The sequence below is a fragment of the Streptomyces sp. WAC04114 genome, assembly GCF_019733245.1.
Classification (GTDB): domain Bacteria; phylum Actinomycetota; class Actinomycetes; order Streptomycetales; family Streptomycetaceae; genus Streptomyces; species Streptomyces massasporeus_A.
Window position 1 is genome coordinate 1 of the sequence record NZ_JAIGQA010000045.1, and the last position, 48,031, is coordinate 48,031.

Here is a 48,031-nt window from a genome sequence, read left to right on the forward strand (position 1 = left end):
CTTCTCGGCGGCCGGCTTCGGGGCCGGCGGGCGCGGGGCGGCCGGACGGGCAGCCTGCGCGGGAGAGGGGGCGCCCGGCTTCGCCGGGGCAGCCTTGCGGGCAGGGGCGGGCTTGCCGCCTCCGCTGCCCTGCTGGAGGGCGTCCGTCAGCTTGCGTACAACAGGCGCTTCGATCGTCGAAGACGCCGAACGGACGAATTCACCGAGTTCCTGGAGCTTGGCCATGACGACCTTGCTCTCGACGCCGAACTCCTTGGCGAGTTCGTAGACCCGGACCTTAGCCACTTCGCTCCTTTGAGGTCCGGGTTGCGTCCGGACCGTCGCTAGTTCATGGGCGTACTCATCGCGTACTCATCGAGTGCTCATCGCAATCTCGACCTGCTTTCGACTCGCGAGGTACCTAGCCGCACGGGGTTCCGTACGGCACGTCTTACCGTGTTGCCTGCTCGGCAACTGTCGTCTGCTCGACGTATCGGCGCAACGCCTTTGTGTCGAGCGGTCCCGGGACGCGCAGTGCCCTCGGGAACGCTCGGCGGCGTACCGCCTGGTCGAGACAGACCGGTGCGGGGTGTACGTACGCACCCCGGCCGGGCAGCGTACCGCTTGGATCAGGAACGCATGCGTCCTTGATCGTCACGATCCGCAACAGTTCGGCCTTGGCCGCTCGCTCCCGACACCCCACACAGGTGCGTTCAGGGCATGCGCGGGCGCGCGTCCGGCCAGACACCTTTAAGTCTACCTCCCCGTGCACGCCTCACCCCTTTGGGGCAGGATTCGAACAGTTGGCGTGCATGAACCTGTCGTGATCTGAACGGCCCGCGGCTTGGATCTATTCCTCGGAGCCGTTCCCGGCCGGTTCCGTGTCCGGGCGGATGTCGATGCGCCAGCCGGTCAGCCGGGCCGCGAGACGGGCGTTCTGCCCCTCCTTGCCGATGGCCAGGGACAGCTGGTAGTCGGGCACGGTCACCCGGGCCGACCTGGTCGCCATGTCCACGATCTCCACCTTGGAGACGCGGGCCGGGGACAGCGCGTTGGCCACCATGTCGCCCGGGTCCTCCGACCAGTCGACGATGTCGATCTTCTCGCCGTTCAGCTCACCCATGACGTTGCGTACGCGGCCGCCCATGGGGCCGATGCAGGCGCCCTTGGCGTTCAGGCCGGAGCGGGTGGACCGTACGGCGATCTTCGTGCGGTGACCGGCCTCGCGGGCGATCGCGGCGATCTCCACCGAGCCGTCGGCGATCTCCGGCACCTCCAGGGCGAAGAGCTTCTTCACCAGGTTGGGGTGCGTGCGCGAGAGGGTGACGGAGGGACCACGGACGCCCTTGGCCACCCGGACGACGTAGGAGCGCAGGCGCATGCCGTGGGGGTAGGTCTCCCCCGGCACCTGCTCCTGCACCGGCAGGATGGCCTCGAGCTTGCCGATGTCGACGAGCACGTTCTTCGGGTCGCGGCCCTGCTGGACCACGCCGGTGACGATGTCGCCCTCGCGGCCGGCGTACTCGCCGAGCGTCGCGTCGTCCTCGGCGTCGCGCAGGCGCTGCAGGATGACCTGCTTGGCCGTGGTGGCGGCGATACGGCCGAAGCCGGACGGGGTGTCGTCGAACTCGCGGGCCTCCTGGCCCTCCTCGAGGTCGTCGGGGTCCTCCTTCGCCCACACGGTCACATGGCCGGTCTCCCGGTTGAGCTCCACGCGCGCGTGGCGGCGGCTTCCCTCGGTGCGGTGGTAGGCGATGAGGAGGGCCGACTCGATCGCCTCGACCAGCAGGTCGAAGGAGATCTCCTTCTCCCGAACCAAGCCCCGCAGGGCGCTCATGTCGATGTCCACGGCTACGCCTCCTCTTCCTTCTTGTTGTCCTTGCGGCTGAACTCGACCTGGACACGCGCCCGGACGATGTCGTCGAAGGCGATTCTGCGCGCGGTGGCCTTGCGGCCCTTCACTCCGGGCACCTCGGTGTCGACACCCTCGTCGTCGACCTTCAGGATCCTGGCGACCAGCTCGCCGCCCTCGGACAGCTGGAACTTCACCAGCCGGTCCGTGGCGCGGACGTAGTGCCGGTGTTCCGTGAGGGGGCGCTCCGCGCCCGGGGTGCCGACCTCGAGGGTGTATTCGCCCTCGCCCATCGCGTTGGTCTCGTCGAGCTTCGCCGAGAGCGCGCGGCTCACATCGGCGATCAGATCCAGGTCCGCGCCCGTGTCCGAGTCGACGACCACGCGCAGCACACGCTTGCGTCCGACGGAGTCCACTTCGATCTCTTCGAGGTCCAGGCCCTGAGAGGTGACGAGCGGCTCCAGCAGTTCTCGCAGCCTCTCGCTCTGGGTGGTGCTCATCCGGGTGACTCCTCGGCCGCGTGTGCTGTTGTGGGATGGGGCGCGTGTCTGGTCAAAGGGTATCCGGTCGCGGGGAGTGTTGCCGTCCACCCGGTCACGAACGGTGCCGCTGAGTGATGCCGGGCGGGGGCCCGGGTACCGTGATCACGGGCAAGCAGCCCTTGCACTCCCTTCTTTCTCGCATGTTTCTCGAAACGAGCCCCCGAGGACGTCTGACGTGCCCTTTCCCTCATCGCAGCGTGCCCGCTCGGGGCCGCGCAGAAGGAGTCTGCTCGCCGTCGCCCCGGCGGCCCTCGCCCTGGCGGGCTGCACCGGCGGGGACTCCGGCGGACCGGCCGGCGAGGACTCGTCGGCGACGGACCGGGCACGCGCGCGTGCGGCCCGGGACAGCGAGGGTCTGGTGGAGCGCTACGACGCGGTGATCGCCGCCCGTCCGGGGCTCGCGGGCCGGCTGGGGCCGCTGCGCGAGGAGGTCGTACGGCACGCGCGGGCGTTCGGCGGTGGCCGGAAAGCATCGCCCCCGACGTCACCTTCCGCTTCCCCTTCCGCGTCTGCATCGGTGACCTCGTCGGCCTCACCCGCCCCGTCCGCGACCGTGCCGGGGAACGACAAGGACGCCCTCGCCGGGCTCGCCGCGGCGGAGCGGGAGCTCGCCGACCGGCGGACCAAGGCGCTCGGCGGGGCCCCGGGCGAGCTGGCGCGCCTGCTGGCGTCGGTGGCGGCGGCCGGGGCGGCGCACGTGTATCTGCTGACGGAGGGTGGCGCGTGAGCGAGGAGAAGGACCGGGAGCTGCGCGCCCTGCAGGCGGCGCTGGCGGCCGAGCACGCGGCGGTGTACGGCTACGGCATCGTCGGCGGGAGGATCGGCGCGGGGCAGCGCACCGAGGCTCGCACGGCGTACGACGCGCACCGGGCGCGCAGGGACGCGCTGGTGCGCGAGGTGAAGGACCTGGGGGGCCGGCCGGTGGCCGCGTCCGCCGGTTACGCGCTGCCCTTCCAGGTGCCGGACTCGGCGGCGGCCGTGCGGCTCGCGGCAGAGCTGGAGGACCGGGTGGCGGGGGTCTACGCCGACCTGGTGCGCGCGGCGGGCGGCGGGCGGCGGACGCTGGCCGCCGAGGCGCTGCGGGAGGCGGCGGTGCGGGCGGTGCGCTGGCGCGGCGAGAGCGTAGCCTTCCCTGGGCTCGCCGAGCGGGCCGGCACGGCCCCGCCCTCGGCGGCGCCCACGGCGTGACCCGGGCCGGGCACGCACCGCGGACAGCACGAAGGGAACGACTCGCGCATGGTTTTCGAACCGCCGCAGCGTCTGGTCAGGGCGCTCGGTGAGACGGCGCCGGACGGTGACGACTGGCTGGACAAGCTGCCCGAGGCGGCGCAGCAGGCCGTCGTGCTACGCGAGTTGACCGTGGAGCGGGTGCAGGTGCCCGGTGGGCGCAGCAGCCTGGTCGTGCTGGTGCGGACCGCCGAGGGGACGCCCGCCGTGCTCAAGCTGGCGCCGGGCCGGGCCCGCCCGGAGGCGGAGCGGGCCGCGCTGGCGCACTGGGACGGGCGGGGTGCCGTGCAGCTGCTCGAGCCCTTCTCCGCGGAGGGGGTCCTGCTGCTGGAGCGGCTGCATCCAGACGTGTCGGTGCGGTCGCTGCCGGAGGCGAAGGCGCTGCTGGAGGCGGCGGGGACGCTGCGGCGGCTGTGGGTGGAGCCGCCCGCCGACTTCCCCTTCGAGACCGTGGCCGAGCGGACCGGGCGGCAGGCCGAGGCGATGCGGGTACGGGCCCGGGCCGATCCCGAGGTGGCCCCGCTGGTCGACCTGGCGCTCGCGGCGCGCGAGGAGCTGCTGGCCGCGCCGCCCGAACACCGGCTGCTGCACGGCACGTTCCGGCAGAGCAAGGTGCTCGGCGGGGAGCGGATGCCGTGGCTGGCCGTGGGGCCCGACCCGGTGGTCGGCGAGTGCGCCTTCGATCTGGCCCGGCTGGTCCGGGACCGGGTGGAGGACCTGATCGCCCAGCCGTCCGGCGCGGCCACGACCCGGCGCCGGGTGAAGCGGCTGGCCGAGTCCCTGGACGTGGACCAGGAGCGGCTGCGGGGCTGGACGCTGTTCCGTGCCGTGGAGTCGGGCGTGCGGGCGGGGCGGGTCGGACGGCCGCGCGACGCGGAGCTGTTGCTGGAGTTCGCGAGCTGGCTGTAGGGCGTCGGGGCGGAAGACCTGGGGGGTGCTGCGCCCCGGACCGCCGGCGCGGACGAAACGGCCTCGACTGCCGGGCGGACTGATTTCGGCCAGTCCGCCCGGTCTGCCGGTGCTGTGCCGTGCGGCGTCGGTGCTACGCCGTGAGGCGGGCGACGGCCTCCTCGACCGTCAGTTCCTCGCGCTCGCCGGTGCGGCGGTCCTTCAGTTCCACCACACCGTCCGCCGCGCGCCGGCCGGCCACGAGGATCTTCGGTACGCCGATCAGCTCGGAGTCCGTGAACTTGACGCCCGGGGAGACGCCGGGGCGGTCGTCGACCAGGACGCGGACACCGGCCGCGGCCAGCTTCCCGGAGATGTCGAGGGCCAGCTCGGTCTGCAGGGCCTTGCCGGCGGCAACCACGTGGACGTCGGCCGGGGCGACCTCGGCGGGCCAGCACAGGCCCTTGTCGTCGGCGGTCTGCTCGGCCAGGGCGGCCACCGCGCGGGAGACGCCGATGCCGTAGGAGCCCATGGTGACGCGGACCGGCTTGCCGTTCTGGCCGAGGACGTCGAGCTTGAGGGCGTCGGCGTACTTGCGGCCCAGCTGGAAGATGTGGCCGATCTCGATGGCGCGGTCGAGGACCAGGCCCGTGCCGCACTTGGGGCAGGGGTCGTCCTCCTGCACGACGACGACGTCGACGTACTCGCCGACCTCGAAGTCACGGCCCACGACCACGTTCTTCGTGTGCGTGCCGGCCTTGTTGGCGCCGGTGATCCAGGCCGTGCCCGGGGCGACGCGCGGGTCCGCGATGTAGGTGACCTTCTCCAGGCCTCGCGGTCCGACGTAGCCGCGGACCAGGTCGGGGCGGGCGGCGAAGTCCGTCTCGGTGACCAGCTCGACGGTGGCCGGGGCGAAGTGCGCCTCGACCTTGTCCATGTCGACCTCGCGGTCGCCGGGCACGCCGACGGCGACGATCTCGCCGTCGACCTTCACGAGGAGGTTCTTCAGCGTGGCCGAGGCCGGGACGCCGAGGGAGGCGGCGAGGGTCTCGATGGTGGGGGTGTCGGGGGTCGGGATGTCCTCGGCGGCCGGCACGCCGGAGGCGTCGACGGACGTCAACTCGTACGTGATCGCCTCGGTGTTGGCGGCGAAGTCGCAGTTCGGGCAGTCGGCGAAGGTGTCCTCGCCGGCCTCGGCCGGGGCGAGGAACTCCTCGGACTTGGAGCCGCCCATGGCGCCGGCCGTCGCGGCGCAGATGCGGTAGTCGAGGCCGAGGCGCGCGAAGATCTTCTGGTAGGCCTCGCGGTGCAGGGCGTAGGACTGGGCGAGGCCCTCGTCGTCGGTGTCGAAGGAGTAGGAGTCCTTCATCAGGAACTCGCGGCCGCGCAGGATGCCGGCGCGGGGGCGGGCCTCGTCGCGGTACTTGTTCTGGATCTGGTAGAGGATGACCGGCAGGTCCTTGTAGGAGGACGCCTGGTCCTTCACCAGGAGGGTGAAGATCTCCTCGTGGGTGGGGCCGAGGAGGTAGTCGCCGCCCCGGCGGTCCTGGAGGCGGAACAGCTCGGGGCCGTACTCCTCCCAGCGGCCGGTGGCCTCGTAGGGCTCGCGCGGCAGGACGGCGGGGAGCAGGACCTCCTGGGCGCCGACGGCGTCCATCTCCTCACGGACGATCCGCTCGACGTTGGCCAGCACCTTCTTGCCGAGGGGCAGCCAGCTCCAGATGCCGGCGGCGGTACGGCGTACGTAGCCGGCGCGGACGAGGAGCTTGTGGCTGAGGACCTCGGCGTCGGCCGGGTCGTCACGCAACGTCTTCGCCAACAACTGGGACATGCGCTGGACCGGTGCGTTCGCCATGGTTCCTCTGCTCCTGCTGCTGGGGGTCCCCCGCTCGAGCGGAGCCGAGAGTGGGGGAAGGTGATGGCAGGAGGTTATCCGGGGTGTGCGCGACGGTGGAAATCGGTTAACGGCGCAGGAGCGGGAGCGTGGCTCCCATCACGGCGTACGGCTTCGGCGCGCTGGGGAAGAGGACCTGGCGGGCCAGGTCCTGGTAGCCGAGGGAGCGGTAGAGGGCGCGGGCGGGGCTGTCGGTGTCGATCGCGGAGAGGATCGAGCGGGGTTCGGCGGCGCCGTCGGTGATCGTGGTGATCAGGGAGCGTCCGAGGCCGCGGTTCTGGTACGCGGGGTGGACGTGCAGTTCGGTGATCACGAAGGAGTCGTCGAGCCAGTGGTCGTTGCTCAGGGCGCGGAGGTAGGGCTCGACGACGGTGGACCACCAGTGGGTGCGGTCGTTGGGCATGCCGTAGACGAAGCCGACGAGGGTGCCGTCGGCTGTGGCGCCGAGTGCCCTCGCCCCCGGGTAGGTCATGTGGCGCAGGACGATCTGGCGGCGGACTGCGACTTCGTCGGCGCCGAGACCGAAGGCTACGGCTTGGACGGCCAGGGCCTCGTCGACGTGGGCGGGGAGGTCGAGTGGGCCGATCACGAGGTCCATGCGGGGAGCCTACAGGGGGGGTTTCGGTTGTCACCCGGGTGCTGGTTGTCTTCGGCTGAGCGCGCCCACGCGGCGGAGCCGCACATGGACACAGCCCCGCGCCCCCGGGGGCGCTTCAGAACAGGACGCTCATGAAGGCGCCGACCTCCTGGAAACCGACCCTCGTGTACGTCCTGCGGGCCGCCGTGTTGAAGTCGTTGACGTACAGGCTCACGACCGGGGCGACGTCGGCGAGGGCGTAGCGCAGGACCGCTGCCATGCCGGGGGCGGCCAGGCCGGTGCCGCGGTACTCGGGGGCCACCCACACACCCTGGATCTGGCAGGCGCGGTCCGTCGCGGCGCCGATCTCGGCCTTGAAGGCGACCTTGCCGTCCGCGTCGAAACGGGCGAAGGCGCGGCCGGAGCCGACGAGTTCGGCGACGCGGGCCTGGTAGAGCAGGCCGCCGTCGCCGACCAGCGGGGAGACGCCGACCTCCTCGGTGAACATCGCCACGCACGCCGGCATGATCGTTTCCATCTCGTCCTTGCGGACGCGGCGGACGTAGGGGTCCGGCGTGACATCGGCGGGGAGGCGGTCGGCGACCATGAGCGGCTGGTGGCGGCGGACCTCGCGGGCCGGGCCCCAATGGGGTTCCAGCAGCCGCCACAGGTCGGAGGTGGCGCCGGAGGGGCCGACGATGGAGGAGCAGCGGCGGCCGGCCCGGCGGGCTCGGTCGGCGAAGGCACGGACGGCGCGCGGGCCGGCGCAGATCGGCACCAGGTTGGCGCCGGCGTAACAGAGGGACGTGAGTATGCCGTCCTCGTACCAGCCCCACATCTCACCGCCCAGCCGCCACGGGTCGAGTCCGGCGATCTGCACACGGGACGACACGAAGGCGTTCGCGACCGGCTCGCGGTCGAGGACGGCGAGCGCGGCGTCCAGGTCGCTCGGTTCGAGGACCCGTGAGGTCGTCTGGGTCAACACGTGCGGGGGCCTCACACACTGGGGGCGGCTGGTCCCCGCACTGTACCTGGCGGAGCTGGGCGGTGCCGCCGCGCTCGAAGCCGTGAGACGGGTGGGGCGCCCCCGGGCCCGGTCCCACCCGTCGTCGAGCCGTTTCCTGAGCCGGTTCACCTCGTCCTGGAGCGTGCTCACCATCCGGTACAGGGCCTGCACGGCGACGACGGAGACGCTCGCGGTCACTCGTCCCAGGTGCCCGGCAGCTCTGCCGGGCACCTGGGACAGGGAGGTGTCGTGTTCCGCTTTGTCGCCGGTCCGTTGGACGGTTCGCCGGTCGTCGCCGTCGTGGCTCTCGCCGTACTCACCGGGCCGGTGCTGCTCCGGCAGCTGCTGCTGTTCCTCGGCTTCCGGTGAGCGCTGCGCGGGGCGCGGCAGGACGCGTCGCGGGTGTCGCCCTTCAGCATGTACTCCGCGGCCCTCACGGCTCGCCGCGTGCGCAGGGCCCGCCGCCGGTGAACGGGAACCTCGGCCGACGGCGGGGAGGGCGGCTCGTGCCCCCCGCCCCCGGAGATCCCCGCGCCGTCAGCCCGCGACCGCCACCGACGGCTCGCCCGAGGCGACGCCGTCCGCCTCCATCTGCTCGGCCAGCTTCATGGCCTCCTCGATGAGGGTCTCCACGATCTTGGACTCGGGGACGGTCTTGATGACCTCGCCCTTGACGAAGATCTGGCCCTTGCCGTTGCCGGAGGCGACGCCGAGGTCGGCCTCGCGGGCCTCGCCGGGGCCGTTCACGACGCAGCCCATGACGGCGACGCGGAGCGGGACCTCCATGCCGGTGAGGCCGGCCGTGACCTCTTCGGCCAGCTTGTAGACGTCGACCTGGGCGCGGCCGCAGGAGGGGCAGGAGACGATCTCCAGGCCGCGCTCCTTGAGGTTCAGGGACTCCAGGATCTGGATGCCGACCTTGACCTCCTCGGCGGGGGGCGCGGAGAGGGAGACGCGGATGGTGTCGCCGATGCCCTGGGAGAGGAGCGCGCCGAAGGCGACGGCCGACTTGATGGTGCCCTGGAACGCCGGGCCGGCCTCCGTGACGCCGAGGTGCAGCGGGTAGTCGCACTGCGCGGCGAGCTGCTTGTAGGCCTCGATCATGACGACCGGGTCGTTGTGCTTGACGGAGATCTTGATGTCGCGGAAGTCGTGCTCCTCGAAGAGGGACGCCTCCCACAGGGCGGACTCGACCAGGGCCTCGGGGGTGGCCTTGCCGTACTTCTTGAGGAGGCGGCTGTCGAGGGAGCCGGCGTTGACGCCGATGCGGATCGGGGTGCCGTGGTCGCGGGCCGCCTTGGCGATCTCCTTGACCTTGTCGTCGAACTGCTTGATGTTGCCGGGGTTGACCCGGACCGCGGCGCAGCCCGCCTCGATCGCGGCGAAGACGTACTTCGGCTGGAAGTGGATGTCGGCGATGACCGGGATCTGCGACTTGCGGGCGATGGTCGCGAGGGCGTCGGCGTCGTCCTGCGTCGGGCAGGCGACGCGGACGATCTGGCAGCCGGAGGCGGTGAGTTCGGCGATCTGCTGGAGCGTGGCGCCGATGTCGGAGGTGCGCGTCGTGGTCATCGACTGCACCGAGACGGGGGCGTCTCCGCCGACGGCCACGGATCCGACCTGGATCTGGCGGCTCTTCCGGCGCTCGGCGAGCTTGGTCGGAACGGACGGCATGCCGAGAGAAATCGCAGTCATCTGCTGTGCAACCCCAAGTCGTGGATCAAGGTCCGGTCCCGTGAGCAGCGGGCTCCGAGCTTCGAGATTACGGCACATGCCTCGGCGCGGGCACATCCCACCCACCGTGCCACTCAATGGGAGGCGGCCCGGCGAACAGCATGCCGGGCCGCCACGAACGCCGTATGACTAGGAGATTCTCACCGGGTTGACCACGTCGGCGATCAGCACCAGGATCGTGAAGCAGATGAAGATCCCCGCGACGACGTAGGCGACCGGCATGAGCTTCGCCACGTCGAAGGGGCCCGGGTCCGGCCGGCGCAGCACCTTGGCCGTGTTGCGGCGCAGCGACTCCCACAGGGCTCCCGCGATGTGGCCGCCGTCGAGCGGCAGCAGCGGGAGCATGTTGAACAGGAACAGGGAGAGGTTGAAGCCGGCGACCAGCATCAGGGCCATGGCCAGCTGCTGGGTGGGCGGGATGTCGAGGGTGAAGATCTCGCCGCCGACGCGGGCCGCGCCGACCACGCCCATCGGGGAGTCGGCCTCGCGCTCGGCGCCGTCGAAGGCCGCGTTCCACAGCGCCGGGACCTTGCCGGGCAGGGCGGCCAGGGAGTCGACGGCCTCTCCGATGCGGTCGCCCATCCAGGTCACCGAGTCGCCGAAGTCCTGTTTGACCACGCCGGTGGCGGCGCTGAAGCCGAGGAAGCCGGCCTGCACGTACTGGCCCTCGACGATCTGGCCGGAGGCGTCCTTCTTGGCGACCTGATTCGTGGCGATCTTCGCGTGCAGGGTGACGTTCCGGCCGTCCCGCTCGACGACGAGCGGCACCTCCTTGCCGGGGGTGGCGCGGATCAGGTCCGACAGCTTGTTCCAGTCGTCGGTCTTCACCCCGTTGAAGGAGACGATCTTGTCGCCCGCCTTGAGGCCGGCGGCGGCGGCAGGGGCGGCCGGGTCACCCTTCTCGCACTTGTCGCGGTTCTCGTTCTGCGCGATCACGCACTGGGAGACCGAGCTGACCGTGGTGGTCTGCTGGGTGATGCCGAAGCCCATCAGGACGGTGAGGAACAGCGCCACCGCGAGGACCAGGTTCATGAAGGGGCCCGCGAACATCACGATCACGCGCTTCCAGGGGGCGCGCGTGTAGAACATGCGGTTCTCGTCGCCCGGCTTGAGCTCCTCGTAGGCGGCGGTGCGGGCGTCCTCGATCATGCCGCGCCACGGGGAGGTGGAGCGGGCCTCCATCCGGCCGTCGGGGCCGGGCGGGAACATGCCGATCATGCGGATGTAGCCGCCGAACGGGATGGCCTTGATGCCGTACTCCGTCTCGCCCTTGTTGCGCGAGAAGAGGGTGGGGCCGAAGCCGACCATGTACTGCGGCACGCGGATGCCGAAGAGCTTGGCGGTGGACAGGTGCCCCAGCTCGTGCCACGCGATCGAGAACAGCAGGCCGACCGCGAAGAGGAGTATGCCGAGGATGAACATCAGGGTCGTCATGCACGGGCCTCCGCCGTCTGTGCCGCCAGTTCCCGGGCCCGGGTCCGCGCCCAGGTCTCCGCTTCGAGGACGTCCGACACGGTGAGTGAGGTTCCCGCACGCGGGGTGCCGTGCTCCTCGACCACCCGGGTGACGGTGTCCATGATTCCGTTGAAGGGCAGTGCGCCCTGGCGGAACGCCTCCACGCACTCCTCGTTCGCCGCATTGAACACCGCCGGGGCGGTGCCCGCGAGCTCGCCCACGTGCCGGGCGAGGTTCACCGAGGGGAAGGCCTCGTTGTCGAGCGGGAAGAACTCCCAGGTCGAGGCCTTGCTCCAGTCGAAGGTGGGCGCCGCGTCGGGCACGCGCTCGGGCCAGCCGAGGCCGATGGCGATGGGCCCGCGCATGTCGGGCGGGGTCGCCTGGGCCAGTGTCGATCCATCCGTGAACTCAACCATCGAGTGGACATACGACTGGGGATGCACGACCACCTCAATGCGGTCGAAGGGAATGTCGTAGAGGAGGTGCGCCTCGATGACCTCCAGGCCCTTGTTGACGAGGGTCGCGGAGTTGATCGTGATGACCGGGCCCATGGCCCAGGTGGGGTGCGCGAGGGCGTCCTCGACGGTGACGCCCGCGAGCTCGGCCTTGGTACGGCCGCGGAAGGGCCCGCCGGAGGCGGTGACGACCAGCTTGCGGACATCGGCGCGGGTGCCGGCGGCCAGGGCCTGGAAGAGGGCGGCGTGCTCGGAGTCGACCGGGATGATCTGCCCGGGCTTGGCGAGGGCCTTGACCAGCGGGCCGCCGACGATGAGCGACTCCTTGTTGGCGAGCGCGAGGGTGCGGCCCGCCTCCAGGGCGGCGAGGGTCGGGGCGAGTCCGATGGAGCCGGTGATGCCGTTCAGGACGGTGTGGCAGTCGGAGGCCGCGAGCTGTGTGGCGGCGTCCGGGCCGGTCAGGAGCTCGGGGAGCGGCTCGCTCGTGCCGTACTGCGCGGTGAGCGCCTCGCGCAGGGCGGGTACGACGTCCTCGCGGGCCACCGCGACGGTGCGCACGCGCAGCCGGTACGCCTGCTCGGCGAGGAGCGCGACCCGGCCGCCGTTGGCGGACAGGCCGGTGACCCGGAACCGGCCGGGGTTGCGCAGCACGAGGTCGATGGCCTGGGTGCCGATGGACCCGGTGGAGCCGAGGATCACCACGTCCTTGGGACCGTCGCCCACGACCGGGTCGTAGACGAGGTGTGGGTCGGCGAGGGGGGCTGGACTGTCGCTCATTCCTCCATTGTTGCCGTAAGGCCGGGGTGCGAGGACAGCGCATCCCCCTCCTGGGGGCGCGCGCCATGGCGGTGCACGCCCCCGGGGAGGGCCGGGGCTACCTGATGGGCCGGTGGACGTTCTCCTTCTGCGACGGTCCCGGTGTCGCGTCCGCGATCCAGGGGCCCTCGTCCGACGGGTCGACGATGCCCTGCTCCAGCCACTCGTACGTGCCGGACAGGACGCCCTTGACGACCTTGCGGTCGAGGTCGTCGGTGTTGGTCCACAGGCGGGTGAAGAGCTCCTCGACGCGGATCCTGGCCTGGCGGCAGAAGACGTCGGCGAGCTGGTAGGCCTCGCGGCCGTGGTCGCCCTGGCTGCGCAGGAGTTCGGCCCGGACGCAGGCCGCGCTCATGGCGAACAGCTCGGCGCCGATGTCGACGATCCGGCCGAGGAAGCCCTGCTTGGACTCCATCCGGCCCTGCCAGCGGGACATGGCGTAGAACGTGGAGCGGGCGAGCTTGCGGGCGGTGCGCTCGACGTAGCGCAGGTGCCCGGAGAGGTCCACGCCGTGCTTGAACTCCCCGTAGGAGGCGGGGAGCTGGCCGGGGCCCGCGACCAGTTTGGGCAGCCACTTGGCGTAGAAGACGCCCGCGTTCGCGCCCGCCCTGGCCTTGTCGCCGAGGGACTTCTCGGGGTCGATGAGGTCGCCGGCGACCGAGAGGTGGGCGTCGACGGCCTCGCGCGCGATCAGCAGGTGCATGATCTCGGTGGATCCCTCGAAGATGCGGTTGATGCGCAGGTCGCGCAACAGCTGCTCGGCGGGGACGCCGCGCTCGCCGCGGGCCCGGAGGGAGTCGGCCGTCTCGAAGCCGCGGCCGCCGCGGATCTGGACGAGTTCGTCGGCCATCGTCCAGGCCATCTCGGAGGCGTACAGCTTGGCGAGGGCGCCTTCGATGCGGATGTCGTTGCGGTCCTCGTCGGCCATCTGCGAGGCCAGGTCCGTCACGGCCTCCAGGGCGAAGGTGGTGGCCGCGATGAAGGAGATCTTGGAGCCGACCGCCTCGTGGTGCGCGACGGGCTTGCCCCACTGCTCGCGGGCCGCCGACCACTCCCGGGCGATCTTCAGGCACCACTTGCCGGCCGCGACACAGGAGGCCGGCAGGGAGAGCCGTCCGGTGTTGAGCGTGGTCAGGGCGATCTTCAGCCCCTGGCCCTCCTCGCCGACGCGGTTGGCGGCGGGGACGCGGACCTGGTGGAAGCGGGTGACGCCGTTCTCGATGCCGCGCAGGCCCATGAAGGCGTTGCGGTTCTCGACGGTGACGCCCGGCGAGTTCGTCTCCACGACGAAGGCCGTGATGCCGCCGCGGTGGCCCTCGCTCTTCGGGACCCGGGCCATGACGACCAGCAGGTCGGCGACGACGCCGTTGGTGGTCCACAGCTTCACCCCGTCGAGGACGTAGTCGTCCCCATCGGGCACGGCCGTCGTGGCCAGGCGGGCCGGGTCGGAGCCGACGTCGGGCTCCGTGAGCAGGAAGGCACTGATGTCCGTGCGGGCGCAGCGCGGCAGGAAGCGCTCCCGCTGCTCCTGGGTGCCGAACAGTTTCAGGGGCTGGGGCACGCCGATCGACTGGTGCGCGGAGAGCAGCACGCCGATCGCGGGGCTGGCGGAGCCGGCCAGGGCGAGCGCCTTGTTGTAGTACACCTGCCCGAGGCCGAGACCGCCGTACTTGGTGTCGATCTTCATGCCGAAGGCGCCGAGCTCCTTCAGACCGTCGATCACCTCGTCGGGGATCCGGGCCTCGCGCTCGATGAGGCCCCCGTCGACCTTGGTCTCGACGAAGTCGCGGAGCTTGGCGAGGAACTCCTCGCCGCGCTGGGCCAGCTCTTCGTCCGGGAGCGGGTGGGGGTGGATGAGGCCGAGCCGGAAGCGGCCGAGGAACAGCTCCTTGGCGAAGCTGGGCTTGCGCCAATGCTGTTCCCGGGCGGCCTCCGCCACCTCACGGGCCTCCCGCTCGGTGACGGCGGGACGGGAAGAGGGGGTGGTGGAAGCGGACATGAGGGGCACCTCGCCGCAACTAGAAGATGGAGGACCGTTTCGTTACCGACCAGTGCTACTGGATCGTTGGTACCCGAATCCGGACGCTCCCACCAGTCCTCGCGCGTCCGTTCGGCCGAAGGGGGCGCGCCGCGCCCGGCACTTGTCGCACGCCTGACGACGGTGTTGCATCGAGGTGCCGTCCCGAAGGACGAGTCCTGCTCTGAGAGCGTTCCGGGAAATCGGTATCGAAGCGCTTCGACAACCTATGGACACCCACTCCTGCTGGAGCTACTGTCGAACCACCCTCCCCCACCTTTATCGGCAACACGCGCTGTCGAAGCGCTTCACAAGAGCTTGGAGAGCTGGATGGTCACCCTCGCCGAGGTCGCCCAGCACGCCGGAGTCTCGGCGAGCACGGTGAGCTATGTCCTCAGCGGCAAGCGGTCCATCTCCGCGAACACCCGGCAGCGGGTCGAGCGGAGCATCCGCGAGCTCGGGTACCACCCGAACGCCGGGGCCCGCGCCCTGGCCAGCAGCAAGTCGAACATCATCGCGCTGATGGTCCCGCTGCGCACGGACATGTACGTGCCGGTGATGATGGAGATCGCCATCGCCGTGGCGACCTCCGCCCGCGCCCACGGGTACGACGTGCTGCTGCTCACCGGTGAGGAGGGGCCCGACGCGGTGCGCCGCGTGGCGGGCAGCGGGCTCGCCGACGGGATGATCCTGATGGACGTCGAACTCGACGACGAGCGGCTGCCGCTGCTGCGCGCGACGGACCAGCCGTCCGTGCTGATCGGGCTGCCCGCCGACACCTCTGGGCTGACCTGCGTCGATCTGGACTTCCGGGCGACGGGCGCGCTGTGCGTGGAGCACCTGGCCAAACAGGGGCACCAGGACATCGCCGTCATCGGGGAGGCCCCGGCCGTCTACGAGCGGCACACCGGTTTCGCCGAACGCACCCTCGACGGACTCCGGACGCGTGCGCGGGAGCTGGGCGTGCGGCTGCTGCACCGGCCGTGCGAGGGCGGGTACGACGCGATGGCCGTGACGCTCGCCCGGATCCTCGACGAACGCCCGGGCACCTCGGGGCTCATCGTGCAGAACGAGTCGGCGGTCGAGCCGCTGCTCGCGCTGCTGCGCCAGCAGGGCCGGGCCGTGCCGGAGGACGTGTCGGTGGTCGCGATCTGCCCCGATCAGGTCGCGACGCAGGCCTCGGTGCGGCTCACGTCGGTGGCCATCCCCGCGCAGGAGATGGGCCGCCGGGCCGTGGACCACCTGGTCGCCAAGCTCGACGGGCGCGGCAGCGACGAGGTCGTGCTGCTCGCGCCCGAGCTGACGGTCCGGGCCAGCACGGGGCCGGCGCCGAGCCGGTCGTAGTCACTCCCGGCCCCCGAACAACGCCCCTTCCGGGGCACCCCCATGTCTGCTTCCGGACAGGAGCCCGCCTCGTGAATCAGCCTGCTGAGACCCAGCCCCAGGTGAGCCTCGCGCAGTCCTCCCCGACCGTCGGCACGTTCCGCGAGCGGGACGGTGCGCTGGAGTGGAGCGGCCGCCAGGAGACCGTCCGGATCGAGCCCTGGGGTCCGGACGCGGTCCGGGTGCGTGCCCGGCTCGGCGGCCCCGTCCTCGAAGGGCTGCCGGGCGCCCTGCTCGACGAGGCTCCCGCGACGCCGGCCGCGGTGAAGATCGAGGACGGCCGGGGACTGCTGACCGTCGGCGCGCTCACCGTCGAGGTGAGCGCCGAGGGCCTGGTCCGCTTCCTGCGCACGGACGACTCCACCGAGCTCCTCGCCGAGGACCGCGCCCATTTCTGGTGGCCGGGCTCCCGCCTGTACACGGCCGTCGGCAACGGCCACCACCGCCTGGAGCAGCGCTTCGCCGCCTACGACGACGAGAAGCTGTACGGCCTCGGCCAGCACCAGCACGGGCGCCTGGACCAGAAGGGCCTGGTGCTGGACCTGATCCAGCGCAACGCCGAGGTCGGCATCCCGGTGCTGACCTCCAGCCGCGGCTACACCCTGCTGTGGAACAACCCGGCGATCGGCCGCGTGGAGCTGGCGCACAACGGCACCCGCTGGGTCGCCGACTCGGCCCGGCAGATCGACTACTGGATCACGGCGGGCGACCCGGCCGGCGGCCAGCGCCGCTACAGCGCGGTGACCGGCCGCAGCCCGATGCTGCCTGAGTGGGCGGCGGGCTTCTGGCAGTGCAAGCTGCGCTACCGCACCCAGGACGAACTGATGGGGGTGGCCCGGGAGTACAAGCGGCGCGGGCTGCCCCTCTCGGCGATCGTCTGCGACTTCTTCCACTGGACGCACCTCGGCGACTGGAAGTTCGACCCGAAGGAGTGGCCCGACCCGGCGGCGATGGTGCGGGAGCTGGAGGAGCTCGGCATCAAGCTGGTGGTGAGCGTCTGGCCGTCGGTGTCGCCGCTGAGCGAGAACCACCCGGTGCTGGAGCAGCGGGGCTGGTTCATCGGCACCCAGTACGGCCCGGTGGCGCACGCCGACTGGCCCGACAAGGAGGTCGCCTCCACGGTCCAGGTCGCCTTCTACGACGCCACCAACCCGGACGCGCGGGAGTTCGTGTGGTCGAAGGTGAAGGAGAACTACCTCGACCCGTACGGCATCACGGCGTTCTGGCTGGATGCCTGCGAGCCGGAGCTGAAGCCGGGATTCCAGGAGAACCTGCGCTACTGGGCGGGCCCGGGCCTGGAGGTCGGCAACGCCTACCCGGCGGAGAACGCCCGCACCTTCTACGAGGGCCTGGCCGCCACCGGCGAGGAGGAGATCGTCACCCTCAACCGCTCGGCGTGGGCGGGCAGTCAGCGCTACGGCGCCGCCCTGTGGTCCGGTGACATCGGCACGGACTTCCCGACCCTGCGCCGCCAGATCGCGGCCGGGCTGAACACGGCGCTGTCGGGCATCCCGTGGTGGAACACCGACATCGGCGGCTTCCACGGCGGCGACCCGGACGACCCGGCGTACCGGGAGGTGATGGTCCGCTGGTTCCAGTTCGGCGCCCTGTCCCCGCTGATGCGGCTGCACGGCTTCCGCGACCCGGGCATGCCACTGGGCCCGGAGATGACCGGCGGCCCGAACGAGGTGTGGTCGTACGGCGAGGAGGCCGGGGCGATCCTGGAGAAGTACGTGCGGCTGCGCGAGCGGCTGAAGCCGTATGTGCTGGACGTCATGCGGGCGGCCCACGAGGAGGGTCTGCCGGTGATGCGGCCGCTGTTCCTGGAGTTCCCGGACGATCCGGCGGCCTGGTCGGTCGACGACTCCTACCTGTTCGGCCCGGACCTGCTGGTCGCGCCGGTGCTGACGGCCGGCGCCACTGTCCGTGCGGCGTATCTGCCGGCGGGGGCGTCCTGGAGGGACGCGTGGACGGGTGAGACGTACGAGGGCGGCCGGGCCGTGACGGTCGACGCCCCGCTGGACCGCATCCCGCTGTTCCTGCGGGACGGGGCGCGGCTGCCCGTCGCGGAGTAGCCGCGTCGGAGGGGATGGCCGATGGAGGTCCTTCGGCCATCCCCTCCCGCCTGTTCGGCCGGCTTCCGTCCGGTTCCCGGCCCCGCGGCCGGTCAGCTGCTGCTGACCGTCAGGTTGTTGGTGGTGAAGTTCAGGCCGCCGGACGACGAGGTGACCTCGTAGCCGAACTGCACGTCACCGATCGTCTCGTTGCCCATCCACTTCTTGGTGTCCTTGATCCATTTCAGGATCGGCAGGATGTTCACGGTGCCGGAGCTGGAGTTGGAGGTGCGGATGAACGAGAACACCTCGTTGGCACCGTTGGTGCCCTTGAAGACGTTCCAGGAGTGGCCGCCCAGGGCAACGGTGCCCTGCGAGGAGCCGAGCGGGCCGACGGCTCCGGTCTTGTTGACCCAGAGCATGATCTCGTAGTCGTGGTCCGTGTCCCAGATGTCGTACGACGTGTTGTACGCGCCGGACGACGGAACGCTGACGTTGTAGCCGCTGGTCAGCGAAGTCAGCGAGGTGATCGACTTGTTTATCGCCTTCGTCTGGTTCGGGTAGGACTTGATGCCGCCGGTGCCCGGGTGGTCGGCCCAGACGCCCCAGTTGGTGCCGGAGTTGGCCCAGATGCACTGGCTGCCGGCGCCGGAGCCCCAGATGTTGTTGTAGAGCGTGTAGCCGTTCAGGTTCGTGTTGCCCCACTGGTCGCAGGAGTTCCAGACGGCGGCGGAGGCGGGGGCGGAGGTGAGGCCGACGGTGGCGCCGAGGGCCAGGGCGGAGGCCAGCAGGGCCTTGGTGACCCTGCTCAGCGTGCGTGATGCCATGGTGTCCCTTCCATGGGGTGGGGGGATGGGGGGAACCACCACGCCCTCAGGGTGAGGACGTGGTCTTCCCCGGCGACCAGGTGGAGGGATTCTGCGCCGGAGGAAGTCCGCGGTTCGACGCGGTGGGGCGTCGGCGTCGGTGCCGTGGGCGGGGGGTGAGTCGGTCATGGCCGCAGCACCGCCGCTTCGTAGCGGCCGAGGGTGACCCGGTCGGTGACGTCCGTTTCGGACAGCAGGTCGCGGTGGGTGCCGGGCACCTCGACGGTCACCGGCTCGCGGCCGTGGTTCAGGACGAACAGCACCTCGCCCCGGCGCACGGCCTCGACCTGCTCGGGGAGGCCGTCGAGCACCGGCCGGACGCCCACTCCCGCGGCGACCGACGTCAGCAGGTCGCGCAGCGCCCCGGGCTCCGGAAGGGTGGAGACGTACCAGGCCCGGCCCTTGCGCAGGACGGCGGGCATGCCGTCCAGTTCGCCGCCCTTGTAGCAGCTCGTGTGGTCGGGGTCGGCCGGCTCGATCTCCTCGGACCACAGGGTGCCCCGGAAGCACTCGCAGGCGACCGTCTCCCCCGCTTCCAGCGGCCACCACTCGTGCAGCGTGCGGATGCCGAACAGCTCGCGCAGCCGGACGTCCATGCCGCCGGGGCGAACGCGGTCGTCCTGGTCGGCCACGCCCGTCTGGAAGCCGCAGACGAGGGTGCCGCCCTGCCGTACGTAGGCGAGGAGGTTGTCGGTCGCTGCGTCGGTGAGGGAGTACAGCTGCGGCACGACGACCAGCGAGTACGGCGTCAGGTCGTGCTCGGGGTGGGCGAAGTCGGTGGTGAGGTGCGCCTGCCACAGGGCCCGGTGCCAGGCGCGCAGGACGGCCCTGTACTCCACCAGGGTGGACGGGCGGCCGTCCTGGGCGCCGGCCCACCAGGAGTGCCAGTCGTGCAGGACGGCGGTGTTCGCGGTGAGGTGCCGGCCGGTCACCTCGGGGGCGATCCGCTCCAGGTCGGCGCCGAGCCGCTTGACCTCCTGGTACGTCCGGCCCTCCTCCCCCGCGTGGCTGACCATGCCGGAGTGGAACTTCTCCGCGCCCTGCCGGGACTGCCGCCATTGGAAGTAGCAGACGGCGTCGGCTCCCCGGGCCACGGCCTGGAGGGACCAGAGCCGGTTGAGGCCGCGCGGCTTGGGATGGTTCACGCCCCGCCAGTTGACCGGTCCGGCCGCCTGCTCCATCAGCATCCAGGGCCCGCGCGCCTGGGAGCGGGTCATGTCCTGGACCAGGGCGCCGTTCTGCGCGCCGAGGGGGTCGCGCGGGTCGGGGTAGAGGTCGACGGAGACGACGTCCTCCTCCTCGGCCCAGCGCCAGGCGTCCTGCCCGAACCACAGCGGCATGAAGTTGCTGGTGACCGGCAGGTGCGGGGTGTGCCGCCGGACGATGTCCCGCTCGGCGGTGTAACACTCCAGGAGCATGTCGGAGGTGAAGCGGCGGAAGTCCAGGACCTGGCCGGGGTTGCGCATGTAGTGGGGCAGGCGGGGCGGCAGGATGCCGTCCCAGGTGTCGTAGCCCTGGCTCCAGAAGGCGGTGCCCCAGGCCTCGTTGAGGGCGTCGAGCGTGCGGTACTTCTCACGCAGCCACCGCCGGAAGGATGCGGCTGCCTGGTCGCCGTGGTCGGAGGTGCAGTACTCGTTGTTGATGTGCCACATCGTCAGGGCCGGGTGGTCGCCGTAGCGGGCGGCCAGGTCCTCGGTGATGGCGGCGGCGTAGCGCCGGTAGGTGGCGCTGGAGTGCGAGAAGTGCTGGCGGCCGCCCCACCACTCGGTGCGGCCGTCCTCGGCGACGGGCAGGGTGTCGGGGTGCAGCCGGCCCATCCAGGGCGGGGGCGAGGAGGTCGGGGTGGCAAGGACGACGCCGATGCCGCTTGCGTGCATCAGGTCCATCAGCGTGTCCAGCCAGCCGAACTCCCGTGCTCCCGGCTCGGGTTCCAGCTTCGACCAGGAGAAGACGCCGAGGGTGACCGAGTTGACGCCCGCGGCCTTCATCAGCCGGACGTCCTCGTGCCAGGTCTCCTCGGGCCACTGCTCGGGGTTGTAGTCGCCGCCGAAGAGCAGCCGCCCCCTGGTCACCTCACTCAGGTCGGGCATCAGACGGGCTCCCCGTATTGCACCCCGCGGCCGTTGGTGCCGATGTAGACCCGGCCGTACACCCGGGGGTCGCCGGCGATGCACGCGCCGATCCAGCCCCACTGGTGCCGGTCGTCGTTGATCCGCGTCCAGGTCTTCGCCTCGTCGTCGGAGCGGTACACGGCGGTGACGGTCGCGGTGGAGCCGACCATGTAGACGGCCGGGTACGCAGCGCCCTCGGCGGCCTTGCCGAAGCCGAGGGTGTACGAGGCCCAGCAGCTGCTCACCTTGGAGAAGGTCGCACCGCCGTCCGTCGACCGGTACAGCCCGTTCCACTTCAGGCTCAGCCACAGGTGACCGGAGCGCCCGGGCGTGACGGCCAGCTGGAACTCGGTGTCCCCCGCGTTCAGGCCGGTGGCCCGCGCGGTGAAGGTCCGGCCGCGGTCGGTGCTGGCGTGGAGCGTGCCCGTGGAGGTGTCGAAGGCGTAGCAGCGGGCCGGATCGACGGGGTCCGCGACGGGCACGGCACCCTTCGGGTAGGAGGCGACCTCCGCCCAGGTGGCGCCGTTGTCCGTGGAGCGGTAGCCCGGGTCGGCCATGCCGAAGGACCACAACAGCACACTGCCGTCGGCGTTGATGGCGATCGGGCCGGGCGCGGACTTGGCGACGTCCGGCTGGGCCTCGAAGGGCGTCCAGGTCTTCCCGCCGTCGTCAGACCAGGCGCCGTTGCCGTGGTCGCCCCATCCGGCCCGGACGACGTACGACGGCTTCGCGGCGGCCAGCGACAGGCCCGTCGCCGTGCCGAACACGGGGTTCGACGCCATGCCGCGTGACGGCGATGCCGTGAGCCGCTCGTGGTACATCACCCCGATGTCCCCGGACCCGCTGAGCAGGTGGGCCTCGCCGCTCGGGGGCGAGATCAACTGGCGTACGGAGGCCTCTTCCACGCCGCGGATCTGCGGGGCCCAGTGCTTGAGGTCGCGGGTGCCGTAGAGGGTCGCGCCGGTGCCGTGGACGACGTGCCGGGAGTCGTACGGGTCGAGCCCGACGGCCTGGATCCACCAGCCGAACTTGGGCTCGTCGCCGCCCCACTTGAGGTAGGGCGTCTCGGAGACGTCGAGGACGGCCTTGTCCTTCAGGGACGTCCAGGAGCGGCCGCCGTCCGTGGTCCGGTACCGGGTGTCCACCAGCGACCAGCGGTTGTTGGTGGAGACGACGACGGTCCCCGGGGTGCGGGCGTCGACGGCGACACCGCCGTAGCCGAAGGAGTCGGTCCCGCCGTCGCCCGTCGCCCCGCCGGGCTTGACGGGCGTGACCTCGCTCCACTTCCCGTTCGCCGTCCGCAGCTTGTGCACGCTGCCGTCGGACTGGCCGTTCGGGCCGGGGGCGTCGGCGTAGGTCACGTACAGCTCGCGGGTGTGCCGGTCGTACGCGGCCCGGACCGGGACCTTGGCGGCGGTGCCGGTGGGTTGCCCGGGGACGGCCTCCCAGGTGGTGCCGTCGAAGGTGCGGTACAGGTTGGGCTTCCCCGCGGTGCCGTCGGAGTCGCCCCAGCCTGCGTAGACGCTGCGGCCTGCGGCGACCAGGAGCGTGATGCCCTGGCCGGTGGCGCCGGGGGTGGCCGGGAAGCTCGCGGCCTTCCATGTGGCGCCCCGGTCGGTGGACTTGAGCAGTCCGTCGTGCCGGGTGCCGAGCCACAGGGTGTCGCTGTCGCGAGGGTCGACGAGCAGCCGCTCTCCGCAGCCCCGGCCGTCCTCGTTGGCGCCGAGCTTGACGGTGAGGTCGGTGCGCTGCCAGGTCGCGCCACGGTCCTCCGACCGCAGCACGGCCCCGTTGCCGGCCCAGGACTGCGTGTAGGTGCCGAGGGAGAGGTAGACCCGGTCCGGATGCGCCGGGTCGACGGCCATGGCCTCCACGCCCAGCAGGTTCCAGTCGTCCCAGCCGATGTGGTCGGTCAGCGGGATCCACCGGCCGCTCCGCTCGTCCCACCGGTAGGCGCCGCCGATGTCGGTGCGGAGGTAGGCGAGCCCTTTGACGGAGGGGTGGAACAGCACCCCGGTGATGAATCCGGTGCCGCCCTGGACCGCGTTGCGCCAGCGGTATCCGCTCTGCGCGGGGGCCGTGGCGGCCTGCGCCACCCCGTGTGCCGGAGGTAGGGAGACGGCCGCTGCGGCGGCAGCGGTCCCGGCCAGGACGGCTCTTCTGCTGAGGCGGGACACATGCATGACACATACCTCGATCTACGAGAAGGGGTGGGGAGACATACCTCAGGGGCGCGGGGAACTGCGCGATCGACCAACACGCCGCCGCAGAGACCCTGCGGCCGGAGGGCGTTCAGCCCTTGACGGCGCCCGTGAGCATGCCCTTCTTGAAGTGCTTCTGGACGAACGGTGAGATCACGGCGACCGGCAGCAACGCCATCACCATCACGGCCATCTGGATCGCCAGCGCGGAGATCTGCCCGGTCTTGATCGCCTGGCTCACCCCGACCGGCGCCTCCTGCTTCTGCACCAGCTGGATCATGACGTTCTGCAGCGGCATCATGCTCTGGTCGCTGAGGTAGATCGACGCGTTGAACCAGGCGCTCCAGTACCCCACCGCGTAGAACAGCGTGATCACCGCGATGACGGCCCGCGAGAGCGGGAGGACGATCTGCCAGAGGATCCGCCAGTCCCCCGCCCCGTCGATCCGCGCACTGTCGACGAGTTCCGGCGAGATGTTCATGAAGAACGCCCGCAGCACCAGGATGTTGAAGACGCTGACCGCGCTCGGCAGGATCAGCGCGAGATAGGTGTCGGTCAGTCCCAGCGACTGCACCAGCAGATACGTCGGGATGAGCCCGGCTCCGAAGAACATCGTCGCGAGCAGGGTCATCAGCAGCCAGCGGTGACCCAGCGACCCGCTGCGGGACAGGCCGTAGGCGGCCAGCACCGACACCGTCATGGAGAACACCGTGCCGGCGAGGGTGACGCACACGCTGACGATCGCGGCCCGGGTCACCTGCCCGCCGCTCAGCAGTTCCTGGTAGGCGACGAAGGTGATGCCCTTCGGGATCACCACCAGGCCGCCGGCCGCGTTGATGGTCTGCTTCGTGGACAGGCTGGTGACGATGACGATCCACAGCGGGAAGAGCACCGCGAGGCAGGCACCGGCCAGGACGACGCCCTTGGCCGCGACCCCGGCCCTGCCGGGCTCCTCCTCCCAGACGGGCCGCGGCGGGGCCTCCCAGAAGCGGGGTTCGCGCGCCGCCTCGTCGAGGGCGGCCTTGTCGATGACGGCGGTCACTTCTTGTACACCCCCTGCTCGCCCATGAAGTGGGCCACCTTGTTCGCGGCGAGGACGAGCGCCACGCTCACCAGGCCCTTGATCAGGCCGGCCGCCGCCGCGTAGCTGAAGTCCTGGTTGCGGACGCCGTTCCACCACACATAGGTGTCGAGGACCTCCGCCGCCCCCGGTCCCACCGCGTCGCGTTGCAGCAGGATCTGCTCGAAGCCGACGGTCAGCGCGTCACCGACGCGCAGCACCAGCAGCAGGGCGATCACGGGCCGCAGCGCGGGCAGCGTGACGTGCCACATCCGGCGCCGGCGCCCGGCCCCGTCCATGGCCGCCGCCTCGTACAGGTCGGGGCTCACGGAGGCGAGCGCGGCGAGGAAGACGATGATGCCCCAGCCCGCGTCCTTCCAGACGCCTTCCGACGTCACCAGGAACTTGAAGATCCCCGGGTCGGTCATGAGGTCGAAGCCCTCGTAGCCGTGCCGGCGGAGGGTCTGCGCGATGATGCCCGCCCCGCCGAAGATCTGCTGGAAGACGGTGATCACCAGCACCCAGGAGAAGAAGTGCGGCAGGTAGAGGATCGCCTGCGACACCGCCCGGATCCGGGGCCTGAGCACGCTGTTGATGAGCAGCGCGAGCACGATCGGGATGGGGAAGAACAGCACCAGCTGGAGGCCGAACAGCACGAGCGTGTTCCGCACGGCGTCCCAGAACGCCGAGTCCGCGAAGATCCGCTCGAACTGCTCGACACCCACCCAGGGGCTCTCCAGCATCGCGACGAAGCCGTTGTCGCTGACGTAGGGGTCGTACTCCTGGAAGGCGACGACGTTGCCCAGGATCGGGATGTAGTTGAAGACCAGGACCAGCGTGACGGCCGGCAGGGTCATCAGGATCAGCGTGCGGTCGCGGCGGAACCGCAGCCCGAGGCTCAGTTTGCCGGGGGGTTTCCTCTTCCCCGGCCGCCGTCCGGTGGCGTCCGCCGCCCGGGGAGCTGTTTCGGTGGTCTCCGCCTGGGCCCTGCTGCGCGGCACCGTGCTGTGGGACACGGAGATCTCCTCGCCTCAGCGCCGGGTCACTGCGCGGAACCGTTGGTGTCGTGCAGCTTCTGGTACCAGTCCCGCAGCTTGTCGCCGCCCTGCTTCTTCCAGTCGGAGACGGCCTGCTGCACATCGCTGATCTTCTTGCGGCCGCGGACGGTGTCGTCCTCCAGCTGCTCGAAGTCGTTGGAGAGGTTGGTGTAGCGCGCCGGTTCGGTGATCTGCATGCCCCAGAAGGTGGACTTCTTGGTGAAGGCGCCCATCCGCTGCTGCCACTCCACCTGCTCCTTCGCGATGTCCGGCAGGTCCGGGTGCGCGATGGTCGGGGCGGGGCCGGCCAGCATCACATAGGCGTTGATGACCTCCTGGTTGCCCTTGTCGTTCTTGGTGGGCACCCCGTCCTCGACGGTGTAGTGGGTGCCCTCCACCCCGTAGTTGGTGAGCATGTACTCCTTGGTGCCGTACGGGGCGGCGGTGACGTCGGCCGCGGCCAGGACGTCCTCGACGACGGCCTTGGACGCCTTCTTGTTGACGAAGGCGAAGATGCCAGCGGGCGAGCCGGCCCAGAGGACGGGGTCGCCGCCGTCGGCGCCGAAGATGTCCATGCCGGAGATGCGGAAGTCGGTCTTCTGGCCCGCCTGCTCGGCCATCTTGCCCCACCAGGACGAGATGTTGTCGTTGTAGATCAGCACCTGTCCGGCGGTGAACCGGTCGGCCGCGGTGCCCTGGACCGCCCTCGCGTCGGGGTGGACCACACCCGCCGCGTACAGCTTGCGCACCCACTCCAGCGCCTCGAGGTACTCCTCGGTCTCGACCCGGTAGACCATCTTGCCGTCGGCCAGGTTCCAGCCGAGCGGCTTCTCGCTGCCGGAGAGCACACCGAAGAACTGGAAGGCGGACCACTTCATGTCGTCGCAGGCCCACACCTTGGCCCCGGGCCGGCTGATCTCCTTGGCGAGGGCGAGGAACTCGTCCGGGGACTTGGGGAGTTCGTAGCCTTCCTCGTCGAAGACGTCCTGGCGGTAGAAGGGCACGATGCCGGGGACGGCGGGAGCGGGCTGGGGCAGGCCGCGCAGCTTGCCGCCGAAGATGGAGTACTGCCAGGCGCCGCTCGGGACGGCCGCGAGGTTCGGGTACTTCTTGATCGCGTCCCCGGACAGGTACGGGCCGAGGTCGGCGAACTTGCTGATGATGGCGCTGGGTATCTTGCCGCCCATGTTCCAGCTGGGGATGACCACGACGTCCGGCAGATCGCTGGAGGCGAGCACCGCGCCCAGCTTCTCGTCGTAGGTGTTGCCGTCCTGGTTCTGCCAGGCGATGTCGACGCCGATCAGGTCGTTCATCGCCGTGTAGTAGGCGTTGTCGCCCTTCGGCGGGGTGCCCCAGAACGGCGACATGATCCTGATGCGGCTGCCCTTGCCGAGCTTCTTCGGGACCGAGGTCTTGAGGCCGGCCAGGTCGAGCTTGCCGGTGAAGCCCATGGCCGAGCCGTTCCTGGACGGGATGTCCGGGGAGACCACGTTGCTCGCGACGTAGGCCGGCAGCAGCTTCCTCGCGCTCTTGCCTGACGTCGTGCCGTCCTTCGAGCCGCTGTCCGAACCGCCGCAGGCGGCCAGCAGCGGCATCCCGCCGGTCACGGCCGCGGTGGCGACGGCCGTGGAGGCGAGGAAACTTCTCCGGCTCGGTCCGGAGGAGACGGGGGCGGCGTTCGGCGTCATTGCGTCAACCCTTCATGGCGCACCAGGACACCCGGCGGAGGGCCGTCGGCTGCGGTGTCTCGAGTGGAACTGGCTGAGCCGAAGCGAGCTGTCGACCCACCGGGACTGCCGTAGTCGAAGCGCTTCGATGTTGCTGTGAGGTTAAGTGAACACCCCAGGGCGCACAAGGGTCGTTCACAAACTTCCTCAGCCGTCCGAGAAGGGACCTTTCCTCATGCACTGCTTGAAGTCATGACGCCGCTCCCTTGACACTCGACCTCTCGGCAACCCAGCATCGAAGCGCTTCGAAAGCATCTCCACGATCCATCGCAAGGGGATCCCCACGTGACCGCACACACCCCGTCCACCGAACCGTTCCGTGATCCGCAACTGCCGTTCGCGAAGCGGATCGACGACCTTCTGTCGCGGCTCACGCCTCAGGAGAAGACCGCGTTCCTGCACCAGTTCGCGCCGGCCGTCGAACGGCTCGGCGTCGCCGCCTTCCGCACCGGCCAGGAGGCCCTGCACGGCGTGGCGTGGATGGGCCCGGCGACGGTGTTCCCACAGGCTGTCGGCCTCGGCGCCACCTGGAACCCGGAGTTGGTGCGGCGCGTCGGCGACGCGGTGTCCCGGGAGATCCGCGCGATGCGCGCCGAGGACGACCGGGTCGGCCTGAACGTCTGGTCCCCGACGGTCAATCTGCTGCGCCACCCGCTGTGGGGCCGCAACGAGGAGGGCTACGCGGAGGACCCGAAGCTCACCTCGGCGATCGCCACGGCCTACACGCACGGTCTGCGCGGCGAGCACCCCACCTACTGGCGCACCGCGCCCGTGCTGAAGCACTGGCTGGCCCACAACAACGAGACGGACCGCTCCACGACGTCGAGCTCGGTGCGCCCGCGCGTGCTGCACGAGTACGACCTGCGGGCCTTCCGCGACACCGTCGAGGCGGGCGCGGTGGCCGGGGTGATGCCGGCGTACAACCTGGTCAACGGCCGCCCCAACCACGTCTCCCCGTACCTGGCCGAGCACCTGCGGACCTGGGCCGAGCAGGAGCTGCTGGTCTGCTCGGATGCGGGGGCGCCGAGCAACCTGGTCGACTCCGAGCACTACTTCGACACTCACGAGGAGGCCACCGCCGCCGCCCTCGTCGCGGGTGTCGACAGCTTCACCGACCACGGCACGGACTCCTCGCAGATCATCGGACGGCTGCGCGGCGCCCTGGAGCGCGGCCTGCTGACCGAGGCCGATCTCGACACGGCCGTCCGCCGTCAGCTGTCGGTCCGTTTCCGGCTCGGCGAGTTCGACCCGGGCCACGACCCGCACGACGCGACCGGCGAGTTCGACACCCCGGCGCACCGCGCCCTCGCCCTTGAGGCCGCCGAGCAGGCGATCGTGCTGCTGAAGAACGACGGGGTGCTGCCGCTCGCCCCGGACACCCGGATCGCCGTGGTGGGTCTGCTCGCCGACGAGTGCAAGCTCGACTGGTACAGCGGCACGCTCATCCACCGCTCGACCCCGTTGGAGGGCCTGTACGAGCGGTTCGGCGCGGAGCGCGTGGAGTTCGCGGAGGGCGTGGACCGGGTCAGGTTGAGGACCTCCGCGGGGGTGTTCCTGCACGTGCCGGCGGCCGAGGGGGCAACCGGCGAGGTGCGCGGCGCCGAGGGCGCGCTCGACCCGGCGCTGCTCAGGGGACGCACCGACCTGCCCGTGCTCACGACCGACGCCGCCGGCACCGAACTCGCCCTCGCGGACTGGGGCGAGGGCGTGCTGACCCTGCGCGCCCCCGACGGCCGCCATCTCTCGGTCGCCGAGGACGGCTTCCTGCGCGCCTCCGCCGACCAGCCGGGCGGCTGGATCGTGCAGGAGACGTTCCGCCTGGAACCGCACGGGAACGGGCACCTCCTGAAGCACCTGGGGACGGGGCGGCACGTGTGTGTCTCCGCCGACGGCGTGAAGGTTGCCGACGAGGATCCCGAGGTCTTCGAGCTGATCGTCGCCGAGCGCGGCGAGGAGGCGGTGGCACGTGCCGCCGCGGCGGCCGACGTGGTCGTGGTGGTCGCCGGCAACGACCCGCACATCAACGGCCGCGAGACGGAGGACCGTACGACCCTGCGGCTGCCCGGGCAGCAGGAGCGGCTGCTGCGGGCCGCCCGCGCGGCGAACCCGGCCACCGTGCTGGCGCTGGTCTCCGCCTACCCGTACGCCGTCGACACCGCCGGGCTCCCGGCGATGCTGTGGACCGCGCACGGCGGGCAGGCGGCCGGCACCGCCCTGGCCCGCGTCCTGGCCGGCGACGTCTCCCCCGCCGGCCGCCTCCCGCAGACCTGGTACGCCGACGACGCCGACCTGCCCGGCCTCCTCGACTACGACGTGATCGGCTCCCGCCAGACGTACCTGTACTTCGAGGGCACGCCCCTGTTCCCCTTCGGGCACGGCCTGTCGTACGCCTCCTTCGCGTACGGCGACCTGAGGGCCCGGGTCGGGGACGAGGCGGTGCGGGTCTCCTTCTCGGTCACCAACACCGGTGACGTGACGGCCGACGAGGTGGCCCAGCTCTACGGCCGGGCCGTCGCCCCGTCGGTGCCGCGTCCGCGCCGCGAGCTGCTCGACCACCGCCGCGTCATGCTCGCCCCCGGGGAGACGGCCGAACTGGGCTTCGACGTCCCGCTGACCGCGTTCGCGTTCTGGGACGTCGCCCAGGACCGGTGGCGCGTGGAGCCGGGCGGGTACGAGCTGCTGGCCGGGGCGTCCAGCGAGGACGTCCGGCTGCGGACGACGGTCACGCTCGACGGCGAGCCGGCCCTGCCGCGCGCGGTCCTGGCGACCGGCCTGGCGGCGGCCGGGTTCGACGAGCAGCGGGGCATCGCGATCGTGGACCGGACGAAGGTCTCGGGCGACGCGGTGACTCCGGCGGGCCAGGAGCCGGGCGAACTGGTCTACCGCGCCTGCGACTTCGGCCGGGATGTCTCCCAGGTGACGGTGGAGGTGGCCGGCGAGGGCACGGTCGAGCTGTCCCTCGACAGCGGCCCCGCGCTCGCGGTGCTGTCGCCCACCGCACCGACCTCGGGTCCGTACGACTACGTCTCCCTCAGCGCGTCGATCGCCGCCGCGGGCGTCCACGACGTGCGCCTCACGCTGCGCGGCCCGCTGCGGCTCGCGCACGCCGGCTTCTCCGGTTGAGGGTCCGGAGCAGGCCGGCGTACAGAAGGGGCCCGGCACCGGAAGGCATCGGTGCCGGGCCCCTTCACAGAGCTTACATGAAAATGATTTCCATAAGCCAGAGGGCGGGTCGGACGACCGTCAGAGGTCGATGCCGGTGAGGACCAGCACCCGCTCGTAGGTGTAGTCCTCCATGGCGAACCGCACGCCCTCGCGGCCCACGCCGGACTGCTTGACGCCGCCGTACGGCATCTGGTCGGCACGGTAGGACGGCACGTCGCCGATGACCACGCCGCCGACCTCCAGGGCGCGGTGGGCGCGGAAGGCGGTCTGGAGGTCGTGGGTGAACACGCCCGCCTGGAGGCCGTACTTGGAGTCGTTGACGGCGGCGAAGGCAGCGGCCTCGCCGTCCGCCTTCTGCACGGTCAGGACCGGCCCGAAGACCTCCTCGCAGGAGATCGTCACGTCGCCCGGGACGTCGGCCAGGACGGTCGGCGCGTAGGAGGCGCCGTCGCGCTTGCCGCCGGTGAGCAGGCGCGCCCCGGCGTCCACGGCCTCCTGGACCCATGCCTCGACGCGCTGGGCGGCGTCCTCGCTGACCAGCGGGCCGACATCGGTCTTGTCGTCACTCGGGTCGCCGGTGACCTGGGCCTCGACGGCGGCGACGATGCGCGGCAGCAGCCGGTCGTACACCGAGGCGTCGGCGATGACCCGCTGCACGGAGATGCAGGACTGGCCGCCCTGGTAGTTGGAGAAGGTGGCGATGCGGTTCGCCGCCCGGTCCAGGTCCTCGTCGCTCGCCCAGTCGGCGAGGACGACGGCCGCGCCGTTGCCGCCCAGCTCCAGGGTGCAGTGCTTGCGCGGCACCGAGTCCATGATCGCGTAGCCGACCTTCTCGGAGCCCGTGAAGGAGATGACGGGCAGCCGCTCGTCCTGCACCAGGGCCGGCATCTTGTCGTTGGCGACCGGCAGGATGCTCCAGGAGCCGGCGGGCAGCTCGGTCTCGGCCAGCAGGTCGCCGATGATCAGGCCGGACAGCGGGGTCGCCGGGGCCGGCTTGAGGATGATCGGGGCGCCGGCGGCGATGGCCGGGGCGATCTTGTGGGCGCAGAGGTTCAGCGGGAAGTTGAACGGCGCGATGCCGAGTACGACGCCCTTGGGGAAGCGGCGGGTGAGGGCGAGCCGGCCCTGGCCGCCGAGGTCGGTGTCCAGGCGCTGGGCCTCGCCACCGTTGAACCGCCGGGCCTCCTCGGCCGCGAAGCGGAACACGGAGACGGCACGGCCGACCTCGCCGCGCGCCCACTTCAGGGGCTTGCCGTTCTCGGCGGAGATCAGCTGCGCGATCTCCTCGGTGCGCTCGACGAGGCGCTTGCTGACGTGGTCGAGGGCGGCCGCCCGCACATGGGCGGGGGTGGCGGCGAACTCGTCCAGGACGGCGTGCGCGGCGGCCACGGCCTCCTCGACCTGCGCGTCGGTCGGCAGGCTCACCGTGCCGACGAGCCGCCCGTCCCAGGGGGAGGTGACGTCGAAGGTGTCCTCGCCGGTGGCCTGGCGGCCGGCGAGCCAGAAGGCGTGGGTGGAGGTCATGTGGGTTCCGGCCCTTCGGCGTTGGGGGTGATCGTGTGCTACCGGACCAACGGTAGGCGCGAGGTGGCCGAAGGGCGTTTGTCCGAGCCGTAGCAGTGCGGGACGCGGACACTACGGTTTGGCTACTCGGTACTGCTCGCCTTCAGGGCCAGCCACAGCTCCATCCGGACGTCCGGGTCGTCCAGGGACCGGCCGAGGATCTCCTCCACCCGGCGCATGCGGTAGCGCAGGGTGTGCCGGTGGACGCCGAGATCCGCGGCCGCCGCGTCCCACTGGCCGTGCTTGGACAGCCAGGCGCGCAGGGAGGCCACGAGGTCGCCGCGGCCCGTGGCGTCGTGCTCGTACAGCGGCCGCAGCATGCCGTCGGCGAAGGCCCGTACGGCGTCGTCCGCGAGCAGCGGCAGCACCGATCCGGCCGCCATCTGCTCGTGCTCCACGAGGACGCGTCCGCGCCGCCGCGCCACCGACAGCGCCTGCTCGGCCTGCTTGTAGGCGGCGGACGCGGCGATGGGCCCGGCCGGTGCCGACAGGCCGACGACCAGTTCGTCGTCCTCGCCTCCGGGCACCTTCTCGCGTATACCGGCCCGGGTCGTCTCCAGGGCGGCCGCGTACTCCCCGCAGGCCGCGGCGGCGGCGCCGCGGTCCGCGGCCAGCACCACCAGCCGCTCGCCCTCCGGTACCACCAGTACGGCCTCGCCGGCCCGGGCCGCCGCGGACTCCACGACGTCGGCGAGCACCGCGAGGGGGTCGCCGGTGTCGGCGGCGGCGAGCGCGGCGGCCGAGGGCCGCTCGACGGGTGGCGCGCCCTTGCGCGCCTCGGCCCGGGCCAGCGCGGCCGACGCCGACACCGGCACCCGCTCCGCGACCATGATGCGGAACGGCGCGTCCAGCAGCCCGCCGTACAGGTCCCCGGCGACGGCGCGCGCGTGGTCGGGCTCCCCGGCCAGCAGCATGCGCAGCACCGCCGCGCCGACCCGCTGCTCGGCCGCCTGGAGGGACCGGGAGCGTTCCGTGGTCAGGGTCAGCAGGGCGATGGCCGAGTGGACGGCGTAGCGCTCGGCGGTGCCCGGGGCGGCGGCCGTGCCCACGGCGAGGGCCGCCCGGGGGCGCCGGCCGGTGCCGATGGTGTGCAGCTCGACCCGGTCCTCGTGCTCCGGTCCGCCGACCACGGAGGAGGCGGGCGCGGGGCGGTCCCGCAGCTTCTGCACGTCACCGGTGAGCCGTGCGGCGCGCCGCCCCGCCCACTCCGGTGCCGTGGCGACGACCGCGCCCGAGGCGTCGTACAGCGCCGCCCATCCGTCCACCTGCGAGGCCAGCGCGGCCAGCAGCCCCTCCGGGCCGCCGGTCTGGGCCTGCCGGGTCAGCTCGCGCTGGGCGGCGAACCCGGCGGTGACGGCACGGTACTGGTCGGCGGCGATCGCGGCGGACACGGCCTTGCTGATGGCGAGGAACGGTGTGCGGCGCGGCACCTCCAGCAGGGGCAGGCCCTCCTCGTCGGCAGCGTCGACGAGCGCCTTGGGCGTCTCCTCGTAGTTGACGCCGACGGCGAAGCCGAGCCCGACCACTCCGGCCCCGGCCAGCCGCCGGACGTAGCGGCGCATGGCCTCCGGATCCTCGGCGTCCAGCTTCAGCGCGGTGATCAGCAGCAGTTCCCCGCCCTCCATGTAGGGCACGGGGTCGGCGAGCTCGCTGACGTGCGCCCAGCGCACCGGCACGTCGAGGCGGTCTGCGCCCGCCCGCACGGTCAGCTTCAGCGCGGAGTGGTGGACGAGCGAGGCGAGCGTCGGGGGCATGAGGCCTTCTGCGTCAGGGCTGTGAGATCTCTGTGGTCATTTGGCCGCCGCGTATGAACGACCTGTGACGATTCTGCCTCACCGTACGGTCCCCGCGTACCCGCACGGGTGGGAAGGGGGCGTACGGTCTCCCCGCTCGCCCACCCGGCCGGAACGGGGTCAGCCCCGCAGATCCACCAGCAGCGGAGGCGCGTGCTCGCCCTTGACGTCGGTCAGCGACAGCACCGCGTGCCCCGCCGGCACGGCGTGCGCCAGCTCGGAGGCGGACCAGCGCTCCCGCTCGACCTGCCGCACGGTCACCGCCCGCGCGGTCGGGGCCTTGCCGGTGATCACCCGGCGCAGCATGTGCACGGCCTTGCCCGCCGGGGTCTCCGCGATGATCTGCCGGTCGGTGACATCACGGGCCTCCGTCCACTCCTTGCCCCACACCTCGGCGAAGTCCTGCCCGTCCCACGGCGTGAGTCCCGACAGCGCCATCCGGCAGCCGGTCGCGCCGAGCAGCGGCCCGCGCAGCGGCCGTGCCACGTCGTCCAGGGTCCGCAGGGTGAGCACGACCCCGGCGTTGCCGGACCGCAGCCGCTGGATGCCGCGCACAGCCTCGGGCGTCACCACGCCGGTCGCGTCGTCCAGCAGCAGGCAGGCGAACAGCGACCGGTCCTCGCGTACCGCGACACTCGCCGTGAACTGCGCGAGCACGAGCCGGGCCAGCATCTTGGAGGCGTCGGCGTGCCCGCGCTGGGGCAGGTCGATGCGCACCCGCACCGGGTGGTCGAGGGCCTTGAGCGTGAAGGGCCGGGACTGCCCGGAGGTGTCGAAGAACCCGGCGAAGGCCGGCCGGTCGAGCAGCGCGACACGATCGCCGAGCACCCCGCCGACATCCCCGGGCTGCCCCATCTGCCGCTCCCGGGCGTCGAGCTCCCGCAGCAGCGACTCCTGCCCGGCTTCCTGGAGCCCCTGCCGCAGCGCGGCGAACGGCCCCGGCGCGCCGTCCAGCAGCTGCCGCAGCTCCGGTACGGAGGGGAAACGCCCGTGCACGGCCCGGAACGGCCCGAGCAGCTGGGCGAGGACGGTGGTGGAGCGGCGGCTGTCGCTGCCGGGGTGCGGGTCGGCGAGGTCCCCGACGAGCGCCTCGGCGAGCACGGCCGCGGCCTCGTCCGGGTCGGTGGTGCCGCCGTACAGGTCGAGGTCGTACTCGGACTCCTGATTGCCGATCCGTACGACCACGTCATAGGCGTCGGCCGGCCCGAGCCCCGCGCCTGCCGCCCCGACGACGACCACGGCGGCCCGCCCGGCGAGGGCGTGCAGGCAGAGCGACTCGGCGAGGGGACGAACGACGGTGCCGGTCTTGCCGGACCCTGCGGGGCCGACGGCGACGAGCGAGGTGCCGAGCAGGTCGGGCCCGAGGGCGAGGCCCGTGCCGCGGTAGGCGTACGGGTTGCGGGCGTCGTCGACGGTGGTCCCGAGCCGCACCTGTCCGGTGACGAGGTCGTGCCGGGCGAGCCGGGCGGGGAGGTCGCGCTCCCCGGAGGGGTGCAGGCACGCGGCGGCGCCGTCCTTGAGCACGGCGCCGCTGAAGGTGGCGAGGCTGTGCCGTCCGGTGCGCACGCCCTGCCAGGCCCGCAGGATCCGGGCGTGGTCGACGTCGCGCATCAGCCCGGTGCGGGCTTCGGTTGCGAGGCGCTCGGCGGCGTCGACGGCCCCGGCGGCACGCAGCTCGTTCCACTGGGCCGGGTCGTCCTCGGGGGTCGTACGGGCCTCCTGGGCTTCCGGCCGGCGGAAGCGGGGGGTGACGAAGCGGCGCCAGACCTCGCCCCAGCGGCCGAGCCGGGCCGCCCCGACCATGATCACCAGGGCGACGAGCAGCTCGTAGCCCTGGTAGACGATGAACGTCCCGGTCTCCCCGAGATCGCTGTCACCGCCGCGCCAGGCGTCGGGGACGATCAGGTCGAACGGCACCCACCACCAGGTGCCGATGTACCCGTTCTGCAGCAGCGACCAGATCAGCCAACCGACGAGGAAGGCGATCAGCGCCCCGCTCAGCAGTTGCCGGGTGGGGATCTCCTCGGGTTCCTCCGCGGGCCGCGGCCGGTGCCCGAACCGCCACACCCCCGGCGCGGCGTCGGGACGCGGCGCGCGCAGCCAGGAGAGGAACGCCGATCCGTCCGGCAGCGGTGGCGTCGCCGGTGCCCGGGGCGGCCGGGGAGGCATCGCGGGCACCTCCGGCGGCCCCGCCGGGCGCGGCACGGGACTCGCATGCGTACCCCGCGCGTCCTGCGTCCCGTCGCTGTCCATCGCCCTTGCCCCCTGACCAGCCGCTCCGTCCACCATCAGCGAGCCAATCTAACGCCCTCCCCTGGGGAGTTCACCGCTTACGCGGCCGGGGCGTGGGCACCAGGCCACGAGACGGCCATGTCCACCCCGGACAAGGCGCCCCGCCGACAACGCCCACATGGAGCATGCCCACCCCCCTTCCTCCGCCCTAGCCTGCGAGAAAGGAAGCCAAGCGCCCGTACAGACCATCCGCACCACCCCAGGAGCCCCGCATGACCGCACTTCCGCAGGAGCGCCGCGTCGTCACCGCCATTCCCGGCCCGAAGTCGCAGGAGCTGCAGGCCCGCCGTACCGCCGCGGTCGCGCAGGGCGTGGGGTCCGTGCTGCCCGTGTTCACGGCGCGTGCCGGTGGCGGGATCATCGAGGACGTCGACGGCAACCGGCTGATCGACTTCGGGTCGGGCATCGCCGTGACGTCCGTGGGCGCCTCCGCCGAGGCCGTCGTACGGCGGGCGTCGGCGCAGCTCGCCGACTTCACCCACACCTGTTTCATGGTCACGCCCTACGAGGGCTACGTCGAGGTCGCCGAGGCTCTCGCCGAGCTGACCCCCGGTGACCACGCCAAGAAGAGCGCCCTGTTCAACTCCGGCGCCGAGGCCGTCGAGAACGCCGTGAAGATCGCGCGGGCGTACACCAAGCGGCAGGCCGTCGTGGTGTTCGACCACGGCTACCACGGGCGCACCAACCTGACGATGGCGCTGACCGCGAAGAACATGCCGTACAAGCACGGCTTCGGGCCGTTCGCGCCCGAGGTGTACCGGGTGCCGGTGGCGTACGGCTACCGCTGGCCGACCGGGCCCGAGAACGCCGGCCCCGAGGCCGCCGCGCAGGCCATCGACCAGATCAGCAAGCAGGTCGGCGCGGAGAACGTCGCCGCGATCATCATCGAGCCGGTGCTCGGCGAGGGCGGCTTCATCGAGCCGGCCAAGGGCTTCCTGCCGGCGATCAGCAAGTTCGCCCAGGACAACGGCATCGTCTTCGTCGCCGACGAGATCCAGTCCGGCTTCTGCCGTACGGGCCAGTGGTTCGCGTGTGAGGACGAGGGCATCGTCCCGGACCTCATCACGACGGCGAAGGGCATCGCCGGCGGTCTGCCGCTCGCGGCCGTCACCGGTCGCGCCGAGATCATGGACGCCGCGCACGCCGGTGGCCTGGGCGGCACCTACGGCGGCAACCCGGTCGCCTGCGCGGGTGCGCTCGGCTCGATCGAGACGATGAAGGAGCTCGACCTCAACGCCAAGGCGAAGAACATCGAGGCGATCATGAAGGCCCGCCTCGGCGCCATGGCCGAGAAGTTCGAGGTCATCGGCGACATCCGGGGCCGCGGCGCCATGATCGCCATCGAGCTGGTCAAGGACCGCGCCACCAAGGAGCCGAACCCGGAGGCGACCGCCGCGCTCGCCAAGGCGTGCCACGCCGAGGGCCTGCTGGTCCTGACCTGTGGCACCTACGGCAACGTGCTCCGCTTCCTGCCCCCGCTGGTCATCGGGGACGACCTGCTGAACGAGGGCCTCGACATCATCGAGCACGCGTTCGCCCGCGTCTGAGCCCGCGGCGCGCGCATCTGAGCCGGCCTCCAGGCAGGTGAGCCGCCCCGGTTCTGTCACCGGGGCGGCGAGCGGCAGAGCGTGTGAAGAAGGTGTGCGAGGTGGATGACAGGGCGCCCCGCGGCCTGTCCTGCGCCCCGGCCCTGCCGTAGGTTCTACCCAGATGAGAGATACACCCCGCCCACAGGGGACTGTGGGTGACATCAGGCCGGGGCCTCCCCAGCTTCGACCTGGTCGTGCCCTCGCGCACACAAATGGAGCCTGAGGCTCTAAATCTCCTCACCGATCGGACAGTCGCCCGCCCCAAACCCCCCGGGGCGCGCGACGTTCCGGTCCGGACGGCCGCCCCGGAACCACCCCCCCTGTTCCGGGGCGGCCGACCTCCATTTCCGCGCCCCCGGCCCGGCCGAGAACCTCCGCCGGCAGCCAGATGACCGCGAGCCACATCTCCGTGCCGTGGAGGCCGGGTTCACGTCCCGGGCCGGTGCCGAGGTAGGTGAAGTGGCGGGCCGCCGGTCGGCGTCCGTGCTCGTGCCAAGCTGTGCCCCATGCCGATCTCCGCGAACCAGGAGCGCGCCACGCTCCCGGGTTCCGCCGCTCTCCTGCTCGCCCTTCCGGCCCTCGTGTTCGCCCTGATCACCTGGCAGGTCGCCGCCGACGGCCCGCTCGTCCGGCTCGACGAGCGGCTCAGCCGCGTCCTGGTGAACCCGGACCGCTTCTCGGAACTCCTCGCCGACCTCGGCAACATCCCGGTCGCGGTCCCCGTCCTCGCCCTCGCGCTGGGGTACGTCGCCGTACGCGGGCGCCGCGCCGGTGCGGAGCGCTGGTGGCTCCCCGTCGCCGCGGCGGCCCTGCTCATGGCCCTGGTCCCGGTGCTGATCGTGCCCCTGAAGGCACTGGTGGCCCGCCCGGGCACCCCGGCCGAACCGCCCGGCACCGGCTACTACCCCTCAGGCCACACCGCGACGGCCGCCGTCGCCTACGGCTCCGCGGCCCTGCTCCTGCTCCCCCGGCTGCGCACGACCCTGGCCCGCCGCGCCGTGATCATCCTGTGCGCGGCCCTGGTCCTCGGCGCGAGCTACGGCCTGGTCCGCCGCGGCTACCACTGGCCGCTGGACGTCGTGGGCAGTTGGTGTCTGTGCGCGGTGCTGCTCACGTCGCTGTGGCTGGTCCTGCGGCGGACGGCGGGAGCGGACCGGCCGCGTCGTCCGGCCCTGGAACCCGATCCGCACGACAGGGCCTAGCCGTCGCTCTTCGTCGCCAGCCCCGCCGCCGCCTCGTGCATCGCCAGTTCCAGTAGGGCCGGGTCCGTCAGCATGCCCGAGCCGTCCGGGGGGACCAGCCAGCGGACGCCGCCGGGTGAGGAGCGGCCCGGGTACGGCACAACGATCCAGGTGCCGGCGCCCGCCGTGCGGATGCCGGTGCCGAGCCAGCGGGCAGCGGTGCCCGGCGGGACGAAGAACCCCATGCGGGCGTCACCGAAGTCGACGAGCACGGGGCCCGGCCGGTCGAGGACGCGGGTGAGCACGTCGAGCGTGGCGTACCCGAGTGCGCCGGGGAGGATGAGCACGTCCCAGGCACTGCCGGCGGGCAGCAGCGCGACCCCGAGCGGGTTGCGCTCCCACTCCCAGCGGCAGGCGTCGGGATCGGGTGCCACGGATGCGAGCCACTCGACCGCCGTCTTCGCACCGGTCATCGTCAAAGACCCCCTTCTCTCTCGCCTATCCCCCGGACGCGCGGGGCGTCCGAGGGGCATCACGAGGGAGAAGGGGGTGTCCCCCCGGCCATTACGCGGGTTCCGGTACCTCGTTGGAGTGAACCGGATCACACCCGGTCGATCAGCTGTCGAATCCCAGCCCCAAGCGGTCCATCGTGCGCAGCCACAGATTGCGGCGACCGCCCTGGGCGTCCGCGCGGGCCAGTGACCACTTGGTGAGGGCGATGCCCGTCCAGGCGAAGGGCTCGGGCGGGAAAGGCAGGGGCTTCTTGCGGACCATCTCCAGTTCCGTGCGTTCCGTGCGTTCGCCGGACAGCAGGTCCAGCATCACTTCGGCGCCGAAGCGGGTGGCACCGACGCCGAGGCCGGTGTACCCGGCCGCGTACGCCACCTTGCTCTGGTGGGCGGTGCCGAAGAACGCCGAGAAGCGGGAGCAGGTGTCGATCGCGCCGCCCCAGGCGTGGCTGAAGCGGACGCCCTCCAGCTGCGGGAAGCAGGTGAAGAAGTGCCCGGCGAGCTTGGCGTAGGTCTCGGGGCGGTCGTCGTACTCGGCGCGGACACGGCCGCCGTAGGGGTAGACCGCGTCGTAGCCGCCCCACAGGATCCGGTTGTCGGCGGACAGCCGGAAGTAGTGGAACTGGTTGGCGCTGTCGCCGAGGCCCTGGCGGTTCTTCCAGCCGATCGAGTCGAGCTGCTCGGCCGTGAGCGGCTCGGTCATCAGGGCGTAGTCGTAGACCGGGACGGTGTACGAGCGGACGCGTCTGACCAGGTTCGGGAAGATGTTGGTGCCGAGGGCGACCTGGCGGGCGCGGATCGCGCCGTAGGGGGTGCGTACGGCCATGCCGGGGCCGTACGGCTTCAGGGTGAGGGCGGGGGTGTTCTCGTAGACGCGTACGCCCAGTTCCACGCACGCCCGCTTCAGGCCCCAGGCGAGCTTCGCCGGGTGGAGCATGGCGACGCCCCTGCGGTCCCACAGGCCCGCCTGGAAGGTGGGTGAGTTCACCTGCTCCCGTACGGCGTCGGCGTCCAGGAACTCGACGTCGTCGGCCAGGCCCCGGCGCTGCGTCTCCTCGTGCCACTCGCGCAGTTCACGCGCCTGGTAGGGCTCGGTGGCGACGTCGATCTCGCCGGTGCGCTCGAAGTCGCAGTCGATGGAGTGCCGGGCGAGGGCCGCCTCGATCTCGTCGAGGTTGCTCTCGCCCATCCGCTGGAGCGTGTGGATCTCGTCGGGCCAGCGGGTGAGGCCGTTGGGCAGGCCGTGGGTGAGGGAGGCGGCGCAGAATCCGCCGTTGCGGCCGGAGGCGGCCCAGCCCACCTCGCGGCCCTCCACCAGCACCACGTCCCGCCGCGGGTCGCGCTCCTTGGCGATCAGCGCCGTCCACAGGCCGCTGTAGCCACCGCCGACGACCAGCAGGTCGCAGGTCTCGGAGGTGGTGAGGGCGGGTTCGGGGCGGGGCCGGCCGGGGTCGTCCAGCCAGTACGGGACCGGCTGGACGTCGGAAAGCGAACGGGTCCACTGATTCATGGCGCTCGGGGCCATGATTTCAACTCCCTACGGGGTTATGCCTTCTGCCTGTTGCGGCGGTTTCCGGCAACCATGGAAACCAGGACGAACAGTACGGCGACGACGAACATGGTCGTGCCGATGACATTGATCTGAACGGGCGTTCCGCGCTGCGCCGAACCCCAGACGAACATGGGGAAGGTGACGGTCGAGCCGGCGTTGAAATTGGTGATGATGAAATCGTCGAAGGAGAGCGCGAAGGCGAGAAGCGCGCCCGCGGCGATTCCCGGTGCGGCGATGGGCAGGGTCACCCGGACGAAGGTCTGGAACGGGCCCGCGTACAGGTCCCGGGCCGCCTCCTCCAGTTTGGGATCCATCGACATCACGCGTGCCTTGACGGCCGTGACCACGAAACTCAGGCAGAACATGATGTGCGCGATGAGAATCGTCCAGAAGCCCAGCTGTGCGCCCATGTTGAGGAACAGGGTGAGCAGCGAGGCGGCCATGACGACCTCGGGCATCGCCATCGGCAGGAAGATCAGCGAGTTCACGGCGCCGCGGGCGCGGAACCGGTAGCGGACCAGGGCGAAGGCGATCAGGGTGCCGAGGAGGGTGGCGCCCAGTGTCGCCCAGAGGGCGATCTGGAGGCTGAGGGACAGTGACCCGCACAGCCCGGAGACCCCGCACGGGTCCTTCCAGGCGTCCAGCGAGAACTGCTGCCATTCGTAGTTGAAGCGCCCCTTCGGTTTGTTGAAGGAGAACACCGTCACGACGACGTTCGGCAGGAGCAGATAGCCGAGGGTCAGCAGTCCCGCCAGGACGACGAGATTTCTCTTGAGCCAGTTGACGAAGGGCATTTAGACCAGATCCTCCGTCCCGGACCTGCGGATGTAGAGGGTGACCATGAGCAGAATGGCCGCCATGAGGATGAAGGAGAGCGCCGCGGCCGTCGGATAGTCGAGGACTCTCAGGAACTGTGTCTGGATGACGTTTCCGACCATGCGGGTGTCGGTGGAGCCGAGCAGATCGGCGTTCACGTAGTCACCGGCCGCCGGGATGAAGGTCAGCAGCGTGCCGGAGACGACACCCGGCATCGACAGCGGGAAGGTGACCTTGCGGAAGGTCGTCCACGGCCTGGCGTACAGATCTCCCGCGGCTTCGTGGAGCCGTCCGTCGATGCGCTCCAGCGAGGTGTAGAGCGGAAGGATCATGAACGGCAGGAAGTTGTACGTCAGACCGCACACCACCGCGAGCGGGGTGGCCAGGACGCGGTCGCCGGCGGTCATGCCGAGCCAGTTGGTGACGTCCAGGACGTGCAGCGTGTTGAGCGCGCCGACGACCGGTCCGCCGTCCGCGAGGATCGTCTTCCAGGCGAGGGTGCGGATCAGGAAGCTGGTGAAGAACGGCGCGATCACCAGGATCATGATCAGGTTCTTCCAGCGGCCCGCGCGGAAGGCGATCAGATACGCCAGCGGGTAGCCGAGCAGCAGGCACAGGATCGTCGCCGTGCCGGCGTAGAGCACCGAGCGGACGAACTGCGGCCAGTACGCGGACAGCGCGTCCCAGTAAGTGGCGAAGTGCCAGGTGACCTTGTAGCCCTGCTCCAGGGAGCCCGTCTGCACGGACGTGGAGGCCTGGTAGATCATCGGCAGCGCGAAGAAGACGACCAGCCACAGGATGCCGGGCAGCAGCAGCCAGTACGGCGTGAAACGGCCCCGGCGCTTGGGGGGCCTGGGTGCGGGCGCCCCAGGCGCGAGAGGCGGTGGCGCCTCGGTGAGTGTCGACATCAGGCCGCCTCTTCCACTCCGGCGTCGGCGTCCTGCGCGGCGTCCAGGCCGAAGGTGTGGGCCGGGTTCCAGTGCAGGACGACCTCGGCGCCGGGGACCAGGCGGGGGTCGCGGTCGATGTTCTGGGCGTAGACCTCGAAGTCGGAGCAGACCGGGCTGTCGACGACGTACTGCGTGGAGACGCCGATGAAGCTGGAGTCGGCGATCCGGCCCGTGATGCGGTTGCGGCCCTCGGGGATCTCGCCGGCGTCGTCGGCGTGGGTGAGGGAGATCTTCTCCGGGCGCACGCCGAGCAGCACCTTGCCGCCGGTCGTCGCGGGTGCCGAACATCGCGCGCCGGGCAGGACGAGCTTGCCGCCGCCGGCCTTCAGCACGATCTCCTCGCCGCTCTTGGAGTCGACCTCGGCCTCGATGAAGTTGGAGGTGCCGAGGAAGTTCGCGACGAAGGTGGTGCGCGGGTTCTCGTAGAGCTCGGCGGGTGCGCCCAGTTGCTCGACGCGGCCCGCGTTCATCACGGCGACCGTGTCGGCCATGGTCATGGCCTCCTCCTGGTCGTGGGTGACGTGGATGAAGGTGATGCCGACCTCGGTCTGGATGCGCTTGAGCTCCAGCTGCATCTGGCGGCGCAGCTTGAGGTCGAGGGCGCCGAGCGGTTCGTCGAGCAGGAGCACCTTGGGGTGGTTGATCAGCGCGCGGGCGACGGCGACGCGCTGCTGCTGGCCGCCGGAGAGCTGGTGCGGCTTCTTGCGGGCCTGCTCGCCGAGCTGGACGAGGTCCAGCATCTCGTCGACCTGCTTCTTCACCGACTTGAGGCCGCGCCGGCGCAGGCCGAAGGCGACGTTCTCGAAGATGTCGAGGTGGGGGAAGAGGGCGTAGGACTGGAAGACCGTGTTCACCGGCCGCTTGTACGGCGGCAGGGCCGTCACGTCCTGGTCGCCGAGGAAGACGGTGCCGGCGGAGGGTTCCTCCAGGCCGGCGATCATGCGCAGGGTGGTGGTCTTGCCGCAGCCGGAGGCGCCGAGCAGGGCGAAGAAGGAGCCCTGCGGCACGGTCAGGTCGAGCGGGTGGACAGCGGTGAAGGAGCCGTAGGTCTTGGCTATGCCCGTGAGGCGGACGTCGCCGCCGGGGTCGGTCTTGTTCGTCATGGTGGTCACGCCCCCGTCAGCTTCGCGAACTTCGCTTCGAACTCGGTCTCTTCCTTCGAGCTCAGCGAGCGGAAGGCGTGCGACTTGGCGGCCATGGCCTTGTCGGGAATGATCAGCGGGTTGTTCGCCGCGTCCTCGTCGATCTTCGCGAGTTCGGTCTTCACGCCGTCAACGGGGCACACGTAGTTGATGTACGCGGCGAGTTCGGCGGCGGCCTTCGGCTCGTAGTAGAAGTCGATGAGCCGCTCGGCGTTGGTCTTGTGCCGGGCCTTGTTGGGGATCAGCAGGTTGTCGGTCGACGTCACGTAGCCGCTGTCCGGGATGAGGAAGTCGATGTCGGGGCTGTCCGCCTTGAGCTGGACGACGTCCCCCGCCCAGGCGACACAGGCCGCGAAGTCGCCGCTGGTCAGGTCCGAGGTGTAGTCGTTGCCGGTGAAGCGGCGGATCTGGCCCTTGTCGACGGCCTTCTGGAGGCGGGCGATGGCCGCGTCGTAGTCGTCGGCGGTGAAGTCGGCCGGGTCCTTGCCCATGTCGAGCAGCGTCATGCCGATGCTGTCGCGCATCTCGGACAGGAAGCCGACCCGGCCCTTGAGCTTGGGGTTGTCCAGCAGGTCGGATATCGACTTCACCTCGACGCCGTCGAGGGCCTTCTTGTTGTACGCGATGACGGTCGAGATGCCCTGCCAGACGTACGAGTAGGCGCGGCCCGGGTCCCAGTCGGGGCTGCGGAACTGGGCCGACAGGTTGGCGTAGGCGTGCGGCAGGTTGCTCGGGTCGAGCTTCTGCACCCAGCCGAGGCGGATGAGCCGGGCGGCCAGCCAGTCGGTGAGGACGATCAGGTCGCGGCCGGTGTCCTGGCCCGCGGCGAGCTGCGGCTTGATCTTGCCGAAGAACTCGTTGTTGTCGTTGATGTCCTCGCTGTACTTGACCTTGATGCCGGTCCGCTCGGCGAACTGGTCCAGCGTGGGGTGGTGCTTGCCGCTGTCGTCGACGTCCATGTACTCGGTCCAGTTGGAGAAGTTCACCGTCTTCTCCTTGGCCGAGTGGTCCTCGGCCGAGACGCCGCCCTTGGACTGGCCGGCGGCGGGGATGCCGCAGGCGCTCAGCGTGCCGAGTCCGCCGGCCGCGAGCGCCCCGCCCGCGGAGGCGCGCAGCAGGGACCGCCGGGTGAGGGAGGCCCTGCCGTTCTTGAAACTGCGCCTCATGGCGGCCCGTTGGACCGCGGACAGGCGGTCGGGCTCGTACTGCTCCATGCGCGTGGTGCCCTTTCGGAGGGTGGACGGCCGTTGGTCAGGCGGCCTGCGAACGGCTATCGATCCCCGAACACGGTGCGGTGCCAGTCCTTGGCGGCCACCGCGGTGTTGTCGAACATGACGTGTTTGATCTGGGTGTACTCCTCGAACGAGTACGCGGACATGTCCTTGCCGTAGCCGGAGGACTTGCAGCCGCCGTGCGGCATCTCACTGATGATCGGGATGTGGTCGTTGATCCAGACGCAGCCGGCCTTGATCTCGCGCGTGGCCCGGTTCGCCCGGTACACGTCCCGGCTCCAGGCGGAGGCGGCCAGGCCGTAGGGGGTGTCGTTGGCGAGCGCGAGGCCCTCGTCGTCGGTGTCGAAGGGCAGCACGACGAGGACCGGGCCGAAGATCTCCGACTGGACGACCTCGCTGTCCTGGGCCGCGTCGGCGATGAGGGTGGGCCGGTAGTAGGCGCCCTTGGCGAGCTCCCCCTCGGGTGCCTCGCCCCCGGTCACCACGCGCGCGTAGGCCCGCGCCCGGTCCACGAATCCGGCGACCCGGTCCCGCTGCACGTGCGAGATCAGCGGACCGAGGTCGGTGCCGGCGGCGAAGGGGTCGCCGAGCCGGACCGTCTCCATGAGTGCCGCGGTCCGCGCCACGAAGGCGTCGTACAGCGGCCGCTGCACATACGCGCGCGTGGCGGCCGTGCAGTCCTGCCCGGTGTTGATCAGGGAGCCCGCGACCGCGCCGTGGGCGGCGGCCTCCAGGTCGGCGTCGTCGAAGACCACGAAGGGCGCCTTGCCGCCGAGCTCCAGGTGGAGGCGCTTGACGGTGGCGGTGGCGACCTCGGCGACGCGCTTGCCGACGGCGGTGGAGCCGGTGAAGGAGGTCATGGCCACGTCGGGGTGGCCGACGAGGTGCTCTCCGGCCTCCCTGCCGGTGCCCGTGACGATGTTGATCACGCCGTCCGGGATGCCGGCGTCCGTGGCCGCCCGGGCGAAGAGCAGCGAGGTCAGCGGGGTGAGCTCGGCGGGCTTCAGGACGATGGTGTTGCCCGCGGCGATCGCCGGGAGGATCTTCCAGGCGGCCATCTGGAGGGGGTAGTTCCAGGGCGCGATCGACCCGACGACCCCGATGGGCTCGCGCCGGATGTACGAGGTGTGGTCGCCGGAGTACTCACCGGCGGACTGCCCCTGCAGATGCCGTGCGGCACCGGCGAAGAAGGCGGCGTTGTCGATGGTCCCGGGGACGTCGAACTCCCGGGTCAGCTTCAGCGGCTTGCCGCACTGGAGGGACTCGGCGCGGGCGAAGTCCTCGGCGCGGTCGGCGAGGACCGCGGCGAACCGGTGCAGGGCGTCGGAGCGCTCGCCCGGGGTGGCTCCCGCCCAGCCGGGGAAGGCCGCGCGGGCGGCGGCGACGGCCCGGTCGACGTCGGCCGTGCCCGCCAGTTCGTAGGTGAGGACCTCCTCGCCCGACGCCGGGTCGACGACCGCGTGCGTGCGGCCGGAGGTACCCCTGGTCAGGCGCCCCGCGATGTACTGCGCGCCCTCCGCGAAGCGCTCCTCGGCCGGAAATCGGTCCGGGGTGGCAATGCCCGGGTTGTGCATGTCGCTCTCCTCCGTGTCCCCTGGTGGGGCCGGCGTGGCTCAGGCTCGATTTGAGTGCCGATCCTGACAGAGGTATGCCACTCCAACAAGTGATTCCGTTGTTGATTTTTGGTTACGCGACGGAATCTGTCGACCAGGTGTCGAGTCCGCCGCGAAAAGGCAGGACGCTGTGTCAGTGGTGCGTGCCACACTCGCGTGCATGGAGAAGATCACGGGGGCGGTCGGCTCGCAGGAGGCCCTGATCAGCGCGGTCCATGCGGGGGCCAGGGTGAAGTATCTGCACTTCTGGGGGCACCGGCCGCGGCCGGACGGCCGGACCGGGGCGAGCTGTCTGAGCCAGTGGTGGCCGGCGCCGTTCACCGTGGACGGCGTGGCCTACGCGACGGCGGAGCACTGGATGATGGCCGGCAAGGCCCGGCTCTTCGGGGACGCTGCGGCGGAGCGTGCCGTGCTGGCCGCGGAGCATCCCGCCGAGGCGAAGAAGGCCGGGCGGCTGGTGCGCGGGTTCGACGAGGCGGTGTGGGCGCGGGAGCGGTTCCGGATCGTCGTGGAGGGCAGCGTCCACAAGTTCGGCGCGCACCCCGAGCTGCTGGGGTATCTGCTGGGCACGGGCGACCGGGTGCTGGTGGAGGCGAGCCCCGTGGACCGGGTGTGGGGCATCGGGCTGGCCGCGGACGACGAGGCGGCGGCCGATCCGCAGCGGTGGCGGGGGCCGAATCTGCTGGGCTTCGCGCTGATGGAGGCGCGGGAGCGGCTGCGGGCGGGAGCATGAGCAAGGGGCCGGTCCTCGGGACCGGCCCCTTGTGAAGCTGCGGGAGCCGCGTCAGGACGCGGCGCCGAGACCGCCCATGATGCTGGCGAACAGCAGGAAGCCCAGCAGCGGAAGGATCACGGTGGCGATGATGCCGCAGACCAGGCCGGCGGTCGCCGCGCCCTTGTTCGTGGCCTCACCGCGGGTGGCCCTGCCGCGGCCGATGGCGCCGAAGATGATCGCGAGAATGCCCAGGATCACGCCGAAGAACCACATGATGAACGTGACGCTGCAGACCACGCCGATGATGCCCAGCACCAGTCCCGTGGTGCCCATGCCGTTGCTGGGCTGCGCGGGCATCCCGTAACCGGGCGCCTGCGGGTAGCCCACGGGCGGCGCGGCGGGGTAGCCGGGGCCGCCCTGGGGGTAGCCGTATCCCGGTCCGGGCTGCTGCGGGTAGCCGTATCCCGGGGCCGGCTGCTGCGGCGGCTGGGCCGGTGGGCCGAAACCACCCGGCGGCGGGTTGATGTTGGACATGGACGAACTCCCCTCCGTTGTCAGACCAAGGCATCGTAGTGGCCAACTCGGCCGTGCAGAGCCCTGGTTTCAGCGGTGGGACGCGGCGGTGGCCACCGGGCCGAGGGTCCCGTAGTAGGGGTCGTCGTTCCTGTCGCTGTTGATCGCGGCCGTGATGCCGACGGCGATCAGCACGATCACGGCGATGCCGAGGATGATCCCGATGATGCCCATGATCAGACCCGCCTGGGCCTGCCCGTGGTTGGTGGCCACTCCGGCCTCGGCGCGCTTGCGGCCCTTGATGCCGAAGACGACGGCGAGGATGCCGGTGATCAGCGAGACCACGCCATAGAGGCAGAAGAGGGTGCAGGAGACGATGCCGAGCACCATCGCGGCGATGCCCAGGCCGTTCTGGGGGGCCGGGGGCATGCCGGGCCAGCCGTAGCCGGACTGGGTGTATCCGGACTGCGGGTAGCCCGGGTAGCCGTAGCCGCCGGGCGCTCCCGGGCCGGTGGGGGCCACGGG

General features: G+C 71.3%; 38 protein-coding genes and 1 pseudogene. 10 read left to right on the forward strand and 29 right to left on the reverse strand.

Annotation, left to right across the window (positions count from 1 at the left end):
* From K4G64_RS14905 to rimP, 4 genes are all read right to left on the reverse strand, one after another.
* A partial coding sequence (locus K4G64_RS14905) for a translation initiation factor IF-2 N-terminal domain-containing protein (protein ID WP_221756526.1) occupies positions 1–285 on the reverse strand: 285 nt, incomplete at its 3' end.
* 145 nt (positions 286–430) lie between these two features.
* Positions 431–727 carry a YlxR family protein gene (locus K4G64_RS14910; RefSeq protein ID WP_078885411.1) on the reverse strand — a complete coding sequence of 99 codons (297 nt, stop codon included), beginning with the start codon at positions 725–727 and terminating at the stop codon, positions 431–433.
* A 102-nt stretch (positions 728–829) separates the two neighbouring features.
* Positions 830–1,828 carry a transcription termination factor NusA gene (nusA, locus tag K4G64_RS14915; protein ID WP_184908406.1) on the reverse strand — a complete coding sequence of 333 codons (999 nt, stop codon included), beginning with the start codon at positions 1,826–1,828 and terminating at the stop codon, positions 830–832.
* A 2-nt stretch (positions 1,829–1,830) separates the two neighbouring features.
* The gene (gene rimP / locus K4G64_RS14920; protein ID WP_031111412.1) at positions 1,831–2,331 is read right to left on the reverse strand and encodes a ribosome maturation factor RimP; all 501 of its coding nucleotides are present in this window, start codon (positions 2,329–2,331) and stop codon (positions 1,831–1,833) included.
* A gap of 217 nt (positions 2,332–2,548) precedes the next feature.
* Here rimP and K4G64_RS14925 point away from each other — a divergent pair, with 217 nt between their 5' ends.
* Genes K4G64_RS14925 through K4G64_RS14935 form a run of 3 tightly spaced genes read left to right on the forward strand, consistent with a single transcriptional unit; the run spans position 2,549 to position 4,509 of the window.
* A complete protein-coding gene (locus tag K4G64_RS14925) occupies positions 2,549–3,100 on the forward strand; it encodes a hypothetical protein (protein WP_221756527.1) in 552 nt (183 codons plus the stop codon).
* Positions 3,097–3,561: a ferritin-like domain-containing protein gene (locus K4G64_RS14930; protein WP_221756528.1), complete on the forward strand. Its 465-nt coding sequence runs from the start codon at positions 3,097–3,099 to the stop codon at positions 3,559–3,561. Before K4G64_RS14925 ends, K4G64_RS14930 begins: the two co-directional genes overlap by 4 nt.
* Before the next feature lie 48 nt (positions 3,562–3,609).
* On the forward strand, positions 3,610–4,509 hold the full coding sequence (locus K4G64_RS14935; RefSeq protein ID WP_221756529.1) for an aminoglycoside phosphotransferase family protein: 900 nt from the start codon (positions 3,610–3,612) through the stop codon (positions 4,507–4,509).
* A 133-nt stretch (positions 4,510–4,642) separates the two neighbouring features.
* Here the strand turns inward: K4G64_RS14935 and K4G64_RS14940 are convergent, their stop codons facing one another.
* The 7 genes from K4G64_RS14940 to K4G64_RS14970 form a co-directional block, all read right to left on the reverse strand.
* Complete coding sequence (locus tag K4G64_RS14940) at positions 4,643–6,343, reverse strand: proline--tRNA ligase (protein ID WP_221756530.1); 1,701 nt, start codon at positions 6,341–6,343, stop codon at positions 4,643–4,645.
* A gap of 106 nt (positions 6,344–6,449) precedes the next feature.
* Positions 6,450–6,980: a GNAT family N-acetyltransferase gene (locus K4G64_RS14945; RefSeq protein WP_221756531.1), complete on the reverse strand. Its 531-nt coding sequence runs from the start codon at positions 6,978–6,980 to the stop codon at positions 6,450–6,452.
* A 115-nt stretch (positions 6,981–7,095) separates the two neighbouring features.
* Positions 7,096–7,944, reverse strand: coding sequence for a GNAT family N-acetyltransferase (locus tag K4G64_RS14950; protein WP_221756532.1), 849 nt, complete (start codon positions 7,942–7,944; stop codon positions 7,096–7,098).
* Positions 7,945–8,502: 558 nt separating this feature from the next.
* Positions 8,503–9,660: a flavodoxin-dependent (E)-4-hydroxy-3-methylbut-2-enyl-diphosphate synthase gene (gene ispG, locus K4G64_RS14955; protein ID WP_221756533.1), complete on the reverse strand. Its 1,158-nt coding sequence runs from the start codon at positions 9,658–9,660 to the stop codon at positions 8,503–8,505.
* A 168-nt stretch (positions 9,661–9,828) separates the two neighbouring features.
* Positions 9,829–11,121, reverse strand: a complete 1,293-nt coding sequence (locus K4G64_RS14960; protein WP_221756558.1) for an RIP metalloprotease — start codon at positions 11,119–11,121, stop codon at positions 9,829–9,831.
* Between the two features lie 8 nt (positions 11,122–11,129).
* The gene (gene dxr, locus K4G64_RS14965) at positions 11,130–12,386 is read right to left on the reverse strand and encodes a 1-deoxy-D-xylulose-5-phosphate reductoisomerase (RefSeq protein WP_221756534.1); all 1,257 of its coding nucleotides are present in this window, start codon (positions 12,384–12,386) and stop codon (positions 11,130–11,132) included.
* 97 nt (positions 12,387–12,483) lie between these two features.
* Positions 12,484–14,424, reverse strand: coding sequence for an acyl-CoA dehydrogenase family protein (locus K4G64_RS14970; RefSeq protein WP_221756535.1), 1,941 nt, complete (start codon positions 14,422–14,424; stop codon positions 12,484–12,486).
* Between the two features lie 348 nt (positions 14,425–14,772).
* Between K4G64_RS14970 and K4G64_RS14975 the strand changes: the two genes are divergently transcribed.
* Both K4G64_RS14975 and K4G64_RS14980 read left to right on the forward strand, forming a co-directional pair.
* Entirely contained in the window at positions 14,773–15,786 is a 1,014-nt protein-coding gene (locus tag K4G64_RS14975; RefSeq protein WP_221756536.1) for a LacI family DNA-binding transcriptional regulator, read from the forward strand.
* 71 nt (positions 15,787–15,857) lie between these two features.
* Positions 15,858–17,900 (forward strand): TIM-barrel domain-containing protein, encoded by a 2,043-nt coding sequence (locus K4G64_RS14980; protein ID WP_221756537.1) that lies wholly within the window; start codon positions 15,858–15,860, stop codon positions 17,898–17,900.
* A gap of 92 nt (positions 17,901–17,992) precedes the next feature.
* Here the strand turns inward: K4G64_RS14980 and K4G64_RS14985 are convergent, their stop codons facing one another.
* From K4G64_RS14985 to K4G64_RS15010, 6 genes are all read right to left on the reverse strand, one after another.
* Entirely contained in the window at positions 17,993–18,706 is a 714-nt protein-coding gene (locus tag K4G64_RS14985) for a hypothetical protein (protein WP_221756538.1), read from the reverse strand.
* A 164-nt stretch (positions 18,707–18,870) separates the two neighbouring features.
* Complete coding sequence (locus K4G64_RS14990) at positions 18,871–20,835, reverse strand: beta-galactosidase (RefSeq protein WP_221756539.1); 1,965 nt, start codon at positions 20,833–20,835, stop codon at positions 18,871–18,873.
* Entirely contained in the window at positions 20,835–23,039 is a 2,205-nt protein-coding gene (locus K4G64_RS14995; RefSeq protein WP_221756540.1) for a sialidase family protein, read from the reverse strand. The genes K4G64_RS14990 and K4G64_RS14995 overlap by 1 nt, the downstream gene beginning before the upstream one ends.
* 109 nt (positions 23,040–23,148) lie before the next feature.
* Complete coding sequence (locus tag K4G64_RS15000) at positions 23,149–24,099, reverse strand: carbohydrate ABC transporter permease (protein WP_221756541.1); 951 nt, start codon at positions 24,097–24,099, stop codon at positions 23,149–23,151.
* A complete protein-coding gene (locus K4G64_RS15005) occupies positions 24,096–25,133 on the reverse strand; it encodes a sugar ABC transporter permease (protein ID WP_221756542.1) in 1,038 nt (345 codons plus the stop codon). Before K4G64_RS15005 ends, K4G64_RS15000 begins: the two co-directional genes overlap by 4 nt.
* A 26-nt stretch (positions 25,134–25,159) precedes the next feature.
* On the reverse strand, positions 25,160–26,842 hold the full coding sequence (locus K4G64_RS15010) for an extracellular solute-binding protein (RefSeq protein ID WP_221756543.1): 1,683 nt from the start codon (positions 26,840–26,842) through the stop codon (positions 25,160–25,162).
* A 324-nt stretch (positions 26,843–27,166) separates the two neighbouring features.
* Between K4G64_RS15010 and K4G64_RS15015 the strand changes: the two genes are divergently transcribed.
* On the forward strand, positions 27,167–30,004 hold the full coding sequence (locus K4G64_RS15015) for a glycoside hydrolase family 3 C-terminal domain-containing protein (protein WP_221756544.1): 2,838 nt from the start codon (positions 27,167–27,169) through the stop codon (positions 30,002–30,004).
* Positions 30,005–30,124: 120 nt separating this feature from the next.
* Here K4G64_RS15015 and K4G64_RS15020 read toward each other — a convergent pair whose 3' ends face one another.
* The 3 genes from K4G64_RS15020 to K4G64_RS15030 all read right to left on the reverse strand — a co-directional run bounded on the left by K4G64_RS15020 (position 30,125) and on the right by K4G64_RS15030 (position 35,655).
* Positions 30,125–31,570, reverse strand: a complete 1,446-nt coding sequence (locus K4G64_RS15020; protein ID WP_221756545.1) for an aldehyde dehydrogenase family protein — start codon at positions 31,568–31,570, stop codon at positions 30,125–30,127.
* A gap of 122 nt (positions 31,571–31,692) precedes the next feature.
* Positions 31,693–33,363 (reverse strand): PucR family transcriptional regulator, encoded by a 1,671-nt coding sequence (locus K4G64_RS15025; protein ID WP_221756546.1) that lies wholly within the window; start codon positions 33,361–33,363, stop codon positions 31,693–31,695.
* A gap of 159 nt (positions 33,364–33,522) precedes the next feature.
* The gene (locus K4G64_RS15030) at positions 33,523–35,655 is read right to left on the reverse strand and encodes an ATP-binding protein (protein ID WP_221756547.1); all 2,133 of its coding nucleotides are present in this window, start codon (positions 35,653–35,655) and stop codon (positions 33,523–33,525) included.
* Positions 35,656–35,906: 251 nt separating this feature from the next.
* On the opposite strand from K4G64_RS15030, the gene gabT reads away from it, so the two are divergent.
* From gabT to K4G64_RS15040, 3 genes and pseudogenes are all read left to right on the forward strand, one after another.
* A complete protein-coding gene (gene gabT, locus K4G64_RS15035; RefSeq protein ID WP_221756548.1) occupies positions 35,907–37,241 on the forward strand; it encodes a 4-aminobutyrate--2-oxoglutarate transaminase in 1,335 nt (444 codons plus the stop codon).
* Between the two features lie 163 nt (positions 37,242–37,404).
* Positions 37,405–37,617 (forward strand): annotated as a pseudogene (locus K4G64_RS40170) (phosphoesterase); the annotation flags it as partial.
* Positions 37,618–37,789: 172 nt separating this feature from the next.
* Positions 37,790–38,485 (forward strand): phosphatase PAP2 family protein, encoded by a 696-nt coding sequence (locus K4G64_RS15040; RefSeq protein ID WP_221756549.1) that lies wholly within the window; start codon positions 37,790–37,792, stop codon positions 38,483–38,485.
* Here K4G64_RS15040 and K4G64_RS15045 read toward each other — a convergent pair.
* The 7 genes from K4G64_RS15045 to K4G64_RS15075 form a co-directional block, all read right to left on the reverse strand.
* Positions 38,482–38,937, reverse strand: coding sequence for a hypothetical protein (locus K4G64_RS15045; protein WP_221756550.1), 456 nt, complete (start codon positions 38,935–38,937; stop codon positions 38,482–38,484). The two genes, K4G64_RS15040 and K4G64_RS15045, sit on opposite strands and share 4 nt — an antisense overlap.
* A 142-nt stretch (positions 38,938–39,079) precedes the next feature.
* The gene (locus tag K4G64_RS15050) at positions 39,080–40,498 is read right to left on the reverse strand and encodes an FAD-binding oxidoreductase (RefSeq protein WP_221756551.1); all 1,419 of its coding nucleotides are present in this window, start codon (positions 40,496–40,498) and stop codon (positions 39,080–39,082) included.
* A 20-nt stretch (positions 40,499–40,518) separates the two neighbouring features.
* Positions 40,519–41,319: an ABC transporter permease gene (locus K4G64_RS15055; RefSeq protein WP_185012161.1), complete on the reverse strand. Its 801-nt coding sequence runs from the start codon at positions 41,317–41,319 to the stop codon at positions 40,519–40,521.
* On the reverse strand, positions 41,320–42,249 hold the full coding sequence (locus tag K4G64_RS15060) for an ABC transporter permease (RefSeq protein WP_221756552.1): 930 nt from the start codon (positions 42,247–42,249) through the stop codon (positions 41,320–41,322).
* Positions 42,249–43,394: an ABC transporter ATP-binding protein gene (locus K4G64_RS15065; RefSeq protein WP_221756559.1), complete on the reverse strand. Its 1,146-nt coding sequence runs from the start codon at positions 43,392–43,394 to the stop codon at positions 42,249–42,251. Before K4G64_RS15065 ends, K4G64_RS15060 begins: the two co-directional genes overlap by 1 nt.
* Before the next feature lie 5 nt (positions 43,395–43,399).
* A complete protein-coding gene (locus K4G64_RS15070; RefSeq protein ID WP_221756553.1) occupies positions 43,400–44,647 on the reverse strand; it encodes a spermidine/putrescine ABC transporter substrate-binding protein in 1,248 nt (415 codons plus the stop codon).
* 56 nt (positions 44,648–44,703) lie between these two features.
* Entirely contained in the window at positions 44,704–46,239 is a 1,536-nt protein-coding gene (locus K4G64_RS15075) for a gamma-aminobutyraldehyde dehydrogenase (protein ID WP_221756554.1), read from the reverse strand.
* Between the two features lie 199 nt (positions 46,240–46,438).
* Here K4G64_RS15075 and K4G64_RS15080 point away from each other — a divergent pair, with 199 nt between their 5' ends.
* Positions 46,439–47,011, forward strand: a complete 573-nt coding sequence (locus tag K4G64_RS15080; RefSeq protein ID WP_221756555.1) for an NADAR family protein — start codon at positions 46,439–46,441, stop codon at positions 47,009–47,011.
* 51 nt (positions 47,012–47,062) lie between these two features.
* Here the strand turns inward: K4G64_RS15080 and K4G64_RS15085 are convergent, their stop codons facing one another.
* Complete coding sequence (locus K4G64_RS15085) at positions 47,063–47,527, reverse strand: DUF4190 domain-containing protein (RefSeq protein WP_221756556.1); 465 nt, start codon at positions 47,525–47,527, stop codon at positions 47,063–47,065.
* Positions 47,528–47,596: 69 nt separating this feature from the next.
* The coding region (locus K4G64_RS15090) for a DUF4190 domain-containing protein (protein ID WP_221756557.1) at positions 47,597–48,031 on the reverse strand (435 nt) is incomplete at its 5' end.

Bases quoted from the DNA above. Each gene is read 5' to 3' on its own strand.
- K4G64_RS15045 (WP_221756550.1), bottom strand. From the start codon at position 38,937: ATGACCGGTGCGAAGACGGCGGTCGAGTGGCTCGCATCCGTGGCACCC.
- dxr (WP_221756534.1), bottom strand. From the start codon at position 12,386: ATGAGCGACAGTCCAGCCCCCCTCGCCGACCCACACCTCGTCTACGAC.
- K4G64_RS15075 (WP_221756554.1), bottom strand. From the start codon at position 46,239: ATGCACAACCCGGGCATTGCCACCCCGGACCGATTTCCGGCCGAGGAG.
- K4G64_RS14975 (WP_221756536.1), top strand. From the start codon at position 14,773: ATGGTCACCCTCGCCGAGGTCGCCCAGCACGCCGGAGTCTCGGCGAGC.
- K4G64_RS15020 (WP_221756545.1), bottom strand. From the start codon at position 31,570: ATGACCTCCACCCACGCCTTCTGGCTCGCCGGCCGCCAGGCCACCGGC.
- K4G64_RS14970 (WP_221756535.1), bottom strand. From the start codon at position 14,424: ATGTCCGCTTCCACCACCCCCTCTTCCCGTCCCGCCGTCACCGAGCGG.
- K4G64_RS15025 (WP_221756546.1), bottom strand. From the start codon at position 33,363: ATGCCCCCGACGCTCGCCTCGCTCGTCCACCACTCCGCGCTGAAGCTG.
- K4G64_RS14935 (WP_221756529.1), top strand. From the start codon at position 3,610: ATGGTTTTCGAACCGCCGCAGCGTCTGGTCAGGGCGCTCGGTGAGACG.
- K4G64_RS14985 (WP_221756538.1), bottom strand. From the start codon at position 18,706: ATGGCATCACGCACGCTGAGCAGGGTCACCAAGGCCCTGCTGGCCTCC.
- K4G64_RS15085 (WP_221756556.1), bottom strand. From the start codon at position 47,527: ATGTCCAACATCAACCCGCCGCCGGGTGGTTTCGGCCCACCGGCCCAG.
- K4G64_RS15050 (WP_221756551.1), bottom strand. From the start codon at position 40,498: ATGGCCCCGAGCGCCATGAATCAGTGGACCCGTTCGCTTTCCGACGTC.
- K4G64_RS15010 (WP_221756543.1), bottom strand. From the start codon at position 26,842: ATGACGCCGAACGCCGCCCCCGTCTCCTCCGGACCGAGCCGGAGAAGT.
- K4G64_RS15055 (WP_185012161.1), bottom strand. From the start codon at position 41,319: ATGCCCTTCGTCAACTGGCTCAAGAGAAATCTCGTCGTCCTGGCGGGA.
- K4G64_RS14940 (WP_221756530.1), bottom strand. From the start codon at position 6,343: ATGGCGAACGCACCGGTCCAGCGCATGTCCCAGTTGTTGGCGAAGACG.
- K4G64_RS15080 (WP_221756555.1), top strand. From the start codon at position 46,439: ATGGAGAAGATCACGGGGGCGGTCGGCTCGCAGGAGGCCCTGATCAGC.
- ispG (WP_221756533.1), bottom strand. From the start codon at position 9,660: ATGACTGCGATTTCTCTCGGCATGCCGTCCGTTCCGACCAAGCTCGCC.
- K4G64_RS15065 (WP_221756559.1), bottom strand. From the start codon at position 43,394: ATGACGAACAAGACCGACCCCGGCGGCGACGTCCGCCTCACGGGCATA.
- K4G64_RS14945 (WP_221756531.1), bottom strand. From the start codon at position 6,980: ATGGACCTCGTGATCGGCCCACTCGACCTCCCCGCCCACGTCGACGAG.
- rimP (WP_031111412.1), bottom strand. From the start codon at position 2,331: ATGAGCACCACCCAGAGCGAGAGGCTGCGAGAACTGCTGGAGCCGCTC.
- K4G64_RS15030 (WP_221756547.1), bottom strand. From the start codon at position 35,655: ATGGACAGCGACGGGACGCAGGACGCGCGGGGTACGCATGCGAGTCCC.
- K4G64_RS14990 (WP_221756539.1), bottom strand. From the start codon at position 20,835: ATGCCCGACCTGAGTGAGGTGACCAGGGGGCGGCTGCTCTTCGGCGGC.
- K4G64_RS15070 (WP_221756553.1), bottom strand. From the start codon at position 44,647: ATGGAGCAGTACGAGCCCGACCGCCTGTCCGCGGTCCAACGGGCCGCC.
- gabT (WP_221756548.1), top strand. From the start codon at position 35,907: ATGACCGCACTTCCGCAGGAGCGCCGCGTCGTCACCGCCATTCCCGGC.
- K4G64_RS15060 (WP_221756552.1), bottom strand. From the start codon at position 42,249: ATGTCGACACTCACCGAGGCGCCACCGCCTCTCGCGCCTGGGGCGCCC.
- K4G64_RS14995 (WP_221756540.1), bottom strand. From the start codon at position 23,039: ATGCATGTGTCCCGCCTCAGCAGAAGAGCCGTCCTGGCCGGGACCGCT.
- K4G64_RS15040 (WP_221756549.1), top strand. From the start codon at position 37,790: ATGCCGATCTCCGCGAACCAGGAGCGCGCCACGCTCCCGGGTTCCGCC.
- K4G64_RS14960 (WP_221756558.1), bottom strand. From the start codon at position 11,121: ATGTTCATCCTCGGCATACTCCTCTTCGCGGTCGGCCTGCTGTTCTCG.